45 protein-coding genes are annotated in these 50,805 nt (G+C 63.1%); 27 read left to right on the top strand and 18 right to left on the bottom strand.

Annotation, left to right across the window (positions count from 1 at the left end):
• Positions 1–116: 116 nt before the first annotated feature.
• The 3 genes from P9A16_RS32915 to P9A16_RS32905 all read right to left on the bottom strand — a co-directional run bounded on the left by P9A16_RS32915 (position 117) and on the right by P9A16_RS32905 (position 3,335).
• Positions 117–902 carry a sulfite exporter TauE/SafE family protein gene (locus P9A16_RS32915; RefSeq protein WP_278026424.1) on the bottom strand — a complete coding sequence of 262 codons (786 nt, stop codon included), beginning with the start codon at positions 900–902 and terminating at the stop codon, positions 117–119.
• 67 nt (positions 903–969) lie between these two features.
• A complete protein-coding gene (locus P9A16_RS32910; RefSeq protein WP_023511924.1) occupies positions 970–1,848 on the bottom strand; it encodes an MBL fold metallo-hydrolase in 879 nt (292 codons plus the stop codon).
• Positions 1,849–1,850: 2 nt separating this feature from the next.
• Positions 1,851–3,335 (bottom strand): aminotransferase class V-fold PLP-dependent enzyme, encoded by a 1,485-nt coding sequence (locus P9A16_RS32905; protein WP_278026423.1) that lies wholly within the window; start codon positions 3,333–3,335, stop codon positions 1,851–1,853.
• Positions 3,336–3,430: 95 nt separating this feature from the next.
• On the opposite strand from P9A16_RS32905, the gene P9A16_RS32900 reads away from it, so the two are divergent.
• Complete coding sequence (locus P9A16_RS32900; protein WP_023517595.1) at positions 3,431–3,916, top strand: Lrp/AsnC family transcriptional regulator; 486 nt, start codon at positions 3,431–3,433, stop codon at positions 3,914–3,916.
• A 490-nt stretch (positions 3,917–4,406) separates the two neighbouring features.
• Here the strand turns inward: P9A16_RS32900 and lhgO are convergent, their stop codons facing one another.
• From lhgO to P9A16_RS32875, 5 genes are read right to left on the bottom strand one after another with little or no spacing between them, the layout of a single operon-like run.
• A complete protein-coding gene (lhgO, locus tag P9A16_RS32895; protein ID WP_278026422.1) occupies positions 4,407–5,627 on the bottom strand; it encodes an L-2-hydroxyglutarate oxidase in 1,221 nt (406 codons plus the stop codon).
• Positions 5,628–5,677: 50 nt separating this feature from the next.
• Entirely contained in the window at positions 5,678–6,595 is a 918-nt protein-coding gene (locus P9A16_RS32890) for a polysaccharide deacetylase family protein (protein ID WP_278026421.1), read from the bottom strand.
• A gap of 56 nt (positions 6,596–6,651) precedes the next feature.
• On the bottom strand, positions 6,652–7,752 hold the full coding sequence (locus P9A16_RS32885; RefSeq protein ID WP_278026420.1) for a substrate-binding domain-containing protein: 1,101 nt from the start codon (positions 7,750–7,752) through the stop codon (positions 6,652–6,654).
• Between the two features lie 26 nt (positions 7,753–7,778).
• Positions 7,779–8,825: an ABC transporter permease gene (locus P9A16_RS32880; protein WP_278026419.1), complete on the bottom strand. Its 1,047-nt coding sequence runs from the start codon at positions 8,823–8,825 to the stop codon at positions 7,779–7,781.
• Positions 8,825–10,357 (bottom strand): sugar ABC transporter ATP-binding protein, encoded by a 1,533-nt coding sequence (locus P9A16_RS32875; protein ID WP_278026418.1) that lies wholly within the window; start codon positions 10,355–10,357, stop codon positions 8,825–8,827. The genes P9A16_RS32880 and P9A16_RS32875 overlap by 1 nt, the downstream gene beginning before the upstream one ends.
• A 149-nt stretch (positions 10,358–10,506) precedes the next feature.
• Here P9A16_RS32875 and P9A16_RS32870 point away from each other — a divergent pair, with 149 nt between their 5' ends.
• Both P9A16_RS32870 and P9A16_RS32865 read left to right on the top strand, forming a co-directional pair.
• Positions 10,507–11,340 carry an AraC family transcriptional regulator gene (locus P9A16_RS32870; RefSeq protein ID WP_165909450.1) on the top strand — a complete coding sequence of 278 codons (834 nt, stop codon included), beginning with the start codon at positions 10,507–10,509 and terminating at the stop codon, positions 11,338–11,340.
• A gap of 307 nt (positions 11,341–11,647) precedes the next feature.
• A complete protein-coding gene (locus P9A16_RS32865) occupies positions 11,648–11,815 on the top strand; it encodes a hypothetical protein (protein ID WP_278026417.1) in 168 nt (55 codons plus the stop codon).
• Between the two features lie 96 nt (positions 11,816–11,911).
• Here P9A16_RS32865 and P9A16_RS32860 read toward each other — a convergent pair whose 3' ends face one another.
• Positions 11,912–12,214: a hypothetical protein gene (locus P9A16_RS32860; protein ID WP_278026416.1), complete on the bottom strand. Its 303-nt coding sequence runs from the start codon at positions 12,212–12,214 to the stop codon at positions 11,912–11,914.
• Between the two features lie 138 nt (positions 12,215–12,352).
• On the opposite strand from P9A16_RS32860, the gene P9A16_RS32855 reads away from it, so the two are divergent.
• From P9A16_RS32855 to P9A16_RS32815, 9 genes are all read left to right on the top strand, one after another.
• Positions 12,353–13,513 carry a mandelate racemase/muconate lactonizing enzyme family protein gene (locus P9A16_RS32855; RefSeq protein ID WP_023512519.1) on the top strand — a complete coding sequence of 387 codons (1,161 nt, stop codon included), beginning with the start codon at positions 12,353–12,355 and terminating at the stop codon, positions 13,511–13,513.
• A 36-nt stretch (positions 13,514–13,549) separates the two neighbouring features.
• Positions 13,550–14,722: a M24 family metallopeptidase gene (locus P9A16_RS32850; RefSeq protein WP_050745867.1), complete on the top strand. Its 1,173-nt coding sequence runs from the start codon at positions 13,550–13,552 to the stop codon at positions 14,720–14,722.
• A 112-nt stretch (positions 14,723–14,834) separates the two neighbouring features.
• Positions 14,835–16,274 (top strand): amidohydrolase family protein, encoded by a 1,440-nt coding sequence (locus tag P9A16_RS32845; protein WP_023512517.1) that lies wholly within the window; start codon positions 14,835–14,837, stop codon positions 16,272–16,274.
• 589 nt (positions 16,275–16,863) lie between these two features.
• Positions 16,864–17,952 carry an NAD/NADP octopine/nopaline dehydrogenase family protein gene (locus P9A16_RS32840; RefSeq protein ID WP_278026415.1) on the top strand — a complete coding sequence of 363 codons (1,089 nt, stop codon included), beginning with the start codon at positions 16,864–16,866 and terminating at the stop codon, positions 17,950–17,952.
• Positions 17,949–18,839: a dipicolinate synthase subunit DpsA gene (locus P9A16_RS32835; RefSeq protein WP_278026414.1), complete on the top strand. Its 891-nt coding sequence runs from the start codon at positions 17,949–17,951 to the stop codon at positions 18,837–18,839. The genes P9A16_RS32840 and P9A16_RS32835 overlap by 4 nt, the downstream gene beginning before the upstream one ends.
• On the top strand, positions 18,836–20,182 hold the full coding sequence (locus P9A16_RS32830; RefSeq protein WP_278026413.1) for a dihydroorotase: 1,347 nt from the start codon (positions 18,836–18,838) through the stop codon (positions 20,180–20,182). The genes P9A16_RS32835 and P9A16_RS32830 overlap by 4 nt, the downstream gene beginning before the upstream one ends.
• Positions 20,161–20,862: a resolvase gene (locus P9A16_RS32825; protein WP_278026412.1), complete on the top strand. Its 702-nt coding sequence runs from the start codon at positions 20,161–20,163 to the stop codon at positions 20,860–20,862. The genes P9A16_RS32830 and P9A16_RS32825 overlap by 22 nt, the downstream gene beginning before the upstream one ends.
• A 1-nt stretch (position 20,863) precedes the next feature.
• Complete coding sequence (locus P9A16_RS32820; RefSeq protein WP_278026411.1) at positions 20,864–21,061, top strand: 2-hydroxymuconate tautomerase; 198 nt, start codon at positions 20,864–20,866, stop codon at positions 21,059–21,061.
• On the top strand, positions 21,061–22,050 hold the full coding sequence (locus P9A16_RS32815; protein ID WP_278026410.1) for an isochorismatase family protein: 990 nt from the start codon (positions 21,061–21,063) through the stop codon (positions 22,048–22,050). Before P9A16_RS32820 ends, P9A16_RS32815 begins: the two co-directional genes overlap by 1 nt.
• 78 nt (positions 22,051–22,128) lie before the next feature.
• Here the strand turns inward: P9A16_RS32815 and P9A16_RS32810 are convergent, their stop codons facing one another.
• Positions 22,129–23,502, bottom strand: a complete 1,374-nt coding sequence (locus P9A16_RS32810; protein ID WP_278026409.1) for a cytosine deaminase — start codon at positions 23,500–23,502, stop codon at positions 22,129–22,131.
• Positions 23,503–23,698: 196 nt separating this feature from the next.
• Between P9A16_RS32810 and P9A16_RS32805 the strand changes: the two genes are divergently transcribed.
• From P9A16_RS32805 to P9A16_RS32770, 8 genes are all read left to right on the top strand, one after another.
• Positions 23,699–24,460 (top strand): GntR family transcriptional regulator, encoded by a 762-nt coding sequence (locus P9A16_RS32805; protein ID WP_245290396.1) that lies wholly within the window; start codon positions 23,699–23,701, stop codon positions 24,458–24,460.
• 23 nt (positions 24,461–24,483) lie between these two features.
• Complete coding sequence (locus P9A16_RS32800; RefSeq protein ID WP_278026408.1) at positions 24,484–24,951, top strand: RidA family protein; 468 nt, start codon at positions 24,484–24,486, stop codon at positions 24,949–24,951.
• 2 nt (positions 24,952–24,953) lie between these two features.
• On the top strand, positions 24,954–25,952 hold the full coding sequence (locus P9A16_RS32795; protein ID WP_278026407.1) for a CobW family GTP-binding protein: 999 nt from the start codon (positions 24,954–24,956) through the stop codon (positions 25,950–25,952).
• Positions 25,953–26,284: 332 nt separating this feature from the next.
• Positions 26,285–27,280, top strand: coding sequence for an ABC transporter substrate-binding protein (locus P9A16_RS32790; protein ID WP_278026406.1), 996 nt, complete (start codon positions 26,285–26,287; stop codon positions 27,278–27,280).
• 64 nt (positions 27,281–27,344) lie between these two features.
• The gene (locus tag P9A16_RS32785; RefSeq protein WP_024270775.1) at positions 27,345–28,115 is read left to right on the top strand and encodes an ABC transporter permease; all 771 of its coding nucleotides are present in this window, start codon (positions 27,345–27,347) and stop codon (positions 28,113–28,115) included.
• A 50-nt stretch (positions 28,116–28,165) separates the two neighbouring features.
• Positions 28,166–28,966: an ABC transporter ATP-binding protein gene (locus P9A16_RS32780; RefSeq protein WP_024270776.1), complete on the top strand. Its 801-nt coding sequence runs from the start codon at positions 28,166–28,168 to the stop codon at positions 28,964–28,966.
• Positions 28,967–29,144: 178 nt separating this feature from the next.
• Positions 29,145–30,725: a Re/Si-specific NAD(P)(+) transhydrogenase subunit alpha gene (locus P9A16_RS32775; RefSeq protein ID WP_278026405.1), complete on the top strand. Its 1,581-nt coding sequence runs from the start codon at positions 29,145–29,147 to the stop codon at positions 30,723–30,725.
• A 19-nt stretch (positions 30,726–30,744) separates the two neighbouring features.
• Positions 30,745–32,178, top strand: coding sequence for an NAD(P)(+) transhydrogenase (Re/Si-specific) subunit beta (locus tag P9A16_RS32770; RefSeq protein WP_278026404.1), 1,434 nt, complete (start codon positions 30,745–30,747; stop codon positions 32,176–32,178).
• Positions 32,179–32,301: 123 nt separating this feature from the next.
• Here P9A16_RS32770 and P9A16_RS32765 read toward each other — a convergent pair whose 3' ends face one another.
• On the bottom strand, positions 32,302–33,336 hold the full coding sequence (locus P9A16_RS32765; RefSeq protein WP_050745857.1) for a helix-turn-helix transcriptional regulator: 1,035 nt from the start codon (positions 33,334–33,336) through the stop codon (positions 32,302–32,304).
• A gap of 353 nt (positions 33,337–33,689) precedes the next feature.
• On the opposite strand from P9A16_RS32765, the gene P9A16_RS32760 reads away from it, so the two are divergent.
• The 7 genes from P9A16_RS32760 to P9A16_RS32730 all read left to right on the top strand — a co-directional run bounded on the left by P9A16_RS32760 (position 33,690) and on the right by P9A16_RS32730 (position 43,464).
• On the top strand, positions 33,690–35,243 hold the full coding sequence (locus P9A16_RS32760) for an ABC transporter substrate-binding protein (RefSeq protein ID WP_023512299.1): 1,554 nt from the start codon (positions 33,690–33,692) through the stop codon (positions 35,241–35,243).
• A gap of 98 nt (positions 35,244–35,341) precedes the next feature.
• Positions 35,342–36,331: an ABC transporter permease gene (locus tag P9A16_RS32755; protein WP_130520143.1), complete on the top strand. Its 990-nt coding sequence runs from the start codon at positions 35,342–35,344 to the stop codon at positions 36,329–36,331.
• Positions 36,331–37,245 (top strand): ABC transporter permease, encoded by a 915-nt coding sequence (locus P9A16_RS32750; protein ID WP_256119187.1) that lies wholly within the window; start codon positions 36,331–36,333, stop codon positions 37,243–37,245. The genes P9A16_RS32755 and P9A16_RS32750 overlap by 1 nt, the downstream gene beginning before the upstream one ends.
• Positions 37,242–39,074, top strand: a complete 1,833-nt coding sequence (locus P9A16_RS32745; RefSeq protein WP_278026403.1) for a dipeptide ABC transporter ATP-binding protein — start codon at positions 37,242–37,244, stop codon at positions 39,072–39,074. Before P9A16_RS32750 ends, P9A16_RS32745 begins: the two co-directional genes overlap by 4 nt.
• A gap of 41 nt (positions 39,075–39,115) precedes the next feature.
• Complete coding sequence (locus P9A16_RS32740; RefSeq protein ID WP_278026402.1) at positions 39,116–40,711, top strand: GMC family oxidoreductase; 1,596 nt, start codon at positions 39,116–39,118, stop codon at positions 40,709–40,711.
• 116 nt (positions 40,712–40,827) lie between these two features.
• A complete protein-coding gene (locus P9A16_RS32735; protein ID WP_050745850.1) occupies positions 40,828–42,261 on the top strand; it encodes an aldehyde dehydrogenase in 1,434 nt (477 codons plus the stop codon).
• Positions 42,262–42,291: 30 nt separating this feature from the next.
• Positions 42,292–43,464 (top strand): M20 aminoacylase family protein, encoded by a 1,173-nt coding sequence (locus tag P9A16_RS32730; protein ID WP_278026401.1) that lies wholly within the window; start codon positions 42,292–42,294, stop codon positions 43,462–43,464.
• A 109-nt stretch (positions 43,465–43,573) separates the two neighbouring features.
• Here P9A16_RS32730 and P9A16_RS32725 read toward each other — a convergent pair whose 3' ends face one another.
• From P9A16_RS32725 to P9A16_RS32695, 7 genes are all read right to left on the bottom strand, one after another.
• Positions 43,574–44,368: an ABC transporter permease gene (locus tag P9A16_RS32725; protein WP_023512292.1), complete on the bottom strand. Its 795-nt coding sequence runs from the start codon at positions 44,366–44,368 to the stop codon at positions 43,574–43,576.
• Positions 44,369–44,379: 11 nt separating this feature from the next.
• Positions 44,380–45,240, bottom strand: coding sequence for an ABC transporter permease (locus tag P9A16_RS32720; RefSeq protein WP_278026400.1), 861 nt, complete (start codon positions 45,238–45,240; stop codon positions 44,380–44,382).
• Positions 45,237–46,310: an ABC transporter ATP-binding protein gene (locus P9A16_RS32715; protein ID WP_278026399.1), complete on the bottom strand. Its 1,074-nt coding sequence runs from the start codon at positions 46,308–46,310 to the stop codon at positions 45,237–45,239. The genes P9A16_RS32720 and P9A16_RS32715 overlap by 4 nt, the downstream gene beginning before the upstream one ends.
• Positions 46,311–46,430: 120 nt before the next feature.
• Entirely contained in the window at positions 46,431–47,486 is a 1,056-nt protein-coding gene (locus P9A16_RS32710) for an ABC transporter substrate-binding protein (RefSeq protein ID WP_278026398.1), read from the bottom strand.
• 58 nt (positions 47,487–47,544) lie between these two features.
• On the bottom strand, positions 47,545–48,207 hold the full coding sequence (locus tag P9A16_RS32705; protein WP_023513742.1) for an RraA family protein: 663 nt from the start codon (positions 48,205–48,207) through the stop codon (positions 47,545–47,547).
• Between the two features lie 109 nt (positions 48,208–48,316).
• A complete protein-coding gene (locus P9A16_RS32700) occupies positions 48,317–49,120 on the bottom strand; it encodes a carbon-nitrogen hydrolase family protein (RefSeq protein ID WP_082342635.1) in 804 nt (267 codons plus the stop codon).
• 104 nt (positions 49,121–49,224) lie between these two features.
• Positions 49,225–50,121, bottom strand: coding sequence for a LysR family transcriptional regulator (locus P9A16_RS32695; protein ID WP_024270781.1), 897 nt, complete (start codon positions 50,119–50,121; stop codon positions 49,225–49,227).
• Between the last annotated feature and the right edge of the window lie 684 nt (positions 50,122–50,805).

Genomic DNA, 50,805 nt, shown 5'->3' with positions numbered 1-50,805 from the left:
TCGACCCCAATCATCGTGTCGTATGTCATGCTGCCATCCTTCCACCCGCTGGATTTAACCCGACCATCCTCTGACAGAACGTGCCGGGTGGGTAGGGCGGCAACCACGCCATCTATTCAGAGATTTGGCTGTACCGCGTAGAGAGCCAGCCCTACGGCGACGCTGAAGGTGAGTGCTGCGAACAGCGTGTTCAAGATACTCGTATAGCGTTTGAGGCCGTGAGCCGCGCGATATCCCGTCAGCGCGCCCAGCACGCCGCCGCCGATGAACGCACCGGCGAGCGGCCAATCGACCAGGCCCGACAGGGAATAGCTGACGCCCGTCGTCGCACCGAAAGAAGCGATGGCCACCAGGGACGACGCGATGGCGTTGATCGCCGGCATGCCGGTCGAGATCATCAGGCCAGGCACGATCAGGAAGCCGCCACCGATGCCGAAAAAGCCGGAGATGATGCCTGTCCCCGCCCCGAAGGCCAGCACTTTCGGCGCATTCGTGCGCGTACAGGTCGATGCGGGGTCGCCAGCCCGGTGGCGCCGTTTCAGCATGGTCAGGCTGACGACCATCATGAGGGCGGCAAACAGCAGCAGCAGGCGCTTGCCGTCCAGCGCTTTGCCGAGTGCAGCGCCAATCCACGCACCTGCGATACCGGTGGCACAATATACCGCCGCGCAGCGCCATTTCACGATGCCGTGGCGAGCGTGCATGGCCAAACCTGACAAGGCGTTCACCGCGACTGCGATGGCGCTGGTTCCGATCGCCATATGCACATTGCTCAGGCCGACAACGTGCACGAGCAGAGGGACGGCCAGAATGGATCCGCCTCCCCCGAACAAAGAAAGGCTGAATCCCACCAGGCTGCCGGATGCGGCCGCCAGAACATACTGTGCAAAGTCGAGGGGCATGGGTGGCTCTACTGCACTGCGGTGGATGGCGCCCCATTGCAAAGCGGGCTGCCGTTTAAGAGGATGATCAGCTCCAGGCGGCCCCTTGCAGGGCGTTCAGGGGAATTTTCAGATAGCGCCGGCCGTTCTCCTCCGGTTCCGGCAAGCGGCCGCCGTTGATGTTGACCTGCAAGGCGTGGAGGATGAGCTTGGGCATCGGCAAGGTCTGGTCGCGCGCCTGCCGGAACGCCACGAACGCGTTTTCGTCAGAATGGGCGGTCAGGTGAATGTTGTCCGCTCTCTGCCCGGCAACCGTGCTCTCCCAGCGCGGTGCGCGGCCGCCCGGCTGGTAGTCGTGACCGACGAAGACGCGGGTGTCGTCCGGCAATGCCAGGATATCCTGGATGCTCGCCCAGAGCGCCTGTGCGCTCCCGCCGGGAAAGTCCGTCCGCGCCGTACCGCTGTCGGGCATGAAGAGTGTGTCATGGACAAAGGCGGCGTCGCCGGCGACATAGGTGATCGAGGCCAGAGTGTGGCCCGGCGAGAACAGCACCCCGGTTTTGATCCCGCCAATATGGAACGTGTCGCCATGGTCGAACAGCTGGTCCCATTGTGAGCCGTCTGTACGAAGGGTGGGCCAGTTGTAAATATCGGCCCAGAGCTTCTGGACGTCGACGATGTGTGCGCCGATGGCGGTGGGCGCCCCGGTTTTGTCCTTCAGATAGGCGGCAGCGGAAAGGTGGTCGGCATGGGGATGGGTATCCAGGATCCACTGCACGTCCAGGCCCTCGGCGCGCACGAAGTCGAGCAGCCGGTCTGCATTGTCCGTGGCAGTTGTGCCGGATTTCTCATCGAAGTCCAGCACCGGGTCAACAATGGCGCAGGCTTTCGTCGCGGGATCGGCGATCACGTATTGCACGGACCAGGTACGCGGATCGAAGAAGGCAGCGATGTCGGGTCTCGTCATGATCACGCTCCCAGGGCAAGAGCCGTGCGCGGGAAGAAGATGGCGCGCGCCGGATCGAAATCGTAGTGCGGCTCGTAGCGGGATGCATCGGTCGCAAGCTCGGCAACCGCATCGAGAATGAACGCCACATCCTCATCGGGCAGAAGGACGCTGAAGTTCAACCGGATGAACCCGGGCTTGAGCATCTCCTGCCCGGCCAGAAGAGCGGCTCGTAGGTGCAGCGACTGGTCGGCGTCGATGCCGAGAAGGCGATGAACATACGGGCCGGCGCAGGCGCAGCCGCCTCGTGCCTGGATGCCGTAGCGGTCGCTCAGCATGCGTGTAACGAGTTGCTGGTGAACATATCCGCCCCTGCCGTCGCGGACACGAAAGGCGAAGATCGGCAGCCGCGTTGGATCGGGCGGGCCGAGCAGCTCCAGGTGCTTGACATTGCACCAGGCGGCAAGGGCGCGACGGGTCAGGATGCCATTGCGTGCTTGCATCACTGTATGGCCGATCGCGTCTTTGACCAGGAAGGCGAGCGCGGCGCGCACGTCGCCCACGACATTTGGCGTGCCGGCTTCCTCGCGCGCTTCCAGGCTGTCGCTGTAGTCATGGCCTGCCGGAGAGACGAATTTGACAGTGCCGCCACCGGGCCACGTCGGCTTGTCCGCGATCGCTGCATCGCGCCGGAGGATCAGAACGCCGGACGCTCCCGGGCCGCCGATGAATTTGTGCGGTGACACCACCGTCGCATCGATATCGGCATCCGCACCGGGGGACATGGCGATGGGCAGATAGGGACCTGCACCGGCATAATCCCAGACGATCCTGGCACCGGCCGCTTTGGCGAGCCGCGTGACGGCCGCGACATCCGTGACGATGCCGGTGACGTTGGAAGCGGCGGAGAAGGCGCAGACGACAAGATCGGCAGGTTGCCGCAAAGCGGCTTCGAGCTCCGCGAGATCTGGGCCGCTGCCGTCCGCGCCTTCGGCAATCTCGATCACCTCGGCGCCACTCTCTCGCCAAGGCAGGATGTTGGAATGATGTTCATAGGGGCCGATCAGGATGCGTACGCGCTTTCCCGCGGCGACCCCCTCGCTTACACCCAGCAGGTGAACCAGCCGGTTGAGGCCGGCCGTTGCCCCGGAACCCGTGAAGATCACGGCGTGCTCCGGCCCAGCCCCACAACAGGCGGCGATTGCTGCACGCGCCTCACGGCGCAGCCGCGTCATGAAGCCGCCGCAATAGGACGCCTCGGTATGGCTGTTGGCGTAATAGGGCAGGACCCGTTCGAGAACGAAGCGCTCTACCTGCATCAGGGCCCGCCCGGAAGCGACATAGTCGGCATAGAGGAGGCGTTTGACCCCGAATGGTCCCTCGACTGTCGCGTCTTTGCCCACCAATCCGGCGCGTAACGCCGCAATGGTGTTTTCATCGGCAAGGCTCCGGCGAAAATCCGCGAGTGGGCCGGCAGCATGCAGGTTGTCGAGGGAATGTCGGCTCATCAAGACCTCCGGAATGGTACGGATGATGAGTCTAACCAAGCCGAAGCATTGAAACTTCATCGTTCTTATGCGATTTTTCAAGAAAAATGGGTAGAATGAACGATAGTATGGACAAAATTGACGAAATTGATCTGCGAATACTGACTTCCCTGCAAAAGGATGGTGCTGTCTCGCAACGCGATTTGGCTGACCGGGTGGGCCTTTCGCAGAATGCCCTCTGGCGCCGCCTGCAGCGGCTGAACGCCAGTGGTCTCATTCGCGGTACTCATACCGCGATCGATGTCGCGGCACTCGGCCTCGACCTGACCGTGTTCGTGATGATCCGTACCCGTCATCACTCCAAGGAATGGGCCGACGGCTTCCGCAAACACGTGGAGCGCTTGCCGGAAGTGACGGACTTCTATCGGATCGGCGGTGACTGGGACTATCTGATCAAGGTGGTGACACGCGGCATGTCCGGCTATGACGCCTTTTATCAAAAGCTTATCACCGATTTTGATCTCATGACTGTTACCGGCTTCTTTTCGATGGAAACGATCGTGGCTGATCGAATGCCGGATCTGCGCGGTCTTGCGCGCTAAGAGTTTGGTTTATTATTGAGATCCCTCTCCGCGCTGAAACACCGCCGAGTTCGGTGGGCCGAACCGGACCGTGGTTCAGTGCGTTGTAGCGTATTACATATTTCGCATAAAATACGTATATTCCGTATGTTCAGAATCGAGGGCGACGATGAAGCAATTCACCTTCTCCGACATGAATTGCGCCTCTGGAGAAGTCCTGGAAGCCGCCCTTGTCGAGCGTGTCGGGCTAACCAAACACGGCAAATAGAAGCTCGTGATCCTCCGGGCCGATGCCTACGAGCACCTGAAGCGTGAGACCCATACCAGAGCATATCTGCTGGAGGGTGCGCCTGAAGAAATCTACGATGAACTGATGGCAGGCATCGACGCGATCCCCGACGATGTAGGCCGCACTGTTTGAGGATGACCAGTTTCTTGGAATTTTCTGGTGATCTAAGTTATTGTATCTGCGCCATTCATTGGCCTCGTTTCCGCCCGTTAGGGCGGGCGCCTAAGTAGCGGCTCTTCGTGCGTCGAAAGCAAAGACCTTTTCCGCGAGATCGCTGATGTGTTCTGCAATCGGGATTGCCGAGGTTGCCGCCGGCGAAGGTGCATTGCAGATGTGGATCGTACGGGCGGAACGGCGGATCAGAAAATCATGCACGAGCGTTCCGTCGCGCATCACGGCCTGCGCCCTTATCCCGGGTGGGTGAGGCAGGAGATCGGCGAGCTCCAGTGGCGGGCAGTAGCGTTGGCAGGCTTTCAGGTAGCGGCGGCGGAAGGCGGAGTTCGCCGCTTCCTTGAGGCCGGAGGAAAGATTGGCCTGCAGCGTGCGCCAGAAGCCGGGGAACCGCGCCATGTCGCCAAGGTCGCCGAAATCGATGGCGAGCTTGCCGTAGCCCTCGCGCGCCAGCGAGAGTACGGCGTTCGGACCGACGGTGACAAAGCCGCCGATCATGCGCGTGAGATGGATGCCGAGGAAGGGCAGGGCCGGATCGGGTACGGGATAGATGAGATGGCGCACGACCTCGTCGTGGCGCGGCGCGAGGCGGAAATATTCGCCCTTGAAGGGCACGATGGAAAAATCGCCGCCGAGACCGCAGAGGGCGGCGAGCCGATCGGCCATCAGGCCGGCGCAGACGACGAGATGGCGCGTGATGCGGACGCTTCCGTCGGCGAGGGTGAGGCGCACATCGTTCGCCCGCTCCTCGATGTGCCGCACCTCGGCCCCGCAGGTCACCTGCCCGCCGAGATCGCCGACCAGCGCGGCCATGCGGCGCACGATGGCGCCATAGTCGGCGATGCCGGTCGCAGGGCTCAGCAGCGCGCCGAGCCCGACGATGTTGGGCTCGATCTCCCCCAGCTCCGCGGCGCTGATGCGCCGGACGGCGAGGCCGTTCGCCGCCGCCCGCGTTTCGAGCGCGGCAAGGCGCTCCATCTCGACCGGCGACGTGGCGACCAGCAGTTTTCCCGGTTGTTCATGCGCGATGCCGTGCTCGGCGGAAAAACGCAGCGTGGCGGCAAGGCCGCGCCGGCAGAATTCCGCCTTCAGACTGCCCGGCGCATAATAGATGCCGGCATGGATGACGCCGCTGTTGCGCCCGGTCTGGTGCAGGGCAAGGTTTTGTTCCTTCTCCAGCACTTCCAGCGAAATGCCGGGAAAGCGCTGCAGCAGTTCGTAGGCCGTCGCGATGCCGACGATGCCGCCGCCGATGATCGTGATGTCGGTCAAGGCTCTCTCCCTGTCCCGGGCGGCGTCGCCGCCGCCCGTCTCTCCGTGTTTCAGGCGATCGGCCGGATCTTCTGGTCGCCGTGGCGGCGTTCCCAGTCGGCCCATTCGTCATGCGGATTGGGATCGCGCAGGGTGGTCGGCTCGGCGAAGGCGAAGTCGGCGATGGCATCCTTGCGCAGGCACACGACGCCCTTGTGCTTCAGCGCATAGTCGAGGAAACGGTCGAGCGAGCGCACGCGGAAGGGGCGGCCCTGCACGCGGTCGTGCGTGGAGATCGACATCATGCGCCGACGGGTGGCGGCCTCCTCGTAGAGCACGTCGAATTCGTCCTTGAGCTGGCGCTCATATTCCGTGTTGGTGAACTTGTAGCCTTCGAACTGCACGATGTCGTTGAGGGTCAGCGAATAGGGCACGACGGCGAAATCCTTGCCGCGCACGGGGATGAGGAAGGGTTCGTCCCGGCTGACATCGTCGATGTGATAGCGGAACCCCTCGTCCTGCAGGATTTTCAGCGTATTGACCGTGCCGCGCATCGCCGCGCCGTTGTAACCGACGGGGGCGACGCCGGTGGCGCGCCGGATCGACTCGACATTGTCGCGGATGAATTTCCGCTCCTCCGGTTCCTGGAGGTCGACCTGGAGAATCCAGTCGCGTCCGTGGGCTGCGGCCTCGTGGCCGCGCTCGACGATTTCGCGGGCGACGGCAGGGCTGCGGTCGACGGCCGAGCCGACCATGTGCGACGTCACCTTGACGGCGTGTTTGTCCCAGAGATCTAGCATGCGCTGGATGCCCTCGACATAGCCGTAGCGATACCAGCTCTTCGTCGGGAAATCGGGATAGGAGGGGTCCATGTCGATAAAGCCGGAGAAGGGGCCGCCCGGACCATAGGGCGCTTCGCCACCGGCCTCGAACTGCATGGAAATGGAAATCACGAGCCGGATGTCGTCCGGCCAAAAGGTTTTGGTCATCTTGCTCTCCATGGGGAAGGGGGCGGGCGCGGCGAACCGAACGCCCGCCGGAAGGATCAGTTGACGCCCCAGATCTTCTTGTAGGCGTCGCGGTAGCCGTTGTTCGGATCGAAGGTGAAGCGTTCGCCGCCGTCCTCCTTGACGTTCCCGGGCAGGAAGAGATGCACCGGCACGACGTAGCCGGAATCCTTTTCGCCGGCGAAGGCGCGGTTCAGTTCGTCGACGGCCTGCCAGCCGTGCAGCGACAGTGGCTCGGCGACCGTGCCCGTCTGGTAGTAGTTCTGCTGGATGCGCTGGAAGGCCGCTTCAGAGCCGTCGCCGGCCGAGACGTTGCGCGGGAAACCGTCGGCGGCCTTGCCGGCGGATTGCAGGGCCGACGCCATGAAATCGATCGGCAGGTCGTTGATCGTCAGCGAATAGGTCCATTCGTCGCCGAACCGCTGCAAAAGGGCGTTGGTCAGCGGCGGCATGCGGTTGGAGGCTTCGGCGAGCGGCGTGTCCTCGATCGTCAGCAGCTTGCAGGTGGTGCAGGCGCGGATCACCTCGGCCATGGCATCGGACTTGGCGATGGCGATGTCGTAGACGCTGTCGGTGAAGATCACGACATTGGCCTTGCCGTCGCTGTCGGCGACCACGAAGGAGGCCGCCGCCTTGGAAATCTCCAGCGGATCGGTGGTGATGTTGGTGAAGACGGCATGGGTGTCGGAGGGGCCGGTGGTGGCGGTGGCGTGCCAGCCGACGATCTTGATGCCCGCCCCGGCCGCTTGCTTGATCGCCTCGGCCTGCTCGTTGGCATCGACGGAGCCGAGAACGATACCATCGGGCGAGAGCGCGATCGCCTGTTGCAGGGCGGCCGAGCGGCCGGAGACCGTGCCTTGCCCGTCGATCACCCTGACGGTCCAGCCGATGGCGGCGGCGGCCTCCTCGATGCCCTTGGAAACGCCGAGCACGCCGCCATTGCGCAGGTCCGCCGCGACATAGACGATCGACTTGCCCTTTTCGGCGAGCGGTCCGGTCGTCGGTCCCGTCCAGGCGGGATTGGGCTTGGTGATCTCGGCGATATAGGCCTTGGCGTCGGCCACGGCATCGGCCCGGGCTGTCGTGGCGGCAAGGGCGGCCAGTAGCGCAAGCGCGGTCGTCTGAAGCAGTCTCTTCATGTCTTCTCTCCTCATTGAAGACGGTTTTACGATTTCGGGGTGGGGCGGCGGGCATGGCGCACCGAGCCACGTCGGCGCTGGGCGTAGCCGGCGATGCCGATCGCCACGAGCAGGGTCGCACCGTTGAACAGCGGCTCGACATAGAAGGCGCCGCCCATCTGCTGGATGCCGGAAATGCCGACGGCGAGAATGATGACGCCGATGATCGTGCCCCAGACATTGACGCGGCCGGGCTTGATGGTCGTCGAGCCCAAGAACGCGCCGACAAGGGCCGGCAGCAGGAATTCGAGGCCGACGCTCGCTTGGCCGATGCGCAGCTTTGCGGCAAGCACCACGCCGGCAAAGGCGCCGATCAGGCCGGAGGCGACGAAGGCGCCGATGACGAAGCGGCGGGTACGGATGCCGTTTAGTTCTGCCGCGCGGGAGTTCGCGCCGATGGCATAGAGATAGCGGCCGATCGGCAGGTAATCGGAAACGAGCCACAAAGCCACCGCGATGGCGAGCACATAGAAGGCGGCGATCGGCAGGCCGAAAAGCTGGGTCGTATAGAGGGCGGTGAAGGCGGGCGGCAGGAGGCCGATGACCTGGCGCCCCTCGGTGTGCCAGAGCGCGGCGGCGTAGATCAGCGTGCCGGTGCCGAGCGTGGCGATGAAGCTGTCGATCTGTGCCACCTCGACGAGCAGCCCGTTGACGAGACCGAGCAGGCAGCCGCCGGCAAGCACGATCAGCACGGCGACCGACCAGTGCAGGCCGTAGACCGTCTGCAGGCTGATGGCGAGCACATGCCAGATGACGATGCCGTAGCCGACGGTAAGATCGATGCGGCCAGTCATCATCGGGATCATCGCGGCGAGCGACAGGAGCGCGATGACCGCCTTCTCGCCGAGCACGGCCCGAAGGTTCAGCACTGTCGGAAAGGTATCCGGCAGCAGCAGCGAAAAGAACAGGATGAGGGCGAGCGTCAGGAGCGGCAGGCCATAGACCGGCAGCAGGCGCACGAGGCGGGCACCGCCCGCAAGGTTTGCGAGATCGGAGCGCGTCGGCTCGAGCGCGTTTGAACGTAGGGACTCCATCAGGCCTCCTCCTGCCTTGAAATCGGTTCCAGGGATGCGGTGTTGAGCAGGGTCTCGACCGTGAGGTCGTCGCCCGAGAGTTCGGCGGCGACGCGCCCGTCGCGGAAGACCAGTGCGCGGTGGCTGATGCCGGCGACCTCCTCGAAATCCGTCGAGATCAGCAGCACGGCGAGGCCCCTTGCGAGCGCTTCGGCGAGCAGCGCATAGATGTCGGCCTTCGAACCGACATCGACGCCGGCGGTCGGATCCTCAAGGATCAGCACCTTCGCGCCGATCTGCATCCAGCGGGCCATGACGACCTTCTGCTGGTTGCCGCCTGAAAGCGTTTCGATCGCTGCCGTGGGGTCATTGGGGCGGATGTCGAAGGTCTGGCCGATGGCGGCGGTCGCCTTCGCCTCCGTGTCCGGATGGGCGAAATCGGCAAGCCGCCGCCCGGTAAGCGCCGGATTGAGAAAGAGGTTCTCCTGCACCGAAAGGCCGCGCGCCACCGATTCCGCGTTGCGGTCGCCTGCCACCAGGGCGATGCCCGCGCGGATCGCGTCCTGCGGATGGCGGCTTGTGAGCACGTCGCCGCCGCCAAGCACGGCTCCTCCCGAGCGGATGGCGCAACGGCCGAACAGCGCCTGGCCGACCGCGTCCTGGCCCGCGCCGCGCAGGCCGACGAGGCCGAGCACCTCGCCGCACCGCAGCGTGAGCGATACCGGCCCGACATCGCCGGCGACGAGATTGTCCAGCGTCAGCGCGACAGGTGCATCGGCTGCGACCGTCGGGCGCACGAAGACATCCTTCATCCGGCCGCCGATGATCAACTCGATCAGGCGGGTGCCGTCGAGCCGGCCAATCGGCTCGTCGGCGACGAGATAGCCGTCGCGCAGCACGACGACGCGATCGGCGATGGCGAAGACCTCGTCCAGCCGGTGTGAGACATAGATGATGGCAACGCCACGGGCGCGAAGCCGCATCAGCACGCCATGCAGCATATCGACATCCGACTGCGGCAGGCTCGCCGTCGGTTCGTCGAGCACGAGAAGTTGTGCGTCGCGCGCCAGAGCCCGGGCGATGGCGACAAGGGATTTTTCTGTACGCGTCAGGTCCTGGACCCGGGCGCCCGGATCGATCTCCTCAGAGACGAGCGCGAGCGCCGCGGCCGCCCGGCGTCGCGCACTCCGCCAGTCGATGAAACCGAACCGGCGCGGATAGCGGCCGTGCATCAGGCACATGTTTTCCGCGACCGTCATCCATTCGATGAGGCCGAGGTCCTGATGGATGAAGGCGATGCCGGGATGGCCTTCGCGCGGATCGAAACGCGCGCCGCGGAAGCGGAATGTACCGGCATCCGCGGCATAGACCCCGGCGAGTATCTTGATCAGCGTCGATTTGCCGGCGCCGTTCTCGCCGAGCAGCGCCAGGATCTCCCCGGTCCTGACGGAAAAACCGACACCGTTGACGGCCTGCGTGCCGCCGAAACGCTTGCTCAGCCCGTCGATCGACAAGGCGGCGTCGTCCGCCGCCCATGCGTCGGTAAGTGCCATGGCGATGATCCTCCTCCCTCGCAACGCCGCATACGCTTTGTCCGTTTTTCGACGTTATGATGGTAAAGTGCCGAAATCGGACTTGTCCTGCATTCGATAATCGGCCATTTTTATCAGAAAATCGGCCAATCGGACGGAGAGGGCTCGGCATGGCAGGCAAGGGAAGCGGCGAACGGTATTTCGAGGTTTCGGCCGGCATGGCGAGCCATGCGCGCGCCTTCGGTCCGGGGCGGTTCGATTTTGCCAGCGAAGGTGAAGCGGGCGGCCAGCTCGTGCGCTGCACGGCAGGGGAGCTCGAGCTTTTCGGCCATGCCGGCGAATGGGTCATTCCGGCGGATCATATGGTCTATATCCCGCCGTCCCGCATGTTTCGCCTGCGCGCCAGAATCCCGTCATCCGGCGTTGTCGCGAAATTCTGCGCCAAGGAAGTGGCGTGGCTACACAATGGCTGCTGGGTTGGCGCCGTGAGCGATTTTGCCGGCGGCATGACGGACTATGCCCTGCGCTGGAGCGCTGAAGCGGCGTCGAGCGACAAGAAAGCACGCTGCTTCTTCGTCACGCTCGGCGAGATGCTGCCGGACTGGTTTCGCCACGAGCGCATCCTGTGGACGCCCTATGCAGAAAACTCCTCGATCCAGAAGGTGATCGATTTCGCGAGCCGCCGCGGGCCGGGTGTCACCTTGCCTGAGGTTGCCGATCATGCCGGCATGTCGGAGCGCACGTTGCGCCGGCATCTCCAGGCGGAGCTCGGCCAGAGCTGGCGCGAGTTCATCCGCGAGATGCGCATGAATAGGGCAATGGAGCTTTTGCGCAAGGAGGGCCGCTCGATCACCGAGACCGCCTTCGAAGTGGGCTTTTCCTCCAGCTCCGCGTTTTCCAGCGCCTTCTTCGGCTATGTCGGCAAGACCCCGTCGGTCTATGCGAAGAGTTTCAGCCAGGGTGTACGGTCCCGCTCTGGCGCCCTGCACAAGGGAGACCTATAGCCGCGTGAAACTCTCCATCTGATCCGAAAGTCAAGCCGATCACTCCACTGGAAATCCGGTTCTTTTGCTAGACAAGGCAGTCCGGATCCGGAGGAAATTCCGCGTGGGCATGCTTTGCATTCCAGACAGCACCTCCAGTTCCCTGAAATCACGGGGCAGCCACTTCGACCGGGTATAGCGGCCTGAGCGTCGGTGATGGGACTGAAACCTTGGCATCGGCACAGGGCGGCGGCTCGTCGATCTGATTGTTTGGGGTGCTGCTGGTTGACGATCCTGGATATCACATCTTTCAGATAGCAGCCGCGCCATGTCGACGAGCAAGGCGATGGCGGCCCAGGTCTCGGCCTCGGCATTTGGACCCGCGAAACGTACATTCACCCGATTGAAGGTGACCGGGCTGATGGAGCACTTGGCGACCCTGACGTCGATCGCGATGCGACGCGTCGTCGATGAAGTGGATTATCGCCCGTTTTGATGACCGCGACGTGCAGTGACACGGCGAAGCCTGAGGCGATTTGTGGCGCGATTGACGGGAGCGTCCCGGAGTTGATCGTTGCTCCTGCCCGCGGCTTTAGCCCCCATCGGTCTCTACGCTGACATGCCGTTCGAACTTCGCCAATAGGCGGTGCATGGCCTTGCGCGCTTCCTCGAAGTCCGGGGAAGCGGCTCTTGCGGCCCGGTCCGCGTCGTAAGCGTCTCTGGATGCAAACCTGCACTCCCATCGAACATCCGGGCCGTCGCCCTCCAGCTTGACGAGGATCAGCCCCGGCTTGAGCCCCAGGCTGCGCCGGATCTCGCTTGCCTTGCGGCGCTGATCGAGCACCGTGTCGGCCAAGCCTTCCCTGGCAAAGTAGTTGGTCGCTTCGACGATCATGGTTTCCCTCCCATCTGCCGGCGAAAAAATCGATCCGGCCGTCCTTGACATTCAAAATCATGATCATAAAGTGTGATCACAATGAATGATCGCATTCTACAACGAGATGACTGCGACGACAAGGAGAAGGTGGAACCAGTGCCAACGATCAAGTCCATCGAAACATTGATTGTCCAATTGCCCACGCGGCGAGAGCATAAATGGGCGGGCCTCACCGAGGTCATCGGCCGCTATGTCATGGTCAAGATGACCGACAGCGATGGCCGGGTCGGGTGGGGCGAGGCGCCGGCGCTCAAGGATTGGGGCGGGGAATTCGGCCGCTACTTCGGCGAATCCGCCATGATCACCCGCGCGGTCATCGACACCTATCTCGCGCCGGCCGTCATCGGGCTGGAACTCGGCAATTTCGCAGAGCTGCATGCCCGGATGGATGCGATCATCCGCGGTTATCCCTATTCGAAGGCGGCGGTCGAGTTTGCGGCCTATGACCTTGCCGGCCGCTGGCTGAACGTTCCCGTGCACACCCTGCTTGGCGGCAAGGCGCGCGGGCGGGTGCCGGTTACCCACTCCATCGGCCTGATCTCCATCGAGGAGGCGCGGATCGAGGTCGCCAAGCTGGTCGAGGAGGGTGTCAAGACAATCAAGGTGAAGATCGGTGTCGATCCGGCGCGGGACGTCGCCATGGTTGATGCCGTGCGCGAGGTCGCCGGTGATGCGGTCGAAATCTGCGTCGATGCCAACGAGGGCTACAAGACGCCCGGCGAGGCGGTGCAGACCGTGCGCAAGATGGAGAAGAACGGGCTCAAATATGTCGAGCAGCCGGTCATGGGCATCGAGCGGATCGCCGAGGTCGGACGCCGGATCGACGCGCCTGTCATGGCCGATGAATCGGCCTGGAATGCGCATGATTCCATCCAGATTGTCCAGAACGGCGGCATCCAGATCGTCTCGATCTACACGACCAAGGCCGGCGGTCTCTACAAGGCGATGGAGGTGGGGGCGGTCTGCCGCGCCGCCGGCATCCTCTGCAACGTCAACGGATCGATCGAGACCGGCATCGGCAATCTCGCCAATGTCCAGCTCGCTGCGGCATCGCCCGCCGTGACCCTGTCCTGTGTCATTCCCGTATCGACGCCCGCCGAGGCGCAGCACGGCCAGGTCGGCGGCATCTACTACAAGGACGACCTTCTGGTCGAGCCGATGCAGTTCGTCGACGGTGCGATCGTCGTGCCGACGGGACCCGGCATGGGCATCGATGTCGACCTGGCCAAGGTCGAAAAATATCGCGTTCGCGACTGAGCGTCCGCCAGCAAACGCAAGGAGAGAGGAAAGAACATGCGGGCAGAAATCGTTGCAAAACAGGTCAAGGCTATGGCGGAGCATGGGCTCGACGCCATCATTTGCTCCTCGCCTGAGAACTTTGCCTATACGGCGGGCTTCGTCGTTCCGTCGCAGCCGCTGATCCGCCATCGCCACGCGATGACGATCGTCACCGCCGACGGGCGCAGCGCCATCTTCGGCGTCGACATGGAAGCATCGACGATCAAGCGGCGGCTACCGGACGTGCCGTCGCGCATCTGGGCGGAGTTTTCCGACGACCCGATGCTGGTGCTGGCGGACCAGCTCTCGGGGCTCGGCCTCGCCAAGGCGCGCATCGGCATCGAAATGGACTATCTGCCGGCAGGCGATTTCGCCCGCCTGATCGCGGCGATGCCCGGTGCCCGGTTCGAGCACGCGGAACCGATCCTCGCGCGGCTGCGCCAGATCAAGACGGCCGAGGAAATCGCGCTGCTCAGCAGACTGTCGCGCATTGCCGACCAGGCGATAGCCGACGCGCTGGCGGAGGTGGATGCGGGCGACAGCGAAATGGACATTGCCGGCCACCTGACCCGCAACGTCTATTCGCTCGGCGCGGAGCATTTCAAGCTCCTCATCGTCGCCACCGGCGAGCGCAGCGTGCTGCCCAATGTCGGCCCGTCCGACCGCATCCTCAAGCGCGGGGACGTCTGCCGCGTCGAGATTTTCTCGGTCATCGACGGCTACCAGGCCGGTGTCTGCCGGACCGCCATCGTCGGCGAGGCGCCGCCCATGGCCGACAAGATCTGGGCCCATCTGGTCGAGTGCAAATACGAGATCATGGAGAAGGTGAAGCCCGGCGCCAGCTGCCGTGCGATCTATGATGCGTTTATCGCCAAGCTCGCCAAGCTGGACCTGCCGCCGATCTCCTTTGTCGGCCACGGCATCGGCCTTCATCTTCATGAGGACCCCTATCTCGGACTGACGCCGGTGCTCGGCAAGCCCGGCAGCGATGCACCGCTGGAGGAAAACATGGTGCTCGGCTTCGAACCGCTCTGCTACAACACCGGCTACGGCTTCGGCATGCAGAACAAGGACATGTTGCTTGTAACGTCGAGCGGATCAGAACTCCTGTCCGACTACACCAACACGGACAAGCTGATCGTCTGTGGCACGGCCAGGCAGGGTCTGAAGGCGCAGGCTGTCGCCTGAGAGTGCAGCTCGCGGCCGGGCCGGTCTCCTGTCCGCGGCCATGAGTGTCGCCCGCCGTTTCGCATGGCGGGCGATCGGGAGGGAAATTTGTTGAAGCATTGGGTGGAGCCGCATGCGTACGCTGATTGAAAATCTGAACTTCGCTTTCACGGTCGACAAGGACGATACGGTGCTGCGCAATGCCAGCGTGGTGGTCGAGAACGACCGCATTGCCGACATCGGAGCGGCGGAGGAGGTCAAGGCGCGCCACCAGGGCGAGCGGTTCGACAAGGTGATCGACGGCAGGATGCTGGGCATGTGCCCGGGCTTTGTCGACAGCCACGTTCATCTCTCGGAAACGCTTTCGCGCGCGGTCTTCCCCGACAATCTCAACACGCGCGCCTGGGTCTTCCACTGGGCAAAGCCCTTCTATGCCTTCATCACGGAGGAGGACGAATATTGGGGTGCGCTGCTCGGCATCACCGAAATGCTCCGCTGCGGCACGACCTGCTTCCTCGACATGGGCTCGCAATACGATCCCGGGATCGTCATCCGTGCGATGGAAAAGACCGGTATGCGCGGCATTACCGGCCGCCACGCCGCGGACAACCGGCCGGCCGAGCTGCCGCACGGCTGGACCGAGGAAATGGCCGAGCATCATTTCTTCCCGGATGCGCAGACGGCGCTGAAGGTGCTGGAGGAATGCGTCACGCGCTACAACAACACGCTCGATGGCCGCGCCCGCTGCTGGGTGAACATCGAGGGCAAGGAGCCGTGCAGTCTTGAACTGCATGTCGGTGCCGTTGCGCTTGCCGAAAAGCTGGGCGTCGGCACGACCTATCATCTGGCGACCTCAATCGAGGAAGCCAAGGTCTGCGAGAGCAAATATGGCTGCTGGCCGATCACCCGGGTCGACCAGGCCGGTGGCATCCGCAAGAACCTCGTCATCGCTCATGGCGCAGCGGTATCGGACGAAGAGGTGAAGCTGCTGGCGGAGCGGGGCGCGAGCGTTGCCTTCTGCCCGTGCTCGTCCTTCAAACTCGGCAAGGGTGCGACCTCCATCGGCAAATATCCCGAGATGGTCAAGGCCGGCGTCAAGGTCGGGCTTGGAACCGATGGTGTGTCGGCGGCCGGCAACATGAACCTCATGCGGCAGATGCTGATCGTGGCGGGCATGTTCAAGGATGCACGATTGAAGCCGGACGTCTTCACCGCGCGTGAGGCGCTCCGCGCTGCCACCATCGAGGGCGCGCGTGCGCTGATGTGGGACGATGAGATCGGCTCGCTCGAAGTGGGCAAGAAGGCGGATTTCATTCTCTTCGACCTCGACCACATCGAATGGACGCCGTTCTACGATCCGTTGCAGGCGCTCGTCTTCTCCGCATCGACCGCGTCGATCACGCAGACCTGGGTGGACGGCAAGGCGCTTTATGCTGACGGCAAGGTGCAGGGCGTCGATGAGGTGGCGATCCGCAGCAAGGCCCGGGAACTGGCCGCCGCCGCAGTGGTCCGCGCCGGGCTCCACCACAGCGATGTCGAAACGACGACGACGCTCTACGACGAAGGAAACTGAATCGGACCTGCCCGGCCGGCTTCCTTCGCCGGCTGGGCATATCGCGGTCGAAAGGTGGCTGCAAGGCAGTTGCGTGAAAACGACGCGCTGTCATCACAGACGTGGCGTGCGTTTTTCCATCGCTCACCTTGTGCTGCCGGAGCACTGTGAAATCTGTGCACGCTGCCATTCGCGATGCCGAATTTGGGCCTCTCTCGGCCTTGTGTGACAGTGTCGCTCCGAATGCGCCTTCCGTTGGATAATACGGTAGAAACAATATTCTAGAAGGATATCGTCAACGCGGGTTCTCGCGGCCGTTGGGCGTATGGGTGCTCGTGGGCCCAAGGCGGATCCCGTGCGAATGCCGGCCTTGCCGATAGTCGAGGATTTGTCTGGAAAGGGTGAGTGCCTGGCGCACGCCACATGTTGGAAACGGCTTCCGCCGGTCGACGATTTGAGAATGCGAAAGCACATTCTTCTGCTTGACAATTCTATGTGTGATCATAAAGTGTGATCAAAGTTGTTGAGGAGCAACCAGTGGAGGCGGGAAAACGAGCCCGCTTCAGGCATGGGACGGGGGTGTTTTCCCCGCTTCCCCCGGGAGGAAAGAATGAAGGTAGCAGTACTAGGTGCAGGCGCCGGAGGGGCGGCCTCGGTTGCGGAGCTGGTCCAGGCGGGGCACGACGTGCATTTCTGGGCGCGGTCGGCGGAAACGCTGGAGCCGCATGTCAAACTCGGCGGCGTCGCTCATGACGGCAAGCTCGGCGAGGGTGTCGCCAGGCCGGCGCTGATCACCACCGACCTCAAGGCGGCGATCACAGGCGTTGATGTCGCGGTGGTGGCTTTGCCCACGTTTTCGCATTCGCCGATTGCAGCAGCGCTCGCCGCTGCAGGCTGGCCTTCGTCCAGCCCCGTCATCCTCAATCCGGGCCATACTGGCGGCGCGCTGGAATTTGCGCAGACTTTCACGCGCAGCGGGCGTGCCGCGCCGGCTGTCGTCGAGTTCTCGACACTAACCTATGTGGCGCGCAAATATCGGCCGGACGGCGTGAGCGTCTCCGGGCGGGCCAAGCGGCTCAAGGCGGCTGCCCTGAAGGGAGGGGCGGAAGTTCTTGAAATTGCCGGCACGCTCTTTCCGGGCCTCGATCCCGTTGCCGACGTCATCGCCTCAGACCTTTCCAATGTCAACATGGTCCTGCACCCGCCGGGTGCCGTGCTGGCGGCCGCCTGGGTCGAGGCGACGGGCGGCAGTTTCACCTTCTATGTCGATGCCATGACCCCCGGTGTCGCGCGCGTCATGAAGCAGCTTGACGAGGAGCGGCTGGCGGTGGCCAGGGCCTTCGGGCACGAACTGCCGAACCTGATTGAGGAGATGAAGCTTCTCGGCACGGTGGAGGCGGATGTGGTTGACACCAGCGACTACCGGGCGGCGATTGCCGGCGGCGAGGCCAACAAGCGCATCAAGGGCCCGGACTCGCTGGAATACCGTTACTACAAGGAGGATTTCGGCCACGGCCTCCTGCCGTTCCTGGAATTCGCGCGGATCGCCGGCGTTGAGACGCCGGTGGCCCATTCCCTCTACAGTCTGGCGCAGATCGCGGTCGGTGCCAACTATCGCGAGGGCGGCCGTACCGCCGAGGCCATGGGCATTGCAGGGATGAACAAGGATCAGGTGATCGAGAAGGTGAGGGCGAAATGAGCTGGAAGAATACCGTCATCGCGGTCGTCGCCGGGGATGCCCGCGAACAGGAGATCGCTCGCTGCGCTTTGCGGGCCGGCGCGACCGTCCGCGCCTATGGTTTCCCCTGGCCGGACGAAGGCATCGAGGGCGTCTACCACGCCAGGGACGCGGCCGATGCGCTGAGGGGGGCCGATATCGCGCTCTTCCCGATCCCCGGCATCACGGCGGAGGGCGCGTTGTTTGCCCCGAAGTGCCCAGAGAAGATCATTCCGACGCACGACATGCTCGCGGGCATGAACAAGCCGGGCCACATCATCCTCGGCTGGGCCGATGCCAATCTGAAGGGGCATTGTGAAGCGCTCGGCATCACCCTGCACGAATATGAATGGGACGTCGATCTGATGCTGCTGCGCGGCCCCGCGATTGTTGAAGGCGTGCTCAAGGTGATCATCGAGAATACGCAGATTACCATCCACAAGTCGAACGTCATGCTGGTGGGGCAGGGCACCATCGGCTCTCTGCTGACCAACACGCTGGTGGCGCTCGGCGCACACGTCCATGTCGCGGCACGAAACCCCGTGCAGCGGGCTGCCGCCTATGCGGCCGGCGCACAGTCGCTGACACTGGAGGAGCTGCCCGACTACCTGCCCCGGATGGACATCGTCATCGGCAGCGTTCCCAAGCGCCTGATGGAGCGCGAGCAGCTCGAGCTGCTGCCCAAACATGCGCTTCTGGTGGACGTGGCGGCCCCGCCCGGCACGATCGACCGCGAGGCGTCCGGTGAGCTCGGGCTGAAGGCCGTCTGGGCCCGGGGCATGGGGGCGCGCGCGCCGATCACCGTCGGACGCAGCCAGTGGACAGGCATCAGCAGGCGCATCGAAGGCATATTGGAGCAAAAGCAATGAAGGCGGATCTGGTTATCAAGAACGCGCGCGTGGTTCGCCACGATGGTGAGTACTTCGGCGGGGTTGCGGTCAAGGCCGGCAAGATCGTGCTGACCGGCGCCGACGAAGTCCTGCCGGACGCCGCCCGCACCATCGATGCCGGGGGCCGGGTGCTGATGCCGGGCCTGATCGATCCGCATTGCCATCTCGGCGTGAAGTTTCCGTTCCCGGAGGACATGCGGACCGAGACGGCCGCCGCTGCCTCCGGCGGCGTAACGACGGCGCTGCTCTATATCCGCAACTTGAAGGAATCCTACCTGCCGTTCTACGAGGAGCGCAAGGCGCTCGGCGAGGAGAATGCGGTCATCGACTTCGGCTTCCACTTCGGCATCCAGCGCGAGGAGCACATCGCCGAGATCCCCGAGATCGTTGCCAAGACCGGCGTAAAATCCTTCAAGTGCTATTTCGGCTATGAGCCCGACAACCCGATCGGCATCGTCCCGGCGACGGATGGCTGGGTCTATGCCGCCATGCGCATCCTGTCGAAGATCCCCGGCGCGGTGATCAACGTGCACTGCGAGAACACCCAGATCGCCTCGTGGATCAAGAAGGAGATCGCTGCGACCGGACGCCAGGACCTCGGCGCCTATACGGAATCGCGCCCGGCCTTCTGCGAAGTCGAAACGATCCGGCGTATGATCTTCCTCGCCGAGAAGACCGGTTGCTCCCTGCATCTCGTGCACACGTCGGTCGGCATGGGGCCGGTCCTCGCCGCCGAGGCGCAGGCCCGCGGCATCCATGTCACGGTGGAAACCTGCCCGCACTACCTGACGCGTACATGCTACGACGACGATCTCGACATGCGCGCGAAGATCTCGCCGCCGCTGCGCGACCGCAACGAACTGGAAGGCCTGTGGGCCGGCATGCTCAACGGCTCGGTCTACAGCCTTGGCACCGACCATGTGCCGTTCCTGCCCAAAAAGCTCGAGGACCTCTGGACGGAGTTCCCCGGTGTCGTCAGCTTCCCGTGGGAGCTGTCGCTGATGCTGCACTTCGGTGTGCACCAGCGCGGGCTGCCGCTCAGCCGCCTGGTCGAACTGAATTCGTTCAATCCGGCGCGTCGGTTCGGCCTCTGGCCGCGCAAGGGCCATATCGACGTCGGCTTCGACGCAGACCTCGTGCTGGTCGATCTCGACGAGGAACGCACGGTCCAGCACACCGGCAAGGGCACCTGCATCTACGAGGGCTGGACGCTGAAGGGGTGGCCGGTGATGACGGTCGCGCGCGGCGAAGTCGTCTATGAAAACGGCGCGGTCGATGAACGGCACTACGGCCGCGGCCGTTGCGTGACCGTGCCGGCATGACCATGGCGATCCCCGACCATCTCGACCTCGCCGGTCGCGTCTCATTGACACCAGCACGGTTGCCGGTGCGCGAGGCCGTTGCCAGGATCGCCGACCGAAAGGCGTCGATCCGCCAGGAGAGGCTGTCGGGGATCCACAATCCCTGGGGTCACGGCATCGCCCTGACTGATCCGTGGGCCTTCCTCGAACTGTGCGAAAGCGATCGTGTCGTTGAAGCGGCAAGGAGCGTACTTGGCGCCGACATCATCCTCTGGGACAGCGAGTTGTTCGCCGAGGCGGGCCGATACCGCGCCTTTCTGGATCAGCACCGGGAAGGCCGGTACTGGCCGGTCGCGCCGCTCGCCGGCGCCGTGGTGCTCGTGCCCATCGCCGGAGAAAATCCTGTTCCGCGGGCCGTCCCGCTGGAGGCGATGGGTCCCGCGGCGCTTTGCGGCCTTGCGGATGCAGAGCCGCTTTACGTGATCCGGCTGATGCCGGCGACGAGCCGCTTCGTGCGCGATCCTGCGCACCCCGCCAACCGGGCCTGCATGGAAGAGCAGGTCCTGGTGAACTATTCGAACCGCCCGCTCTGGCTGCTTTCCGGCGCCGACCGGGCCAACAATGATCTGGTTTCGGGCTTTGCGTCCGCCGTGCCCGTCTGGGCCTCCGGCGCCATGCCTGCTGAAAGAGAGGAGACATAGAATGCCATTCGTCGTCGTCGAAATGTGGGAGGGGCGCACCGTCGAGCAGAAGCGCAACCTCGTGAAGGCCATCACCAAGGCCATGGTCGAAGAGGCCGCCTGCAAGCCGGACCACCTGCATGTGGTGATCCACGAAACGCCCAAGGAAAGCTGGGGGCGCGGCGGCGTGCTCGGCATCGACATGGTGGAGCACAAGTGATGACCCTGGAAACCCTCGACTATCGCAAGTCGGCGCTTCTGGTCATCGACCTGCAGAATGCCTTCATTCACGAGCAGGGGACTCTGGGCGTTTCCGGCGTCGATACCAAGCGCCTCTCCTCCATCGTGCCGCCGCTGGCCAAGCTCATCAAGCGCTGCCAGGACACGGGCATCCCCGTCATCTGGACGATGCAGGAGCATTTTGCGATCGACCACAACCGAGCCAAGAAGAAGCTGCTCGGCCATACTGCGCGCCGCAAGCGCGTTTCTGCGCTCGCCGGGACCTGGGACGAGCAGATCATCGACGAGCTAAAGGACCTTGCGGATTTCGATCCGGCCTTCGTCATTCGTAAGCATCGTTTCGGCGCATTCTACGAGACTCGTCTCGAGATGATGCTGAAGATGCTGGGCACCCAGCATCTCTTCGTCACCGGGGCGACCACCAATGCCTGCGTGGAAACCTCCATTCGCGAAGCCTATCTGCGCGATCTCGATGTTATTGCGGTCGATGACTGCATTTCGGGGGTGAATGCCGATTGGGAGGCGACGGCCAAGCAGGTTTGGAAGCAGTATTTCTGCGAGATTGCTCCTTCGTCCGAGGTGCTCGACTGGATCGGCGAACAGGTCAAGCCGCGGGTGACGAACTACGGCCACCAGTTGATCATGGTCGACGATATCGACACATCCGTCGATTTCTACACGAACCTGCTCGGCTTCACGATCCGCCCGGCCAAGCCGCTCGCCGACGGCCGCCCGTTCACCGCCTTCCATCAGGGCATCGCCCTCATCCACGGCAAGACGTCTGAACATCGCCAGCTCGACCATATCGCCTTCGAGGTCAACGATGTGCGTGCCATGGATGCGAAGCTGAGGAGAGCCGGCGTCCGCTACTTTACCGACCTTCACGACGGCCCCTATGGTCTGACGATCTACATCGCCGACCCTGATGGTACGAAGGTGGAGCTTTATCAGGTCGGTGCGACGGCCTGATCTGCTTGAAGGCGATCGGAATGTTTTGGGGAACCTCGCCTGACCGGGCGGGGTTTTCTTCTTGGCAAGTCCAGCGCTTCAGCCGGGCGCCAACCCCGCCAGCGTATCAAGCTCCGCATAGGCGGGAAGGGGCGTGGAGATCGGCGAGCCGTTTCGGATGACGATGCGGTTGCTCTCCGCCCGGGAGAGGACTTCCGACCAGGAGCGCCCCTCGAAAAGGATCAGGTCGGCCGGTTGCCCCGCTGCAATGACGCCGTGGCCGTCGAGGCGCATGATCTGCGCCGGTGTCGTGCAAACCGTCCGAATCCAGTCGCCATGAGGATGATCGAGATGGAGGGCGCGCGTGCCGAGGCGGAACGTCTCGAGCATGTCTAGATCCCCGTAGGCGTTGAACGGGTCGCGCGTGTTGTCCGAGGCGAGTGCGACGGCTATCCCGCGCCGCTTCATTTCATGCAGGAGGGTGACACCACGCCAGCGCGGTGTCGTGCCGTCGGTTCTGCGGTCCTGAAGGTAGAGGTTGCAGGTCGGCAGCGCCACGACGTTGATGCCGGCCGCCGCGACCTTGTCGAGCGTCGCGTCGACGACTGAAGGTTCTTGCATGGCCAGAGAGCAGCAGTGCCCGACCGTTATCTTCTTTTCGAAGGACGAACGCAGGGCCGTTTCGGCGATGCGGCGCAGCGCGTCGGCGGCCGGATCGGCGGTCTCGTCGGCATGGAAGTCGAGGTCGAGGCCGTATTGTGAGGCGGCGTGGAACATCCGGTCGAGCAGATGATCGATATCGGGTACCGGGTAGGCGACGGCACCGAGGATCCCTCCGGCATTGGCGACACGCTCGGCGATATCGCGCAGGAACGTATCGTCCCGTGCCATGTCGATCGGGAACAGGCAGGACCCCTGCAACGCGATCCGCCCGTGCCAATGCTGGCGGAGTTCCGTGAACAGGGACCAGGAGATTCTGCCCTGCGGTGGCTGTGAATCGAGATGCGTGCGGATGGCCGATGTGCCGTAGTGAAAGGCGGAGCGGAGGGCGAAGTCGATGCGCTTGCCGAGGTCGTCGGCTGACCATCGCGCCGTGCGGTCGCTGCGCGTTGCCGCCAGCGCGCCGTCGAACGTGCCGTCTGCCGCGGGCGTGCGCGGCAGGATATGGCCCTTGTCGAGATGCGTATGGCAATCGACGAAAGTCGGCAGCGCGACACGCCCGCCAGCGTCGATCGATGGCAGATCTGCGTTGCCGGCGGCAAGGATGTGAGGTTGCACGGGCGTGATTGCTAATATTCTACCGTTCTCTACATTCACATCGGCGAGGAAGAATGCATTGCCCGCCGCAGTGGCAGCGTCCGTCCTCGTGGTCGCCGTATGAAGCCTCACGTTGCGCAGCACATAGCGGCCGAGGTTGGCGGTACGGTCTAGATGGGCGCGCAGGGCAGATTGGTCGGAAACGGTCGCAGCCATGTCTCATTCTCCCATTGGAGTGTCAGACGACTTTTCCTCCGCGGCGTCTGTCGAATGGTCGGACAGTTAACGGTTGCCGTCTGATGAAAAGTCGTTTATTGATCACAATGTGAGATCACAAATTCCACCTGTCAATCCCTGAGACGGGTTGGTGTGGCGGGGTTGGCCTTCGGGCGGATCGCAGATTTTAGACGAGATGACGGAGTCTGAAGACAAGATGCCGATCAAGAAGCCGGAAAACGAGGCCAACAGCGACGCTGCCGAAAAGCCGGCGCGCGGCCATGTCCATGAACATGTTCTTCGCTACATGCGCCGCGGCCTCATGGTTGGCGCTTTCCTGCCGGGGCAGGTGATGAGCCTGCGCAAGCTGGCTGTCGGGCTCGGCACCAGCCCGATGCCGGTGCGCGAAGTGCTCAGCCGTCTCGTCGCCGCCAACGCTCTGGAGGAGACCAAGGGCGGTTCGGTCCGCGTGCCGAGGTTGCGGCCCGAAAAGCTGACCGAGCTGTTCACGATCCGGGAGATGCTGGAGGGCATGGCGACAGAGCTTGCCGTAAAGAAGGCCCCAGCGGGATTGGCGGACGAGCTGTCAGCGATCAACAAGCAGCTTCTGGTGGCCATCGAAAAACGCGACATCCTGAACTGCCTTTCATCCAACCAGAAATTCCACTTCACGCTCTACCACGCGGCGGACAGCGAGGTCCTGATGCCGCTGATTGAGTCGTTGTGGCTGCAGTTCGGGCCGACCATGTACATGTCGCTGCTCATCCCTTCGATGCCGTGGAATGCATCGGACCACCAGAGCATTCTGGCGGCCCTGAAGGACAAGAACGCCGCGGCGGCCAAGAAGGGCATTGTCCACGACATCCGCACCACCTGCAAGGCCCTGGTCAGCGTCGCCGGCCCACAGGGGCTGGAGCTACCCTTCGCGCATGGGCCGGAGCTGCAATTCGACTACTGACACACTGCCGGGAGGAGCGCATCGTGGTAGGGAAGATCGACAAAAAACTGGCAAGCCTGGGCATCGTACTGCCGGCGACGACGGCGCCGCTCGCCAATTATGTGCCGGCGCGCCGCCATGGCAGCCAGGTCTATATTTCCGGCCAGGTGCCGGGCGAGGGCGGCAAGGACAAGTTCACCGGCAAGCTTGGTTCCGCCTTCTCGGTCGAGGATGGCCAAGCGGCGGCGCGCCTGTGCGCCGTGAACATTCTTGCTCAGCTCAAGGCGGCGCTGGACGGTGATCTTGATCGCGTTGTCGGCGTGATCCGGCTGGGCGGATTCGTCAATGCCGAGCCGGATTTCAAGGACCATCCGAAAGTCATCAATGGCGCATCCGATCTGATGGTCGCGGTTTTCGGTGAGGCGGGGCGCCATGCCCGCGCCGCCGTCGGCTGTTATTCGCTGCCGCGCAATGTGCCGGTGGAGATCGACGCGATCTTCGAGGTGGTCTGACCATGCAACCCGCTGCCTCCGCCCAGGATGATCGCATTCCCGTGCATGTCCTGACGGGCTTTCTCGGCAGCGGCAAGACCACCTTTCTTCGCCATCTGCTGGGCGAACCGGATTTCGCCGATACCGCCGTCGTGATCAATGAGTTCGGCGAGGTCGGCCTTGATCACCTCCTGGTGCGCGAAGTGTCGGAAGATGCCGTGCTCTTGTCCTCGGGCTGTCTGTGCTGCGCCGTACGGGACGATCTGGTCTCGACGCTTGCCGATATGTTCGAGATGGTGCGCCGTGGGGAGGTGGAGCCATTTCGCCGCGTCGTCGTCGAGACGACAGGGCTTGCCGATCCTGCGCCGATCATGCAGGCGGTGATGAGTGACCTGCGGTTGCGGCGTGGCTACCGTGCAGGCACGATCGTTTCTACGGTCGATGGGGTCGGTGGCGCAGGCACGATCGCCCGCTTCGCCGAAGCCGTTCAGCAGGTGGCGCTGGCCGATCGCGTCGTGGTGACGAAGTCCGATCTCGCCGAGCCCTGGCGGCTCGACGCGCTCCGCAATGATATCGCTGCGATCAATCCGACGGTCGGCCAACTCGTTTCCAGCAAGGCGAAGATGCCGGGCGCCGGCGCGCTTTTCGAGAGGGCGGGGGGCGAACGCCCACGTTATCTCGACGTTTCCGAGCAGCCGCTTTATGGCCGACACAGCGCCGGCGTCGAGACCTTCGTCGTCGACGTCGCGGCTGCCGTGGATTGGCCGGCCTTCGTCGATTGGCTGGAATTGTTGCTCGCCAGTCGCGGTCAGTCCATTCTGCGGGTCAAGGGCCTCTTGTCCGTCGCGGGCGATCCTCGCCCCGTGGTCATTCACGGGGTCCAGCACGTCGTCTACCCGCCCGAATATCTGCCACGCTGGCCGGATGGCATTTCGGGCGGATGGCTGGTGTTCATAGCCAGGGATCTCAGCCGTTCGGCCATTGAGAACGCGTTGTCGAGCATTTTCGCCTCGACATCCTGACGTGAAAAATGGCCTCGTGGAGGCTCCGCTGGCGGAGGCCGGCAACATGCATCACACTCCCGCAACGGAGGGTGGTGATGGCGACGTTCGGTTAAAATTTCCAAGCGATTTCCGTATATTGAAGGATATGCGAGGCTGCCGCCCGTGCGCGTGCTTCATCGGGAGCATCATGCGATTTCTCGCAGATTCTTTACTTGACAATCCCAGTGTGTGATCACACTATGAGATCAAGAATTGAGCAAATGGGTAGGAGGCCCTGGCACAGTTCTTGGGGAATGAATGAGGCAGGAAGCCAACAGGGCGCCAGCGGGCGTCCGCTAGGGAGGAGTGAAATGATGCATGTCAGACGTGTCATTCGCGGAGCCGCACTCGTCGCGACGACCGCTATCGCCACGCTTGTGGCCAGCCAGGGTGCAATGGCCGAGGAAGTGAAGGTCCGCTTCAGCTGGAAGCTGAAGGGCGAGTACGGTTTCTTCTATCTCGGTGAACAGAAAGGCATCTACAAGGATGCTGGTGTCACCCTCAAGCTTGGCGAAGGCGCCGGCTCGCAGGCAGCACTTGGTTCGCTGATCCAGGGCCAGGAGGATGTCGTCATCCTGCCGGGCATCTTTGCCATTTCCGCCATCCAGAAGGGGATGCCGGTCAAGATCATCGCACTCTATCAGCCGGAGTCGCCGATTGCGCTCATCTCGCACACAGAAAAGGCGGTGAAGACGCCGAAGGACTTGGAAGGCAAGACCATCGCGCATGCGGTCGGTGAGACCGGCACGTCCTATCTCAACGCCTTCTGTGAAATCAACCAGGTGGATTGCAGCAAGGTCTCGAAGGTCCAGATGGATTCCCAGTCCCGCGTCCCACAGTTCCTGCAGGGCCAGGTTGACGTGGTCAGCGTCTACAAGACCAACGACCTGCCCGTGCTCGAAGACAAGACCGGCCAGACTTTCCCCACGCTTGACATGGCCGAATACGGCCTTGCCATTCCCGGCATGGCGGTGGTGGCGAGTGATGCCGGCATTGCCGAAAAGGCGACAGCGCTGAAGAGCTTCCTTGCAGCCAATGCCAAGGCGATCGAGATGACGCGGAGCGATTCGGCCGCGGCCACCGCAGCCCTCAAGGCTGTCTGGCAGGCCGGCCCCTCGGACAAGGTCGTCCAGCGGCAGATCGAGGCGACATCGGCATCGATCCACGCACCGTCGAGCGGCACGCCCGTCGGCTGGGTCGACGAGAAGGCAATCGGCGATGCGCTGAAACTCGTCGGCAGCACCGAGGAGATCGGCAATCCCAAGCCGGCATCGACCTTCTTTACCAACGAACTTCTGACGCAGTGAGGCTAAGGTGGCGAGCACGAATGTATTCGGCGCCGATCGCGCCCAGTCAAAACAGGATAAGATCATGCGCAGGAAAAAATCGCGGGGGTCGTGGCTTGAACGCTATTCGGCGATCATTCTCGCAACCGTATTGCTTGCGGCCTGGCAGATCCTGGTTCCGCTTTCCGGACTTTCGGAATTCGTCCTGCCGACGCCGGTGGCAATTGCGACGCGTATCGTCAACGAGCTTCCTCTGCTCGCCAGCCATGCCTACGTGACCCTGTTCGAAGTCGTTTCCGGATTTGCGATGGGCGTGCTCGTCGGCATTCCTCTGGCGCTCGCGATCTTCTACTCGCGCGCATTCGAGCGTGCCATCTATCCGATCCTGGTCGCGCTTCAGACCGTGCCGAAGGTGGCGCTGGCGCCACTGCTGGTGCTGTATCTGGGTTATGGCTGGGCCCCGAAGATCACGCTCGCCTTTCTGATCTCCTTCTTTCCTATCGTCATCTCGACGGTGGTGGGGCTCCAGGCGCTGGACAAAAACCTCGTCAACCTCGTCCGCTCCATGGGCGCCAGCGAATGGCAGACTTTCTTCAAGGTGCGTCTGCCGGCGGCACTGCCGAACATCTTCGGCGGCTTCAAGGTGGCGGTGTCGCTTGCCGTGATCGGGGCGGTCATCGGCGAATACGTCGCCGCCGAACGCGGCCTCGGCTACCTGCAGCTCCAGGCCAATTCGCTGTTCGATACCACGCTGAATTTCGCGACTGTCGTTGCCATCTCCGGCCTGGGCGTGATGCTCTATTTCGTCATCGATTTCGTCGAAAGCCGCGTCACCTACAAGCGCGACACCAAGTAGGGCCACCCTCTGGGCGGTCCGAAGCAAAGAAGATTCAGTGAGGTAGTCCCATGAATGCTATTGTCCAGGCGGGTGCGGCGGTCGACATCTCCCGGCTCTCGAAAATCTACAAGACGCGTGAAGACGAAGATGTCGTAGCGCTCGAAAAGATCGACCTCAAATTCGAGCCCGGCACCTTTGTTGCCGTGGTCGGCCCGAGCGGTTGCGGCAAGAGCACGCTTCTGTCGCTGCTGGCTGGCCTGACGGGCGCATCGACTGGTACGATCGCCATCGATGGGGAGACCATCGTCAAGCCGCATCCCAAGATCGGTGTCGTCTTCCAGTCCGACCTTCTTCTCTATTGGCGCACCGTACTTGAAAACATCCTTCTGCCCATCGAGATCAAACGGCTCGATGTCGCGCGATACCGCAGCCGTGCAGAGGAACTGCTGGCCCAGGTGGGGCTTGAAGGGTTCGGCAACAAATACCCCTCGGAACTGTCCGGCGGCATGCGCCAGCGCGTGGCGATCTGCCGTGCGCTGATCCAGGAGCCCGGCCTCCTGCTCATGGACGAGCCGTTCGGCGCGCTCGATGCGCTGACGCGCGAACAGATGATCATGGATCTCCAGTCGATGTGGATGCGGCTCGGCAACACGGTGCTCTTCATCACGCACGGCATCGACGAGGCGGTGTTCCTGGCGGACCGCGTTTTGGTCATGTCGCCCCGCCCGGGCCGCGTCGACCTTGATCTCAACATCGATATGCCCCGTCCCCGCCAGTGGAGCCGGATACACGAGAACAAGGACTATCACGGCTATGTCCGCAAGATTCGCGATATCTTCGAGGCCAAGGGCATTCTGGTCGCCCACTAGGGCGCGCCGGTAGGAGCAAGTCTCGGTGACCTTGTGTGCCGCGTTTTCGCGCGCACAGGGTCGCAGCATCGCCGGTGAACGCCGTATCGCGGGAGAACGTCTCCACCGCGCGTTCCCCTCTCGGCGATTTTTCGAAATACACGCGTACATCAGAGGGCCGGCTCTGCCGGAAAGTGAAATGGGACAGAAGGTTGGAGCTCTCAAGGAGCTGGCCATTGGAGAGCTGCGCGTTGCGCTGACGCCCGATAGCGCGGTTCAACTGGCAAAGCTGGGGCATACGTGTTTTGTCGAAGCGGGTGCGGGGCTTGGGGCAGGTCTATCGGACGATGCCTACCGCGCCGCGGGCGTGACGGTGGTCGACAGTGCGGCGGCGCTGGTCGCGGCGTGCGATGTCATCGTCAAGGTCCGTCCGCCTTTGAACGGAGAGATCGAGCTTCTGTCCGCAGGCCAGACGCTGATCTCGTTCTTCTATCCTGGCCAGAACGGCGAACTGCTGGAGCAGGCCCGGGCGAAGGGTGCAAACGTCATCGCCATGGACATGGTGCCACGCATCTCGCGCGCCCAGAAGATGGACGCGCTGTCGTCGATGGCCAACATCGCCGGCTACCGCGCGGTGATCGAGGCCGGCAACAATTTCGGGCGTTTCTTCACCGGCCAGATCACGGCAGCCGGCAAGGTTCCGCCGGCCAAGGTTCTTGTCATCGGCGCGGGCGTCGCGGGCCTTGCGGCGATCGGTGTTGCGACCTCGCTTGGCGCGCAGACCTATGCCTTCGACGTGCGCCCGGAAGTGGCCGAACAGATCGAGAGTATGGGCGCGGAATTCGTCTATCTCGACTTCGATGGTGGTGCGCAGGACGGCGCGGCGTCCGGCGGTTATGCCGCCCCGTCCTCGCCGGAGTTCCGCGAGAAGCAGCTTGCCAAGTTCCGTGAGCTAGCCCCGAAGGTGGACATCGTCATCACGACGGCGCTGATCCCCGGCCGCGATGCGCCGAAACTGTGGTCGGCCGACATGGTTGCTGCGATGAAGCCGGGCTCCGTGGTCGTCGATCTTGCGGCCGAGCGTGGCGGCAATTGCGACCTGACGGTCGCTGACCAGAAGATCGTCTCGGACAACGGTGTCACCGTCATCGGTTACACGGACTTTCCGAGCCGCATGGCCGCGCAGTCCTCGGCGCTCTATGCCACCAACATCCGCCACATGCTGGCCGACCTGACGCCGGGCAAGGACGGCAGGATCGTCCACAACATGGAAGACGATGTCATCCGCGGGGCGACCGTTGCCTTCGAGGGTACGATCACCTTCCCGCCGCCGCCGCCGAAGATCGCGGCGATCGCTGCGCAGAAGCCGAAGGAAAAAGTCAAGGAACTGACGGCAGAGGAAAAGCGCGCGGCCGAAACCGCCGCCTTCAAGGCCGAGACGAAGAGCCAGCTTGCGCTGCTCGTCGCCGGCACGACGCTGCTGCTCATCGTCGGGGCCTTCGCACCATCGGCCTTCATGAGCCACTTCATCGTCTTCGTGCTCGCCTGCTTCGTGGGCTTCCAGGTCATCTGGAACGTCTCACATTCGCTGCACACGCCGCTGATGGCCGTTACCAACGCGGTCTCGGGCATCATCATCCTTGGCGCGCTGCTGCAGATCGGCTCCGGCAGCCTGCTGGTGGTGGTGCTTTCGGCGTTGTCCGTACTGATCGCCACGATCAACATTGTCGGCGGCTTCCTCGTCACCCGGCGCATGCTCGCCATGTTCCAGAAATCCTGATCGCGCAAGGGTCCTCATCATGACGATCGGCATCGTTTCGGCCGCGTATATTGCGGCAGCCATTCTCTTCATCCTCTCCCTCGGCGGGCTCTCCGGCCAGGAAAGCGCCAAGCGCGCCGTCTGGTACGGCATTGTGGGCATGGGCCTTGCCGTCATCGCCACGGTCTTCGGACCCGATGTCGGCAACTGGTTCGTCATCGTGCTGATGATATCAGGCGGCGCGGTGCTCGGCGCCTTCGTCGCCTCCCGCGTGCAGATGACGGAAATGCCGCAGCTCGTTGCGGCGCTGCACTCTTTCGTCGGTCTCGCTGCCGTCTTCATCGGTTTCAACGCGCATCTGGAGGCGGCGCATGTCGCGAGCCTTGACGAGGCCGGACGCTCCGCACTGACGGGTTTTGCAGCCATCCTCGCCCACAAGGAACCCGTTGAGCTGTCGATCATGAAGGCCGAGGTGTTCCTCGGTGTCTTCATCGGAGCGGTCACCTTCACCGGCTCGGTCGTCGCCTTCGGCAAGCTGGCCGGAAAGGTGGATGGCAAGGCCAGGAAACTGCCGGGCGGCCATGTGCTCAATGCTGGTGCCGCGCTGCTCTCGCTCGTCCTGCTCGTGCTCTATGTCCAAGGTGCCGATGCGTGGACACTCATCGTGATGACGCTCGCCGCCTTCTTCATCGGTTACCATCTGATCATGGGCATCGGCGGCGCCGACATGCCGGTGGTCGTTTCCATGCTGAACAGCTATTCCGGCTGGGCCGCCGCCGCCATCGGCTTCACGCTCGGCAACGATCTCTTGATCGTCACCGGCGCGTTGGTCGGCTCGTCGGGTGCGATCCTCTCCTACATCATGTGCAAGGCGATGAACCGCTCCTTCGTCTCCGTCATCCTCGGCGGCTTCGGTGCGGCGACGGGTCCGGCGATGGAGATCACCGGCGAGCAGATCGCCATCGATGCCGAGGGCGTGGTCGCTGCGCTCAACGAGGCTGACAGCATCGTTATCGTGCCGGGCTACGGCATGGCGGTGGCGCAGGCCCAGCAGTCGGTCTCGGAACTGACGCGCAAGCTGCGCGCCGCCGGCAAGACCGTACGCTTTGCCATCCATCCCGTTGCCGGCCGTCTGCCAGGCCACATGAACGTGCTGCTTGCCGAAGCCAAGGTGCCCTACGACATCGTTCTGGAAATGGACGAGATCAACGAGGACTTCCCGAATACGGATGTCGTGATCGTCATTGGCTCCAACGACATCGTCAACCCGGCCGCGCAGGAGGATCCCAACTCGCCGATATCGGGCATGCCGGTCCTCGAGGTCTGGAAGGCCAAGCAGGTGTTCGTGTCCAAGCGCGGCCAGGGCACCGGCTATTCCGGCATCGAGAACCCGCTGTTCTTCAAGGATAACACCCGTATGTTCTACGGTGACGCCAAGAAGAGCATCGATCAGCTCCTGCCGGCGCTGGCATAGCACAAGGACGGGGACGCCCAGCGGAAGGAGGAGGTCTGCATTCGCTGGGAACCTATATGGTTCGGCGACCGCTTGTATCATCGTCGGTCGCCGGCCTTGCCGAAGGCATCGCGCCCGGAAAGCTCACTTCATCTGGTATTTCTTCGGCGCGATGCCGAACTGTTTGCTGAAGGCGCGGGTGAAGGCGGAGATTTCGGAATAGCCGACCTGCTGGGCGACCTCGCTCACCGACATCTGCCGGTTGACGAGCAGGTCGCGCGCCTTCTGCAGGCGCCAGTCGCGCCAATAGGCCTCGACGGAGGTGCCGTAGACCTCCTTGAAGGTGGTGACGAGCTTGGTGCGGTTCATGCCGACGCGCCGCGCGATATCGGCAAGCGAATCCTTTGAGGCGGGGTTCGACGTGAGGTAGCTCGCCACCGCCTCGACCTTGCGATGGTCGCCATCGCCGCAGAACGATCGTTTCTGATTGGCCTGGTCGACCAGTGACTGATAGATCGTTGACAGCAGTTCCAGATATTTGGAGCGCACGAACGCCCGGCGCACGCCGCCGGAAAAGTTGCACGTCAGGACGTCGTTAACGGCGTGATACATCTGCGTCGTCAGCGGTATCGATGCATGATGGACGCGGTCCACCCGGCCTGCCTTCAGCCAGAACAGCTCATCAGGAATGCGCGATTCCGTCGTTTCGAGCATTCTCAAGAGGGCGTTCGGTTTGAACCAGAGACAGGCGATCTTGTATTGCCCGTCGAGCCGCGACATGCGGTCGATCACCGATTTGGCCGGATAGCGTGTGATCGTGCATTCGTAGCGCTCCTGCTCGACCACTTCCTGACCGAGCACGTTCTCGCAGATCGCGGAATCCAGACAGAGGGTGAAGTGAATCCAGTCCTCGTCGCCGACGGTCTGCACATGATGGCGCACATTGGGCAGCGGAAACGGGCTGCCGAAGCCGGCAAAGGCGAGCACGTCCGGCTCGAACTGGATCAGGTCCTGGCGGAATGGGCCGCCGTCGACATGGGTGCGCACCACCATTCCGCGGTCGTCGTCATAGTAGCGTCCGGCCGGCTCGGGCTCGACGCCATAGTAAGTTTGCGCCGTTTTCCGATCGAAAAGCATCTCATAGTCGATACGCGATGACAGATCGATAACGCGTTCCATTCGTAACCCTTCGACGCATTGGCAGTTCGGGAGGTTTGACGTCGGGCGCCTCGCGCGGCCTGTTCGTCATGTTTTCATCATGATTGCCGGTGCCCGGCCGAATCGCAAGGCCTTTTGCCGAGTGCGGTGACAAAAGGCGGCGAGACAATTGTAGTGCGCTCGCTGGATGCGCGGATAGATTGTTCATGCGCGCCGGCCCGTTGCTACAATCCTGCCGTTGCGACAAAAAAGACGTACGCGGTGTCAAGCCGAGAGGGCCGTGCTGCTGCTAACGTTGCTGCAATTGGAAGGGGACGGTGGTCGGGAAAGCCGCTGTTTTCCTCCGGCAGATCAACGATAAAGGGAACCTATCCATGATTACACGTCGCGAATTGCTTGCGAGTACAGGTGCTGTCGTTGCAGCTGCGAGCTTGGCCTCGATTGCGGGGCCTGCCGCAGCGCAGGCGAAGAAGACCGTGGTCCTCGCCTCGATGGGGCCGGTGACCGGGAACTGGGACCCGACATCGCACACCACGCTTGGCCAGTCGAACTTCGAAAAGTTCGTGTTCAGCCATCTGACCCGCTGCCAGATGGAAGAGGGCAAGGTCCCCGAGCTGGAGCCGGACCTTGCAGTGAGCTGGCAGCTCATCGACGCAAACACGCTGGAGTTCAAGCTGCGCGACGGCGTAAAATTCCATGACGGCAAGGACTTCGGCGCCGAGGACGTCAAGGCGACGATGGAATATGCCTCCAACCCGGAACGGCCAGCCGCGTCCTTCTATCCGGGCCGCGTCGACGTTGAGGTCGTGGACCGCCTGACCGTGCGCCTCAGCACCGCCAAACATGGCTATCCCGCCTCCGCCTTCTGGTTCATCTCCAGCTTCCTGCCGATCCTGTCGGCCAAGGACGTTGCCGATCCCGCGACCCTGCAGAAGCGTCCGAACGGCACCAATGCCTTCAAATATGTCGAGACGGTCGGCGATCGCAGCACGCTGGCGGCCAATGACGCCTATTACGGCGGCCGGCCGAAAATCGACCAGATCGTCTATGCCTATGTGCCGGATGCCAATACCCGCCTGCTCGGCCTGATGAACGGCGAATACCAGATCGCCGAGCGCCTGGAGCCGGAGCAATATGCCTCGCTCGCCGGCAACGCCACTGTCGTCGGGCACCGCGGCCTCTCCACCGAGAACAAGTACCTGCACTTCCGCTGCAACAAGGCGCCCTTCGACGATCCGCGCATCCGGCTTGCCGCCTGCCATGCGATCGATCGCGAGCAGATCCTCATGCTGATGGGCGACGCCGCCTCGGCGACGAGCTGCTTCATCTCGCCGATGAAGTTCGGCTTCAAGGACATCGAGACCTATCCGAAATACGACCCGGAGGAATGCCAGCGCCTGCTGGCAGAGGCCGGATTCCCGAACGGAGAGGGCCTGCCGCCGCTCGAATATATCACCTCGATCGGCTTCTACCCGAAGACCAAGGAATATGGCGAAATCATCACCGCCATGATGGCCGAGCAGGGCTTCAACGTGCAGCTGACCGTGCTGGAACCGGCCGCCTGGGAACAGGCGATCTACCGCGCCGCCGACGGCCAGGGCCAGGGCCATATGTGCGACGTGGGCTGGATGACCGGCTCGCCGGAGCCTGACCTGGTGCTGCGCCCCAACTGGCATTCGAAGGCGGCACTCATCACCGGCGTCAACGATCCGGAGATCGACGCCGTGCTCGACGAGGAGCGGGGTGCCGCGACGCCGGAAGAGCGCCTGAAGATCCTTCAGGAAAAGGTCTTCCCGCTGATGGCGCAGAAATCGCCGAGCTTCTCGCTGTTTTCCGCCGTCAACTTCCACGGCGCGGCGAAGGGCCTTCAGGGTGCCTACTACTTCCCGAACGGTCCGATCGATCTCAGCAAGGCGGACCTGGTCTAAAGCATTTCCAGCCGAAGCGGCATCGCTTCGGCGTCGGATAACGCGGCAGAAACAAAAGGTCCGCCGGCAGACTGTAACGGCATCGCGGGGTACCCTACATGCTCTTTGCTCTCGATTTCTTCATGCGAAGAATAGCGCAGGGTCTCATCATCGTTCTCCTCGTGGCACTGCTCATCTTCACCTTGTTGAGGGTGGTGCCGGGAGACCCCGTGCGCATCATGCTGGGGCCGATGGTGTCGCCATCGGTCGCAGAACAGACGGCCAAGGAAATGGGGCTGCGCGATCCGGTGCTCGTGCAGTTCGGCCGCTATGTCGGGCAGATCGCCCAGGGCGACTTCGGGCGTTCGTTCGTGCGCAGCGCCCAGGGCGCCAGCACCGGCGGCACCCGCGCCGCCGATACGTTCAATGCCGCCAACCGCGCGTCGGTCATCGGGCTCATCGCGACGGCAGTGCCCTACAGCCTGCTGCTCGCCGGCCTCGCCTTCGTCTTCGCGCTGGCGCTGGCGGTGCCGATCGGCATCTATGCGGGGCTGCGGTCGGGCAAGTGGCCGGATCGCTTCGCGCTCTACCTGAGTTCGATCTTCGTCTCGCTGCCCAATATCTGGCTGGCGCTGGTGCTGATCTTCCTCGTCTCGGCGAAGGCAGGCTGGCTGCCGGCGATCGGCTACAAGGGTTTCAGCTACGCGATATTGCCGGCGATCGTGCTGGCGGTCGAACTGGCGCCGGTCTTCATCCGCTCGATCGCGGTGTCGGTCAGCGGCAACCTGATGGAGGCCTATGTCTCGGTCGGGCAGATCCGCGGGTTGTCACGATCGCGCATGATCGTCTTCCACGTCTTCCGCAATTCGCTGATCCCGCTTCTCAACACGCTCGGCATCCAGGCCGTCGGCGTGCTGCTCGGCAGCCTGTTTCTCATCGAATACGTGTTCAACTTCCCCGGCGTGGGCCTCCTGATGATCAACGCGGTGTTCCAGCGCGATTTCCCGATCATCCAGGCGATCTCCATCCTCGCCTGCGTGGTTCTCGTCGTCGTCAACATCCTCGTCGACTTCGCCGCCACCACCATTGACAGAAGGCTGCAGTACTGATGGCTATCGGAACGGATATCGATCCCGCCGGAACGGCCGTCGCAAGAAAGCGCGGCCCCGGCACCAGCCTCTTCGCAAAGGCATGGCGCACCGCCGATTTCAAGATCGGCTTTGCCATCGTGCTCGGGCTGCTGCTCCTGTCGGTGATCGGCCCCTATCTCCTCAACCTGTCGCCGACGCAGTTCAACGTCAGCAAGAAGTTCCTCGAACCCGGGCTTCTCGACGGCGCGAACATGCCCTACCTCTTCGGCACGGACCAGCTCGGCCGCGACCTGTTCTCGCGCTCGCTGATCGGCCTGCGCAACGCGCTGTTCATCGGCGTCGTCAGCGTCATAGGCATGTTCATCGTCGGCTCGGCGATCGGCATGATCGCCGGTTATGTCGGCGGATGGGTCGGCCTGGTGCTGATGCGGCTCACCGATGCGCAGATGTCGATCCCCGTGGTCATCCTGGCGATCACCATTCTCGGCGTCACGCGGCCGACGCCGCTGACCATCATCCTCGTCTTCATCCTCGCCGGCTGGCCCGCCTATGCCCGTGTCGCCCGCAGCGTCACGCTGTCCGAGCGGCGGCGGGAATATGTGCGGGCGGCCAAGATCCTCGGCGCGTCCGACCTCCGGATTCTGCTCGTGCACATCGCGCCGAACATCCTGCCGCCGATCGCCTTCGTCGCTGTGCTGGATGTGGCGAAGATGATGATCTTCGAGGCGGCGCTCGGCTTCATCGGCATCGGCGTGCAGCCGCCGACGCCCACCTTCGGCACGATCATCGCCGACGGCACGAAATACCTCATGAACGCCTGGTGGATCACCACCGTGCCCGGCCTGCTGCTGGCCCTCTCGCTGTGCGGCATCAATTTCATGGGTGGGGCACTGGAACGTTCGCGCAACAAGATTCTGCAGGGGGTCGAATGAACACGTCCTCGAAAATCCTGGATGTCCAGGGCCTTTCCGTCGATCTGCTTCTCGGCTCCGGCGCAAGGCGGCCGGTGCTCCGGGACGTTTCCCTCAGCATCGAGGAAAACCGCGTGCTCGGCATCATCGGCGAAAGCGGCTCCGGCAAGACCGTGCTGTCGCGCGCGCTGATCAACTGGGTCGCCAGGCCGCTGGAAATTACCGGCGGCAAGATCCTCTATCGCGGCGAAGACCTCGTCACGCTGCCGCAGCGGCAGATGCAGGCGCTGCGCGGCCGCAAGATCGCCTATATCGGCTCCGATCCCGGCAGCGCGCTCGACCCGACCATCCCGATCGGCCACCAGATCGTGGAGAAGCTGAAAGCCGTCGAGCCGGGCATCAGCACGGCCGACGCCGCGCGCCGGGTCGTGCGCACGCTCGATGCGGTGCGGATCCCCTCGGCGGCGCAGCGCTTCCAGGAATTCCCGTTCCAGTTCTCCGGCGGCATGATGCAGCGCGTGATGATCGTTGATGCGCTCGTCACCCAGCCGGACCTGCTGGTGGTCGACAACATCACGCAGCCGCTCGATGTGACGGTGGCGGCGCAGATCCTGCGCCTGCTGAAGGATCTCCAGCGCGATTTCAACACGGCGATCCTGTTCGTCTCGTCGTCGCTCGGGACCCTGCACGATATCGCCGACGAGGTGCTGGTCCTGTCGGCGGGCCAGGTGGTGGAACACCAGCCATTCGAGGACCTGCTGAGCGCCCCCAAACATCCCTATACGGCGAACCTCATCTCGGACCTGCCGAAAATCTGGGAGGCCGACACGCGCAACACCGGCGCCTCGATTGCCGACAAGATTTCCGACAGCGAGGTCGTGCTGTCCGTGCGCGACATCAGCCGCGTCTACAGCACCAAGGACCCGACGAAACTCTTCGGCAAGCAGCATGTGCATGCCGTGCGCGGCGTGTCCTTCGATGTGCACAAGGGCGACAGCCTCGGCATCGTCGGCGAATCCGGCTGCGGCAAGTCCTCGCTCTCGCGGCTGCTCAGCCTGCTCGAATTGCCCAATACCGGGCAGATCCTGTTCAAGGGCAAGGATATCGCGCGGCTCAATGCCAAGGGCCAGCTCGACCTGCGCAAGCGCTTCCAGCTTCTGCTGCAGGACCCGTTCAACGCCATCCCGCCGCATTTCACCATCGGCCGCACGATCGCCGAACCTTTGAGGATCCACGGCATGGCGGGCAGCGCGATCCGGCCGAAGGTCGAGCAGGTCATGCAGGAAATCGGCCTGTCGCTCGATCTTCACGACAAGCTGCCGGTGGGTCTCAGCGCCGGCCAGCGCCAGCGGGTGAACATCGCGCGCGCCATGGTGCTCGATCCGGAACTGCTGATCCTCGACGAGACGCTGTCTGCGCTCGACCAGGTGGAGCAGACCAAGTTGCTTGCGCTTTTCGAGAAATTGCAGCGCGAGCGCGGTATCACGCTCCTCTACATTTCGCACGATCTCGGCATGGTGCGGCGGGTCTGCAATCGCGTCGCGGTGATGTATCTCGGCCGCGTCGTCGAGCTTTCCGACAACCAGACGACCTTCTTCAATCCCGGCCATCCCTATACGCGGGCACTTCTCAGCGCCGTGCCGTCGATCGAGGCGCGGCCCTACGACCCTGAAAAATACCTTCTCGAAGGCGAGCCGCCCAATCCGATCAACATTCCGCCGGGATGCAGCTTCCGGACGCGCTGTCCCTTCGCGATCGAGAAATGCGCAACCATCGATCCGGTGCTGACACCGCGGGCCGGGGAAGCCTTCGCCGCCTGTCACCTGGCGAAAATCGTCGAAGCGGCGTGACGGAAAATCCAGAGGTCTACAGCGCAAGAGGTCTATAGCGAATGAGTGCCTTGAAAGAATTCGATTATATCGTGGTGGGATCGGGCAGCGCCGGTTGCCCGCTGACCGCCCGGCTTCTCGAAAAGAAGAATTCCGTGCTGCTGGTCGAGGCCGGCAAGAAGGAACGCCTGAACCTCACCCATATTCCGGCAGCGCTCGTGCACACGATCGGCAACAAGCGCTACGACTGGGATTTCCAGACCGAGCCGGACCCGACCCGCGACAATCTGGTGGAAAAATGGCCGCGCGGCCGCGTGCCCGGCGGTTCTTCCGCCATCAACGGCATGATCTTCATCCGCGGCGCGGCGAAGGACTACGATGCCTGGGAAGCCATGGGCAACAAGGGCTGGGGCTGGAATGCGGTGCTGCCCTATTTCCGCAAGATGGAGACGGCCGACAACGACAAGGACAACGCGCTGCGCGGCGGCCTCGGCCCCCAGCGCGTCTCGGCCCTGCGCTGGAAACATCCGGTCTCCGAGGCCTTCCTCGACAGTTTCGTCAACGCCGGCGTGCCGCTCAACCCAGACCTCAACGGCGCCTCCCATGAAGGCGTCGCCTGGAACCAGGGCTCGACGCGCGAGGGCAAGCGGCACTCTGCCTGGGAGGCCTTCATCAAGCCGAAGCTCGGCAATCCGGACCTCACCTTCGTCGACGGCACGATCGTCGAGACCATCCTCTTCGAAGGCCGTCGCGCCGTCGGCATCCGGGCGATCAAGGACGGAACGCGCGTCACCTTCAAGGCGCGCAAGGGCGTCGTGCTGTCGGCCGGCTCTATCAACTCGCCGCAGATCCTGATGCTGTCCGGCATCGGCGATCCGGCGCAATTGAAGCGCCACGGCATCGAGCCTCTCGTCGAAAGCCCGGATGTCGGGCGCAACCTCATGGAACATCCCGGCCTTTACGTGCTGGCCGAGATGAATGTGACGACGGCCAACAGCCTGGCGACGCCGATCAACGGCGTGAAGACGCTTGCCGAATGGGTCTTCCGGCGCAAGGGCTTCATGAGCGTGCCGACGGCGCAGGTGCTCGCCTTCCTGAAATCCGACCCGTCCTTCGAAGAGCCCGACCTGCAATTCCACCTCTTCCCCTTCGGCTGGGTGAAGAAGAAGGGCCGCTATACGGTTCCGAACCGCAAGCTGACGACCATCCTCGTCAACATCAACCACCCCAAGAGCATGGGCCATCTGGAGCTTCGCTCGAAGGACCCGCTGGCGCCGGTGGCCATCTATCCGCGCCTGCTCGACCACCCGGACGATTTCGACGGCGTGAAACGCGGCCTTGCCTGGGTGCGCAAGATCGCCTCGACGGCGCCCTTCGGTTCGCAGGTCATCAACCTCATCGACGTGCCGGACCCGAGCGCGGGGGCGGCGGCCGACGAGGCCTATATCCGCAAATCGACCGTGCCCTTCCTGCATCCGGTGGGCACCTGCCGCATGGGCATCGACGCGCGCGCGGTGCTGACGCCGGACCTCAAGGTCCGCGGCGCCGACAATCTCTGGGTCGCCGATGCCTCGATCTTTCCGCGCCACATTGCGGGCAACACCAATGCCACATCGATCATGATCGGTGAGAGGGCCTCAGACCTTATAGAACCCTGACAATCTGACCCCACCACAGTCCGGCCACCGGTCCGGACACCGAAATCCTCCACCTTGCCCGCGCCTGCGCGTGGGCGAGACACCCTTCCTATAACTTCGAACAGGCTGAGCGCGACATGGTACATTTCACTGGAAACTTCATTGGCGGCCGTCGACAGGAACCACTGGGCGCGGAGCGCATCGAGGTCCGTTCGCCCTATGACGGCGCGCTCGTCGGCTCGGCGCCGCTGGCCTCGCGGGCGGATGTGGACCTTGCTGTGACCACGGCCCGCGACGCTTTCGACAAGGGCGCCTGGCCCCGCCTGACGCCGGCCGAGCGCATCGCGGTGCTGCGCCGCTTCTTCGATCTCTACGAGGCGAAAGCGGAGGAATTCGCGCAGTTCGTCTCACGCGAGATGGGCGCACCGCTCTGGTATACGCGGGCCATCCAGACGCTGATTCGCGACCAGAGCCTCGCCTATTTCAAGGCGGCGGAAGAATATCCCTGGGAGGCGACGCGGGATGGCTTTCCCGAAGCGAAGACCCTCTGGATGCGCGCGCCGGTCGGCGTCGTCGCCGCCGTCATTCCGTGGAACGCGCCGCATCAGGTGGCACTCGTCAAGCTCTATCCGGCGCTGCTGGCCGGCTGCACGGTCATCCTGAAGCTCGCGCCGGAAACCGCGCTCAGCGGCCAGTTCCTCGGCGAACTCTTTGCCGAAGCCGGCGTGCCGGAGGGCGTGGTCAGCATTCTTGTGGCGGACCGCGAAGTCAGCGAACATCTCGTCAGCCATCCGGGCGTCGACAAGATCGGCTTCACCGGGTCGAGCGCCGTCGGCAAGCGCATAGCGCACATCGCCAGCGACCGGCTCGCCCGTTTCAGCCTGGAGCTCGGCGGCAAGTCGGCGGCGATCGTGCTGCCGGATGCCGATATCGAGAGCACGGTCAGCGCGCTGCGTTACCGCTCCTTCCCCAACAATGGCCAGGTCTGCGTCGCGCAGACGCGCATCCTGGTCTCCGAGGGCCAGCACGACAGCTTCGTCGATGCCATGGTGGACGAGGTCTCCAAGATGGTCGTCGGCAATCCGTCGGAGGAGCAGACCTTCATCGGCCCGCTCGTCTCCGAACGCCAGCGCAAGCGGGTGGACGACTATATCGCGCTCGGTATCGAGGAGGGCGCTTCGGTTGCGATCGGCGGCCATGGCATGCCCGATGGCATCAACCACGGCTCCTTCATCCGGCCGACCGTCTTCACCGGCGTGACGAACACGATGCGGATCGCGCGCGAGGAAATCTTCGGCCCGGTCGTCAGCGTCATCCGCTACCGGGACATCGACGAGGCGGTGGAGATCGCCGGCGATTCCGAATACGGCCTCGCCGGTTCCGTCTGGACTCGCGACGTGCCGGCCGCGCTCGACATCGCCCGCAAGGTGCGCACCGGCGGCCTGTCGATCAACGGCGCGGCGGCCGACCTGATGGCGCCCTTCGGCGGCTTCAAGCAGAGCGGCATCGGCCGCGAGTTCGGCGCCGAGGGCATTAACCACTACATCGAGCACAAGACGATCAGCTTCTGATCCCAAGCCAAAAATCCGGAGATTATGCCCATGCCGCTCAACAAGGACATCGCCCCGATGCTCGAGGAAATCGTGGCGTGGCGGCATGATTTCCATAGGCATCCGGAGTTGCAGTACGAGGTGCACCGCACGGCCGGCATCGTCGCCGAGAAGCTTGCCGAATTCGGCTGCGACCAGGTGCTGAGCGGCATCGGGCGGACGGGTGTCGTCGGTCTCATCCATGGCTCGGCCGGCGCCGGCGGACCCGTGATCGGCCTTCGGGCCGACATGGACGCGCTGCCGATCATGGAGGAGACCGGCTGCAGCTATGCCTCGCAGACCGCCGGCCTCATGCATGCCTGCGGCCATGACGGGCATACGGCGATGCTGCTCGGGGCCGCGAAATACCTCGCCGCGACACGGCGCTTTGCCGGAAGCGTCGCGGTGATCTTCCAGCCTGCGGAAGAGGGTGGCGGCGGCGCGAACGAGATGGTGAAGGACGGGCTGCTGGACCGCTTCGGCATCACCCAGGTCTACGGCATGCACAATATGCCGGGCCTTGCCGCCGGCAGTTTCGGCATGCGCACCGGCCCCATCATGGCCGCGGCCGACCGTTTCCGCATCGAGATCGACGGCCGCGGCGGCCATGCCGCCCGCCCGCATGATTGCATCGATCCCATTCTCGTGGGCGCGCAGATCGTCAGCGCCGCCCACTCGATCGTCGCGCGCAATGTCGATCCGCTGAACAGCGCCGTCCTCTCCTTCGGCGCCTTCAATGCCGGCTTCACGGACAATGTCATCCCGAACGTCGCGCTGCTGAAGGGCACGGTGCGCACGCTGAACGGTGCGGTGCAGGAGCTGATGGAACGGCGGCTCGGCGAGGTGGTGGACCTGACGGCGAGGACCTTCGGGGCGACCGCGCGGCTGCACTATCTGCGCGACTACCCGGTGACCGTGAACGCGGACGCCAATGTCGACATCGCCTTTGCCGCCGCCGCCGCGGTGGCGGGCACCCAGAATGTCGATCGCGACGTGGCGCCGATGATGGGCAGCGAAGACTTCGCCTTCATGCTGCAAAAGCGCCCCGGCGCCTACATCTTCCTCGGCCAGGGCAAGACCGCCGGCCTCCACCATCCGAAATACGATTTCAACGACGACGTCATTCCTGCCGGCGTCAGCTATTGGATCGAGCTGGTGTCGTTGGCGAATGCGGGCGGGATTTGAGGCCCTATCGGTTTTCGTCTCAAGCCGATCTTCAGCGAAGACGGCCGAGGGACGAGGGCCGAGGCTGGTTTACCGTGGAAGGCGACTTCATGGTGGGGTTCGCCGTCTCCTATTTGACGAAAGCCTTGCCAAGACCCATCGCCCGCTCGACGATCATGATCACGGTCAGCGTCAGCAGGATCAGTAGCGCGGAGGCGGCCGCCACGAGCGGGTCGGCTTGGTTGTACACATAGTTGTAGAGCTCGACCGGAAGCGTACTGATGCGTGGACCGGTGAGAAAGAGCGTGATTACCACTTCATCAAACGAGACAAGAAAGCAAAGAGCGGCGGCCGCAACGATGCCGGGCCTCAGCATCGGCACGGTGACGCGAAAGAACACGGTCAGCGGTTTGGCACCAAGCGTGCGCGCGGCCTCCTCGCAGGCACGGTCCTGGGTGCTGAGCGAAACGGCGAGCACACGCAGGGCATAGGGCAGTGTCACGACAAGATGGGCGAAGACGAGGCCTTGCATTGTCGCCAGCAGCCCGAAGGAGGCGAAGACGATGAGGATGGCGAGGCCGAGCACAATGGTGGGCAGCAGCAATGGTGCGGTGAAGATATTGAAAAGAAGATCCCTCCCTGTGAACTTCAGCCGGGTCATCACCCAGGCGGCCGGTACGGCGATGACAATTGAGAGCGCCGTGACGATCGCCGCCAGCGACAGGCTGGTCCAAAAGGCTTTCAGCATCTGGCTGTTCGCAAAGAGCGCCGAATACCATCGCGTCGACCAGAAGGACGGTGGGAAGCGCAGAACCTGATCGCCGGAGAAGGATAGCGGAAAGACGAGAATGACTGGCGCCAGAAGATAGACGAACAGCACGAAGACGAGGATGCGCATCGGCCAGGAGGTCTTGTGGATTTCCATGATTTTACCTCCTAGTCGAGACGCCGCAATACGGCGGAGTAAGCCCAAAGTGCGGCGCCGAACACGACGAGCACGAGGATCGAAAGTGTGGAGGCGAGCGGCCAGTTCAGGGTGACGATCGCCTGGTCGTAGATTTCGGTCGCTAGCAGGAAAACCCGCCCACCACCCATCAGCTTTGGTGTGATGAAGGATGAGACGGCGAGCACAAAGCAGAGCAGGCAGCCAAGTGCGATGCCGGGCAGTGTCAGTGGCAGGATGACCTTGCGGAAGGTGCGGGCGGGTGTCGCACCCAGTGTCCGCGCGGCTTCCTCGACCCGCGGATCAAGCCGGCCGAAGCCGGCCATCAATGCCAGGATCATGTAGGGCATGAGGATCTCGGTAAGGCCGATGAAGACGCCCTTGATGTTGAACATCAGGCTTGGTGCCGGCAGGCCGATTGCTTTTATGGCGCTGACCACCGGGCCGTCGTCGGTCAGGATCGCGATCCATCCATAGGTGCGAACCACGGCGGAGGTTAGCAGCGGCGAGATGACGAGAACGGTAAGGAAGGTTCGCCAAGAGCCGGACGCACGGTGCAGGTAGAGTGCGATCGGGTAGGAAGCGACGAGGGTCGTCAGCGTGATGGCGAGGCTGATCCAGACGGAATTGATGATCAGTTCGAGATAGAAGGGATCGCTGAGCAGGCCCGCCCAGTTCTCCCAGGTGAAGACCTGCTCGATACCGCCGCCGATGCGCGACTTGTTGAAGGAGTACCGTGCGAGGTTCAGCACCGGCAGGATGAAGCCGACGGTATTGATGAGTGCGATCGGGAGGAGCAGGACGACGGCGAGCTGGTCGTCGCGCCAGGTGCGGGGCAGGGCGGCGGCGCTCATTTCTCACCCGCCGGATAGATGAGTGTATCTTCGGCCGACCAACCGAGCGTGACGCTATCTCCTGTTGTAAGTGGGCTGCGGCCTCGCCGTGTTGCCTCCTCGACGACGATCTCCTCGCCACCGACGCTGACGCCGTACTCCACGAGGTCGCCGACGAAGGTGATGGTTGAAACCGTGCCCTGGACCTTGTTGTCGGCCTCACCCGTCTCCTCAAGGCGGATGCGGTGCGGTCGGACGAGGATGTCGACAGGACCTGCCGGCAGGCGTGTGGCAGAGCGGAGCTGCTGGCCTGCACCCGAGAGCGTGCTCTCCGTTGTGATCATGCCTTTGAGGCGGTTTGTGCGGCCGACGAAATTGGCGACGAAGGCCGTTGCGGGGCGTTCATAGACTTCGGTCGGCGTGCCGAACTGCTCGACATGACCGCCGCGCATGACCACCACGCGGTCGCACATCGATAGCGCCTCGACTTGATCATGGGTGACGAACACGGCGGTGATGCCGCTCTGCTGCTGGAGTGCGCGGATTTGCACGCGCATCTCGTCACGCAGCTTGGCATCGAGGTTGGAAAGCGGCTCGTCAAGCAGCAGGATCGACGGTTCGATGACGAGGGCGCGGGCGAGCGCCACACGCTGCTGCTGGCCGCCCGACAGCTCCTTGGGCTTGCGATGGGCAAGGTGCCCGAGCTGGACCATCTCCAGCGCCTGCGCCGCCCGCTTTTGCGCCTCGCGGGAGGGGACGTTGCGCATCTGCAGCCCGAATTGGACGTTGTGCGATACATCCAGGTGGGGGAAGAGAGCGTAGCTCTGGAAGACCATGCCCATGTCGCGATCATGGATGGGAAGGTGCGTGATGTCGCGCCCTCCCACCATGATATTGCCCCGGGAGGGTTTGTTGAGGCCGGCGATGATCCGGAGTGTCGTCGTCTTTCCACATCCCGAGGGGCCGAGGAAAGCGACCATCTCGCCCTTGCGAACGGAAAGATCGAGCGAAGGGATCACGTTGACGGCGCCGAAGCTGACGCCGATCCCTTCCAGTCTGAGATGCTCGTCGGGAGCGGAAGTCGTGGGCATGAGGAACTCCTGGGGCAATTCCGGCAGGGAGCGAAGCTGTTTCCAGGGGCGGAACTGCGGAAAGACAGAGAGAGGAAGCGCTTCCGTGCCCCGAGAGGACGGAAACGCTTCAGGTCGGCATCAGCGGCTGAGCGGAATGACGCGGCGACGCCACTGCTCGGTAATGGCGTCTCGGACCTTTGCGACCTCGAGCCAATTGATGTCGATCATCTTGTCCATGGCGCCTGCAGCCGTGCGCTTCAGTGCCTTTTCCGAGATGAGAGCCGCGGCCTTGGAATTGGTGGGTGCGTAGAACATCTGCTCGGTAAAGGCGGCTTGCGCTTCCGGACTCAGCGCATAATCAATGAATTTCTTCGCGCTCTCGCTCGCGGGCCCGCCCTTGACCAGTCCGATCACGTTGATCTGGAAGCCACTGCCTTCCTCAGGCAGAACCACACCGAGTTTGCCGTCCGAGAGGTCGGCATAGACCTGCGCGCGGGCATTCCAGCCGATGCCGATCGCCGCCGTACCACTGGAAATCGGCTGATAGACATCGGGCCGCGGTTCCCAAGTCTGGACGAGGGGAGCAAGTTCTTCCAGCCGCTTGATGCCGGCCTCGACGCTCTCGATATAGTTCGTGCCGCCGGCCATCTTGTCGGTGATGATGGTCAGTGTCGTGCCCTGGATGTCAGGCACGGCTGGAATGGAGACCTGTTTGGCATATTGCGCGTCCCACAGCGCGGTCCAGGAGGTTGGGGCCTGTTTCACCTTGTCGGTATTGTAGAGCAGGACGAGATTGTCGAAGGTGACACCGACGGCGTTGACGCCTTCATAACGCGCCTGTGGGTAGAGGTCGGCAAGATGCTTCGTGATTGTTTCGTCCATGGGCGCGAAGATGTCTTCGTCGGTCGCGGCCTTGGCGACTGAGACGTCCATGATGGCAATGTCGATCTGCGGCGCGCTTGCCTGTGCGCGCAGTGTGCCAAGCATCTGGGCGGAGTTCGGCATGCCGTAGAATTCCACGGTGATGTCAGGGTTGGCTTTCATGAACGGCTCGACGACAGCCTTCACGTAGTTTTCTTGGAAGATGCCGGAATAGGCGGTCAGAACCACCGTATCGGCCATCGCCACGGATGTGGCGAGAGCCATGGTAAGCGCTGTGAGGCCGGCGCGGGTTGCGTTTTTTACTGCGGTCATGAGTTTTCCTCCGCTCTTGAACCGATTGTTCCCATTTTCTTTATCGCATTGAGCCGCTTCAAGCGGCCGAGGCTTCCACGATTTTCGTGGCGCCGGAAATGTCGGGCAATTTTTCGCCGCTGCGCAGTCGCTCGAGCAGGATGAGCTCGCTTTCCTGCATGCCGATTGCCTTGTCCACCGCCCATTCCGCCCTGGAGGGCTCAAGCACAAGAACGCCGCTCTCGTCCGCAATGATGGCGTCGCCCGGGTTTACTGTCTGGCCACCCACCGACACAGGCACGTTGATTGCTCCTTCAAGGCCAAGAATCTTCGTGGTGATCGGCGAGGGGCCACGGCACCACATCGGTAAGTCGACCCGACGGATCTCGGAAAAGTCCGTTGCCGGGCCGTCGATGACCGCGCCGACAATGCCGCCAAGCTTCATGGAATGGGTCACGACGCCGCCCCAGCAGGCATGCTTGTCGTCGCCGCAACGATCGACGACGATGAAGTCGCCCGGCCGTACCAGTTTGGTGAGGTAGTGCAGGATGGTCGAATCGGCGTGGGGCAGACGCACGGTAACCGCGGTGCCGGCGATGCGTTTTTCGGGCAATACGGCGCGAAGCTCGCGGGTCATGAAGCCGGAATGCAGGAAGTGGCCGACCGTTGCGGTCTCGACCTGCTCCATCTTTCTGATGAGGGCCGGGGCGATTTGCTGCGGCATGGGATTGACGACGAACATGACAGGAATTGCTCCACAAGGCGGCTCCGGGAAAAATGCGCGGCACTTTTGCGTTTGGAACCGCATAAAACAAAGAGAAGGGTTTTCGGCCCCAGAGGGCTGGGATGTCCTAGAGGACGTGGTGCTGGGCGACCGGAACGTCGCGGCGCACGGCGCCGATACGGTTGAGGTCAAGCTTGGCCGTGGCGGCACCAACGCCGTCCGAGCACTGCGCAACCATGTGCCCCCAGGGATCGATGACCATGGAATGGCCCCAGCACCATTTCTTGCCGTCTGCATGGGCGCCGGCCTGACCGACGGCGACAAAGTAGGTCTGCGTTTCGATAGCCCGGGCCCGGGCAAGCACTTCCCAATGGTCCTTGCCGGTCATCAGCGTGAAGGCGGCGGGAAGCACGATGACGTCGGCGCCCCTGTCGCGCAATGCCCGGAAGAGCTCGGGGAAGCGGATGTCATAGCAGATGGCGCAGCCGACGGTCGTGTCGCCGACCTTGTAGGTCACCACGTCCTCACCGCGGCCGATCGTGTCGGATTCTCGGTAGGAGACACCGCCGGGCGTGTCTACGTCGAAGAGGTGGATCTTGCGGTATTTTGCGATCTCGTTGCCTTCGGGACCGAAGACGACCGAGGCATTGTAGTGGTTGTTGCCAGCCTTTTCGACCATCGAGCCGCAATGCAGCGTCACGCTGAGTTCCTTGGCAAGCGCGGCGAAGCGCTGATAGGTGCTGCCTTCCGGGAAGCTTTCGCCGCTGCCGTGCACGGCATCGCGTCCCTCGCCGAGAAAGGCGAAATATTCCGGCAGCACGACGAGGTCTGGCTTCTCTTGGGCCACCACGTCGCGCACCATGCGCTCGGCGTCATCAAGGTTCTTGGCTTTGTCGGAGCCGGAATTCATTTGCACAACACTGATCTTCATCGAAGTCCTCCAAGTCTCAGCGAAGGCATCGTCGAGCCTCATGACGGGAATGACAAACGATAAAGAATTGTCGCTCCCGATAGAAAAAACTTGTGGTGATTGCGCTAGGCGGTAATACCTGTTGTGTCGAGCGATGCTTCTCTGGCGATCACCGAAAGCATTGAAGGAATTATATTTTCTGGATCATCCGCATAGACGGCATGGAGCTTGAGGGCGGGGAAGTTCGGCGTGATCGCAAGTTCCTCCAGCGTGCCGTTGGCGATCATAGGTGCCACCATGGGCACAGGCAGCAATGCAATGCCAATGCCGTCCTGGGCGAGCCGCAACATGGCAGAAAGGGAGTTGGAATTGGAAATGACCGGTGGCTGCACACCCAGTTCCTCGAACTGCCGCAGCAGCCAGATATGCGGCACGCTGTTGCGCGAGAAGGTGAGCACCGGATAGGCGGAAAGGTCCTGCAGCCGCAACTCCTGCCCACCGAGCCGGAAGGTAGGGGCCGCGACCCAGGCGCATTCCATCGTGCCGAGGTCAATGTTCTTGAGGCCCGGGGTAAGCACTGGCCCCATCAGCAGTGCGAGATCGAGCCGCCTGTCGCTGATCTCGCGGCCGATCGCCAGTGATGTATCCACGTTGAGGTCGAGGCCGAGCGCGGGAAAGCGTTCTTTCACCCGCTCGATGAAGTTCGGCAGCCAGGCATGCACAATGGAATCGATGGTGCCGATTGACACGGTCGCGCGTAGGTTTTGCGGGCTGCCGACCGCAACCTTGAAACTGGTGGCGGCCTTCAACAGCTCTTCGGCGGGCTGCATCGCGCGCTGCCCGATGGTCGATAGCCGCACCCCGCCCGGCACTCGCTCGAAGAGCTCGCAGCCCATCTCCGCTTCGAGGCTCGCGATCCGGTTGGAGACGGCGGCCTGAGTTGCGTTCAGCCGGTCGGCTGCGGCCCGGAAGCTTCCAAGCCGTGCAACCCAGACAAATGTTTCGACGAAGCGCAGATTCATTGCCTGTCCATCCCAGGAGTTTCGTGTCCCCTCGATATACACGCTGGTGGGTGATTTCCACGGCTTTGGAACGGACACCTGTCCCGACAACAAGCCGGTCTGCCCTTTTCATTAAGGTCGATGATCGTTTGCTCATTGTCGATCGTTCCGTGGAGACGGGTGCTAATATTCATGTGCGCCCTCAGAACCGATACCATCCAGAAACCAGTGTCGGCAGCAATGCTGAGCGTGATCAGTCGAAGCAGGGCGTAACGTCGCTCCTGTTCCGATGAGACGGGACGCAGCCGCTTGCTGAGAGAGGCGAGAACGACCTCACCACGGGCGCGCGTTAGGGCGCTTGGCCGCCAAGCTCCCGCCCAGTTGCGAAATCAACCGGCCATTGCGGATCAGAGCGGGAATCCCCAAACGCTTGATGCTTTGAATTTCGGCCTCGGAACGCGGGCTATCCTTGTAAACAGTTCCTTGTCGTTGCGAGACCGCGATCGGAACGTTCTGCGGGGATGATGCGTTCGATTTGCCTGGCCACAGGATTATTCTCGTTTTTTTGCGATTTTATGAAATCCGGTGTTGACGGTTCAAAAGTGTGGGCCTATAACCCGGCCATCGAACGAGAGCGGCGGCGCTTCTGGCGGCCGACGAACTCGCTCTAGGGTTTCCTGATGGAGCTGGTGAGAATTGAGCCTG

Origin of the sequence: Shinella sp. 838 (assembly GCF_029623935.1) — a bacterium.
Lineage (GTDB): Bacteria > Pseudomonadota > Alphaproteobacteria > Rhizobiales > Rhizobiaceae > Shinella.
Note: the sequence above shows the minus strand (reverse complement) of the source record. Positions and strands in the feature narration are given on the sequence as shown.

What these genes read in the sequence shown, in the direction of transcription:
- P9A16_RS32915 (WP_278026424.1), bottom strand. Translation starts at nt 902, where the DNA reads ATGCCCCTCGACTTTGCACAGTATGTTCTGGCGGCCGCATCCGGCAGC.
- P9A16_RS32910 (WP_023511924.1), bottom strand. Translation starts at nt 1,848, where the DNA reads ATGACGAGACCCGACATCGCTGCCTTCTTCGATCCGCGTACCTGGTCC.
- P9A16_RS32905 (WP_278026423.1), bottom strand. Translation starts at nt 3,335, where the DNA reads ATGAGCCGACATTCCCTCGACAACCTGCATGCTGCCGGCCCACTCGCG.
- P9A16_RS32900 (WP_023517595.1), top strand. Translation starts at nt 3,431, where the DNA reads ATGAACGATAGTATGGACAAAATTGACGAAATTGATCTGCGAATACTG.
- P9A16_RS32890 (WP_278026421.1), bottom strand. Translation starts at nt 6,595, where the DNA reads ATGACCAAAACCTTTTGGCCGGACGACATCCGGCTCGTGATTTCCATT.
- P9A16_RS32885 (WP_278026420.1), bottom strand. Translation starts at nt 7,752, where the DNA reads ATGAAGAGACTGCTTCAGACGACCGCGCTTGCGCTACTGGCCGCCCTT.
- P9A16_RS32880 (WP_278026419.1), bottom strand. Translation starts at nt 8,825, where the DNA reads ATGGAGTCCCTACGTTCAAACGCGCTCGAGCCGACGCGCTCCGATCTC.
- P9A16_RS32875 (WP_278026418.1), bottom strand. Translation starts at nt 10,357, where the DNA reads ATGGCACTTACCGACGCATGGGCGGCGGACGACGCCGCCTTGTCGATC.
- P9A16_RS32870 (WP_165909450.1), top strand. Translation starts at nt 10,507, where the DNA reads ATGGCAGGCAAGGGAAGCGGCGAACGGTATTTCGAGGTTTCGGCCGGC.
- P9A16_RS32865 (WP_278026417.1), top strand. Translation starts at nt 11,648, where the DNA reads ATGTCGACGAGCAAGGCGATGGCGGCCCAGGTCTCGGCCTCGGCATTT.
- P9A16_RS32860 (WP_278026416.1), bottom strand. Translation starts at nt 12,214, where the DNA reads ATGATCGTCGAAGCGACCAACTACTTTGCCAGGGAAGGCTTGGCCGAC.
- P9A16_RS32850 (WP_050745867.1), top strand. Translation starts at nt 13,550, where the DNA reads ATGCGGGCAGAAATCGTTGCAAAACAGGTCAAGGCTATGGCGGAGCAT.
- P9A16_RS32845 (WP_023512517.1), top strand. Translation starts at nt 14,835, where the DNA reads ATGCGTACGCTGATTGAAAATCTGAACTTCGCTTTCACGGTCGACAAG.
- P9A16_RS32840 (WP_278026415.1), top strand. Translation starts at nt 16,864, where the DNA reads ATGAAGGTAGCAGTACTAGGTGCAGGCGCCGGAGGGGCGGCCTCGGTT.
- P9A16_RS32835 (WP_278026414.1), top strand. Translation starts at nt 17,949, where the DNA reads ATGAGCTGGAAGAATACCGTCATCGCGGTCGTCGCCGGGGATGCCCGC.
- P9A16_RS32830 (WP_278026413.1), top strand. Translation starts at nt 18,836, where the DNA reads ATGAAGGCGGATCTGGTTATCAAGAACGCGCGCGTGGTTCGCCACGAT.
- P9A16_RS32820 (WP_278026411.1), top strand. Translation starts at nt 20,864, where the DNA reads ATGCCATTCGTCGTCGTCGAAATGTGGGAGGGGCGCACCGTCGAGCAG.
- P9A16_RS32815 (WP_278026410.1), top strand. Translation starts at nt 21,061, where the DNA reads ATGACCCTGGAAACCCTCGACTATCGCAAGTCGGCGCTTCTGGTCATC.
- P9A16_RS32810 (WP_278026409.1), bottom strand. Translation starts at nt 23,502, where the DNA reads ATGGCTGCGACCGTTTCCGACCAATCTGCCCTGCGCGCCCATCTAGAC.
- P9A16_RS32805 (WP_245290396.1), top strand. Translation starts at nt 23,699, where the DNA reads ATGACGGAGTCTGAAGACAAGATGCCGATCAAGAAGCCGGAAAACGAG.
- P9A16_RS32795 (WP_278026407.1), top strand. Translation starts at nt 24,954, where the DNA reads ATGCAACCCGCTGCCTCCGCCCAGGATGATCGCATTCCCGTGCATGTC.
- P9A16_RS32790 (WP_278026406.1), top strand. Translation starts at nt 26,285, where the DNA reads ATGATGCATGTCAGACGTGTCATTCGCGGAGCCGCACTCGTCGCGACG.
- P9A16_RS32785 (WP_024270775.1), top strand. Translation starts at nt 27,345, where the DNA reads ATGCGCAGGAAAAAATCGCGGGGGTCGTGGCTTGAACGCTATTCGGCG.
- P9A16_RS32780 (WP_024270776.1), top strand. Translation starts at nt 28,166, where the DNA reads ATGAATGCTATTGTCCAGGCGGGTGCGGCGGTCGACATCTCCCGGCTC.
- P9A16_RS32775 (WP_278026405.1), top strand. Translation starts at nt 29,145, where the DNA reads ATGGGACAGAAGGTTGGAGCTCTCAAGGAGCTGGCCATTGGAGAGCTG.
- P9A16_RS32770 (WP_278026404.1), top strand. Translation starts at nt 30,745, where the DNA reads ATGACGATCGGCATCGTTTCGGCCGCGTATATTGCGGCAGCCATTCTC.
- P9A16_RS32765 (WP_050745857.1), bottom strand. Translation starts at nt 33,336, where the DNA reads ATGGAACGCGTTATCGATCTGTCATCGCGTATCGACTATGAGATGCTT.
- P9A16_RS32760 (WP_023512299.1), top strand. Translation starts at nt 33,690, where the DNA reads ATGATTACACGTCGCGAATTGCTTGCGAGTACAGGTGCTGTCGTTGCA.
- P9A16_RS32755 (WP_130520143.1), top strand. Translation starts at nt 35,342, where the DNA reads ATGCTCTTTGCTCTCGATTTCTTCATGCGAAGAATAGCGCAGGGTCTC.
- P9A16_RS32750 (WP_256119187.1), top strand. Translation starts at nt 36,331, where the DNA reads ATGGCTATCGGAACGGATATCGATCCCGCCGGAACGGCCGTCGCAAGA.
- P9A16_RS32745 (WP_278026403.1), top strand. Translation starts at nt 37,242, where the DNA reads ATGAACACGTCCTCGAAAATCCTGGATGTCCAGGGCCTTTCCGTCGAT.
- P9A16_RS32740 (WP_278026402.1), top strand. Translation starts at nt 39,116, where the DNA reads ATGAGTGCCTTGAAAGAATTCGATTATATCGTGGTGGGATCGGGCAGC.
- P9A16_RS32735 (WP_050745850.1), top strand. Translation starts at nt 40,828, where the DNA reads ATGGTACATTTCACTGGAAACTTCATTGGCGGCCGTCGACAGGAACCA.
- P9A16_RS32730 (WP_278026401.1), top strand. Translation starts at nt 42,292, where the DNA reads ATGCCGCTCAACAAGGACATCGCCCCGATGCTCGAGGAAATCGTGGCG.
- P9A16_RS32725 (WP_023512292.1), bottom strand. Translation starts at nt 44,368, where the DNA reads ATGGAAATCCACAAGACCTCCTGGCCGATGCGCATCCTCGTCTTCGTG.
- P9A16_RS32720 (WP_278026400.1), bottom strand. Translation starts at nt 45,240, where the DNA reads ATGAGCGCCGCCGCCCTGCCCCGCACCTGGCGCGACGACCAGCTCGCC.
- P9A16_RS32715 (WP_278026399.1), bottom strand. Translation starts at nt 46,310, where the DNA reads ATGCCCACGACTTCCGCTCCCGACGAGCATCTCAGACTGGAAGGGATC.
- P9A16_RS32710 (WP_278026398.1), bottom strand. Translation starts at nt 47,486, where the DNA reads ATGACCGCAGTAAAAAACGCAACCCGCGCCGGCCTCACAGCGCTTACC.
- P9A16_RS32705 (WP_023513742.1), bottom strand. Translation starts at nt 48,207, where the DNA reads ATGTTCGTCGTCAATCCCATGCCGCAGCAAATCGCCCCGGCCCTCATC.
- P9A16_RS32700 (WP_082342635.1), bottom strand. Translation starts at nt 49,120, where the DNA reads ATGAAGATCAGTGTTGTGCAAATGAATTCCGGCTCCGACAAAGCCAAG.
- P9A16_RS32695 (WP_024270781.1), bottom strand. Translation starts at nt 50,121, where the DNA reads ATGAATCTGCGCTTCGTCGAAACATTTGTCTGGGTTGCACGGCTTGGA.